Genomic DNA, 57,671 nt, shown 5'->3' with positions numbered 1-57,671 from the left:
CCGTTACAAGATTGTCATGAAGCCGGAAGGGATGATGAATCTAAAGACAGATAACGATGGTTTCTATGCGTATACCCTGGAGCAAATAGAGCTACAGAACCTAAAAAAATATAAAGAGACAACAGATCTGTACCGCTCGGACTTGGTCGATAATGTTTTATCAATCAAGACGTACTATGAGAAAAAGTATCTCGCCGACGATAAGAACATAAACTATGTGAAATGGAGCTTTGAGAAACGTTAATATCAAAGTTTTCATTATATTAAGAAAGCCCAAACGAAAGTTTGGGCTTTCTTTTTTTAAAGGCAGGTATACTAAATCTAATCGCCCGGATTTAAGCCTAATTGGTATTTATATAGTTAAAACTTACTGTTATTAGGCACTGGCTTAGTAGAGGTTCAGTACAGATTAAGTACAGTCACAGTATTGACTAAGTATCGATAACGTATTAATAGCTAATCATGATTCACTGTATTATCTGAATGAACAGTGCCTTGGTGTGTCACGAATTGCATATCTGATAAAGCTAAACTTAATAAAAAGCTATTTCTTTCTGAGCTAAAAGCGTTCCTAAGCTTGATGCTAATTTTGTTATGTTATTGGTTTTATATAATTTCGATTTATTTCGTTTTTTGTGAAATATTAATTATTTTCGATACTGTAATAAAAAAATAACCAACTTATAGTAAGTGCTTTTTAGACCTAATGCATGAAATTCCTATCGATATTGGATTCTTCTGCATTTTATAAGATGTAAATCGGGAAAGATGTTTCTTAAAGGAAATGATATTCGAAACAATTATTAACAAAAAGAAAACATTAAGTTAAGACAAACTTTTTGTTAAGAACATACTTTTGTCCCAAATTGAAAATTAACAATTTACGCTAATATCTATGTTTAGTATTAACCCTATCCAAATTAATCTAAGGCACTCATCCTCGAAAGTGCTATTTGCGGCATTGATCGTTGCCTGCAATCTGGATGTAGCTTCGGCGGCTGTTCCAATGGAAGACAGTCATGGAGTCACCCATATTTTTAATCAGGGGAAGATTAAAATTAAAGGAAAAGTTGTAGATAACAAGACGAAAGAGCCACTAGCTTCGGTTTCTATTCTTTCAGGCGGAATAGCGAAAGGGACAACAGATCGGAATGGTAATTTTGAGGTAGATGTAGAAGCAGGAGGGAAAATACGTTTTCAGCTAATCGGTTATGAAGCGCAAACAAAGACATTCGAAGCAGAACAAAACAATCTACAAATTGCGCTAAATCCCACTTCTTCGGCGCTTGAAGAGGTCGTTGTGACAGCATTGGGGATTAAACGTGAAGAGCGGTCTTTAGGTTATTCAGCCACAGTAGTGAAAGGAGAGGATTTAACAAATGCACTTTCTAACAACTGGATGGACGCGTTATCAGGTAAGGTAGCGGGGGTTAATTTGATGCGATCAAATTCAGGTCCTGTAGGATCGACAAAGATTATATTGAGGGGGGAAGCGAACCTAATGGGTGATAACCAGGCACTGATCGTTGTTGATGGGATTGTTATCAATAATGGTAGCGGAAAGCGTGTTGGAGGGTCATCAGGGTCTGTATATGGAACCGGTTCTGACAATATGCCTGCAGATTACGGTTCGGGTATGGATGATATAAATCCGGAGGACATAGAAAATATCACAGTGCTTAAAGGTGCCGGAGCAGCGGCTTTATATGGGCAGCGAGGTGCCAATGGGGCGATTATTATCACCACAAAATCTGGAAAGAAAGGAAAGGGATTGGGTATTACTTTTAATAGTAATACAGCAATGGAGTCTGTCAACCGTTGGCCAGATTTTCAATATGAATATGGACAGGGAACAGGAGGGGCAAATTACTATTCTTTTGGTAGTTCGGCAGATGGTAGCAGTACAAGTGGTACCAGTTCTGCCTATGGACCCAAATTCGATGGTCAGTATTTTTTTCAATATGATCCACTTACGCAAGCTCAGGGAACTGAGCGTACGCTTTGGCGACCTTACAATAATATTACAGAGTTCTTTCAAACAGGTAAAACTTTTACAAATTCATTGACGGTTGATGGTGGTTCAGAGAAAACTTCTGCAAGGTTTTCATATACTGATGTTAGGAACTCGTGGATAATGCCCAATACGGGGTATGATAAAACCGCATTTGCTTTATCTGCAAATTCCAAAATTTCAGATAAGCTGACGATAAACGCTAAAGTTAATTATAATCGGAGATGGTCGGATAATTTACCGGGAGCTGGGTATGGAAATCAGTCGTTAATGTATTGGTTTATCTTTTGGCAGCCTAATGCGGATTATAATAGTTTGCGTAATTACTGGCAACTGGGCAACGAAGGACGTAAAATCCAATATCCATTTAGTTCATATCCGGAGAATCCATTTGCAATATCTTATGAATTTATCAATAGAAATAATAGAAATACCTTTACAGGGAATGCCACAGTAAATTACCAGTTTAATAAAACATGGAGTTTGCAAGTGCGCTCCTCTTTGGATTTTTACGTGGAAGACCGTGCTCAGGAGCGCCCTTATGATGCAGGAAGTAAACTTCCTGAAGGTAGTTTTCGCACACAATCCATGTTTTCTCGGGAAACGGTACTCGATTTTCTATTGAAATATGATAAACAGTTAAATAGTGATTTTCATATTTCAGGTACATTGGGTGGAAGCACGCTTCAAAATAATTACAAAAGAGAGGCAATGACCGCGGATGGACTCACCTATCCGGGCATCTACAATATGGCAAACAATAAATATGGCATCCAGTCGCAGCAAACATTTGAAAATTTTAAGACAAATAGTTTGTATGGCCTGTTAACAGCGTCGTATAAAAATTTCTTGTATGCCGATGCAACAGCTCGGCTGGACTGGAATAGTACAATGGCCACGCCAGTTAAACCAGATAAGAAGTTGTGGATTCCCTATCCAGCTTTAAACACAAGTTTTATCTTGTCGGAGGTGGTGAAATTACCTAAGGCAATCAATTATGCTAAGCTACGGGCTTCCATTGCTGGCGTAGGAAACGGGGGACAAATTCCTTATATGTTACAACAATTGTATGTTCCGGCAAATCCGCTGATACCAGGGTCTGTAAAAGTCCCCGGGTTGATAAAGAATCCTGAATTGAAACCTTTATTTACACGATCAGTGGAGGTAGGTACTGAAATTCGACTCTTGAAAGATCGAATTAATTTGGATCTAGCCTTGTATCAATCAAATACTTTTGACCAGCATCTGAGCCGAAAACTGGACCCTTCTACGGGGTACGATAGTTATATGACCAATATGGGGGAGGTACGAAATAAAGGAATTGAAGTCTCAATTAATACCAACCAGATCAAAAGTAAGGATGGTGGATTTAAATGGTCCTCCATGTTGACCTATTCTGCCAACCAAAATAAAATAGTTGATTTACCGGATTCTGCACTGGTACTGCAATATCGCTCAGTTGGTTCTGGACAAATTGTCGCAAAACAAGGTGGCAGTTTGGGTGACTTATATGGTATTGGGTATCAGAGAGCCCCTGATGGACAGGTGATTTATGATCCAACAACTGGCTATGCGCTGTTGACAAGTGATATTAAGTATTTGGGGAATACCCTTCCAAAAGGAAAACTAAGTTTGGGCAATACCTTTGGTTATAAGGGGTTTACGATGAATGTGCTGTTTGATACGCAGTGGGGTGGTGTAGGGCATTCACTAACGCATTATAAATTAGCTGAACAGGGAAAAACAAAAAACACATTACCGGGCCGTTATAGTGGTATCATCGGAAATGGGGTGTTGGCAAATGGCGATGGTACATTCCGTAAAAACGATGTAATTGCTACCAATATTGATGAATACTATCGTTCGCATTTTGGACAGGATAATGCAGAAGGCAGTGTTTATCCAACGGATTTTATCAAATTTAGAGAAGCTCGACTAGACTATACTTTTAACAAACAATTGGTTTCAAGGTATGGATTGCAGCGTGTTACGATGGGATTATATGGTCGTAATTTATTTATATGGTCCAAATGGCCCGCATTTGATCCCGAATTTGGGACCTTAGACAATGGTGATATTGTCAAAGGGTTTGAAATTGCGCAATTCCCATCGACCAGAACAATTGGTTTTAATTTAATTGTAGGATTTTAGCATTAAATAACATGAAATTTTCAAAAATAATCGTTTTTATCTTTTTGCTGTGCGGATCATTGCAGTCCTGCACTAAAAATTTTATAGAAACTAACACAAGCCCTAATGATTCAGAAGAGGCTTACCCATATCAATTTATGGCGAATGCATTGATTACTGCAGTTTCGGCCAACATGAATAGGAATCGAACATTTAATAATGAACTAATGCAGGTCACGGTTTCTATAGGAGATGGTGACGGCAAAGTATTTCGTTATGATTTTAGACGTAGCTGGTCAGATTATTTATGGAGCAATCACTATACACAGATTTCAAATTTTAAAGAAATGTATAAGCAAGCGGTTAAACCATTGACCTATAACCGCTCTTACCAAGCAATTGCTATGCTAGGTCAGGTATGGCTATATTCAATTTTAACGGATACTTATGGTGATATTCCTTATACAGAATCTAATATGGGGGCTGATGAACCCAAGATTTTGGAACCAAAATTTGATAAGCAGGAGGATATCTATAAAGATCTGTTTCTGAAATTAGATTCGGCAAATAATTTATTTAAAAATAAGACTTCAACCGAAACTATTGACCCGACTCATGATCCTGTTTTCAAGGCTGACTTAACCAAGTGGAGGAAACTTAACAATTCGTTGTTCCTTAGACTTCTTTTACGTGTATCCGGTAAAAAGGGGGCGCTACAGCCTTACGCGATAAATAAAATAAAAGAAATTTTAGTGGATAATACAGCTGATTATCCAATTATGTCTAGTAACGATGATTCGGCTATAATAAAATGGACAGATCAAGGGGCATATGTTTCCCCTTTTAAATCGACCCGTGCGCAAGATTTTAGAGCTGTTGCACTGTGTTCATTTTTTCTAGATTATTTGAGAGATACCAATGATCCACGGATTGATATTCCGACTTATGGTACCTCAGGAATCAATCGAATGGGGATTGCTCCGGTTTCAGGAAATTACGTTGGTGTGCCCAGTGGTTACGCGGCGGGGTCAGAAGATTATTCTAAAATGTCCTATTTCTATTCATTTGACCAAAATAATGGTGTAAATAGTCTACAGACGGAACCGTTAACTGGCGTTATAATGCCTTTTGCTGAAGTTCAGTTCATTAAAGCAGAAGCGGTGTTAAAGGGATGGATTGAAGGAAGCATAGAAGACTATTTTTATAGTGGAGTTGAAAATAATATAAAATTATGGATACCCACATGGGCGGTAACTGCAAAAGAGCATTTAGCGAAATCCGATAGGGAATGGAAAGATAATGCGACCGTTGCTGAAAAAATGGAACAAATTCATTTTCAAAAATATCAAGCCTTATTTATGGTTGATATGCAACAGTGGTACGAATACCGTAGAACGGGATATCCTGTTTTGCCTAAAGGTAAAGGGTTAAAGAATAATGGAGAAATGCCCGCACGGATGTATTACCCGGTGATTGTCCAATCTGCGAATCCGACCAATTATAAACTAGCTGTCCAGCAACAAGGGCCAGATGAAATTAATACCAAAGTTTGGTGGCAAAAACCATAATTAAGAAGACATGAAAAGACATATAATTTTTTTAATACTAGGCATTGTTGGAATATTTTTCTTCAATTCCTGTAAAAAAGATAGCCCAAATTATCCTGGGGGGGAGGTTAGCCCATATATTGGGATTTATGATGTGAGGACGATATTCAAGGGAGCACCCATTGACTTAAATTTGGAGACACTGGGTGGATCCTCAAAAATTACTGGAGTTGTCACTTCGGATCACAGCGCCGGCAATCTACCAGAAGGGTTGTTAGTGCTTCAAGACCGTAGACGATTGGATTTTTTACGCGGGATTTCAATTCAATTGGGGGAAAAAGCGAAGGAATACGTTCCAGGAGATTCTATTGTAGTCGATCTGATCGGCGGTAAACTGCAACGGTTAAATGGAATATTGCAGATAACTGATCTTCCCAGTAGTAAAATTGAGAAAATTTCCGGAGATAATCGCTATCAGGCGCTTCGTGTTACAGCCGATCAAATTCTGAAAGACCCGACGAAATATGAAAGTACCCTAATCGTTCTTGTCAAAGGTGGCTTTAGTTATACTCCAAGTGAAGGGCAAACACTTTCAGGGGATCAAAAAATCAATGATGGCTTCGGTTTTATTACGGTCAGAACCAATCCCAAATCTGAACTGGCAAGTTTGCCCCAATATAAAATGGCGAATTATTGGGGTATTCAGTTTAATGAAGTATCGGGTGATAGCCTTATTCCTTACCAATCGTTGCGAACAAAATCGGATCTTGTACAGATCAAATCGGAATACAAAACGCCTAAGGCTATTGTCACTGGGCTTCTTAATGATCCTAGCGGCTCAACGGATGCAAACTATGAATATATGCAGTTTTTGGCAACAGAAGATATTGATTTCTCCAAAACACCGTTCAGTGTTGTTACCACAAATAATGCAAATGCCTCAACTCCAACAGGCGTACCTATCAATGGCTGGGCTACAGGGGGCCTAAGGACATACAAGATTAATCTAACTACTGGTTCTGTCAAAAAAGGTCAGTTTTTCTATGTAGGTGGAACAAATAAGTTAATTACTGGTGAGAAATCGACGGATATATCGGCTGCTCATTGGATTGCAAATTACGATTACGCGAACAAGGGCGGGTATGATTTTGGAACGAAAACCGGTAATTTACTTGCCAATAGTGGAAATGCTTTTGGAGTGGCCATTTTCTCTACTGTTCAAGTTATAAATACAACTATTCCGGAGGATGTGGTGTTTGTGAGTACGGGCGGTTCTCTAGCCAGTGCTACTGCTGGCTATCGCATTGCCAATACTGATTTTTACGATATTATCAACCCTGTTAATCTAACTAATCAACCATTCTATCGAAATGGAGATAATACCAAGGCATTTGTATATGTATCACCATCAGCTGACACCTTTATCCAGTTTAATGGTGAATTTAATATGACCCTTGGACGATGGACAAAATCCCGCGTTCAGAACAATGTTCCGTTGACAAAAGAGTCTCAATTAAAAGAGATTGAAAATGAATTTTCAACGAAGTTGATCGAGTAATACAATATTTTATAAATTGATCCTATAAAAGCCCTGTGTAGAGAAGACTCCACAGGGCTTTCTGTTGTTGGCATATATTTTCTAAACTCTTCATAAAAAATCGTTATCTTCATCGTAACTATAAACGAAGACTTATGAACTTAACAGACTTAGTTACAGGCGGAGTTGGCTCGAAAGCAATAGAAGCCATTTCTAAAATGACAGGCGTCAGTGAATCCAAAGCAAAATGGATCGTTGCAGCGGCCGTTCCTTTAATGATCGCAGCATTGAATTACAATGCGAAAAACAAAGGTCAATCGGAAAACATCGACAAAGCGATCGATCAACATAGCGGTGGCGGTATCTTCGATAAAATAGGTGATTTATTTGGTCAGGGCGGATCTGACGACGGGAACAAGATTGTCAACCATATGTTTGGGCAAAATACAGAAGTGGTGACGCAGAATATTGCCGATAAAGCGGGTATCAGTTCTGCTCAGGTAACCGGTGTTTTGGCAACACTCGCGCCTATAGTCATGGGATATCTAGGTCAACAAAAACAGGCGTCCAGCGGTGGCGGCATTGGTGATCTGATAGGTTCTGTTTTGGGCGGCGGAGGTCAAAGTGCCGGCGGTGGTATGCTAGGGGGGATCCTTGGTTCATTTTTAGGTGGTGGACAAGAAGAGTCCGCACAGGAAACACCACAAGCTTCTGCAGGGGGGAGTATGACTGACGTGTTGGGTGGTTTGGCCGGTAGCTTCTTTGACAAAAGTAACGATGGTCAATCCAAGGGAAATATTCTCGATTCAATCGCTGGAATGTTTGCGAAGTAAGGTAATCTTAAAATATAAAAAAGTCGGAAACTGAACAGTTCCCGACTTTTTTATGTTTTATAGAATTAATTTTCGACCTTTACTTTAGGTGGGAAATTCTTATGTTTTCTCTTGCTGATTTTGTCTACATTGACAGGTTGTGGTATCTTTACATAGTATCCTGTTCCATCGTATTCCCGTTTATTTGGACTTTCCTTACAGGCATCCGAACAACAGCCGTCCATTTCCCAGCCACATTCATCACATTGGGTAAAATGCTCATTACATACCGGATTGGCACAGTTGATCATCTTAGTCGTCTGTTTACCACAATTGAAGCAGGTCGATACGACAGATGGATTGACCGAATTGACATCTACCGTGACACGATTGTCAAATACATAGCACTGTCCTTCGAAATCTTCGCCACCCGCTTCTTTGCCATATTTAATGATCCCGCCGTGTAATTGGTAGACATCTTCAAATCCTTCTTTTAATAATAAGGCAGAAGCTTTTTCACATTTGATACCGCCCGTACAATATGTCAATATTTTTTTTCCTCGATATTGTTCCAGTTCTTTGATCTTTTCTGGAAACTCGCGGAAATTATCAATGTCCAAGGTCACTGCATTTTTAAAGCGACCTACACTATGTTCGTAATTTGAGCGCACATCCAATACTACGACGTCTTCCTGGTCTTTCATCGCCAAGAAATCTTTTGGCTCCAGGTGCACCCCTGTTTGGCGATTTGGATCGATTTCTTTAGGATCTCTTAAACCGGAATGCACGATTTCTGCTTTGTAACGGCAATGCATCTTGATAAAAGAGGGCTCTTCAACATGATCGATTTTAAATTCTGTTTTGTTAAAACGACCATCCGCATAAATTGCATCCATATACTGCTGACATGCTTCAGTAGTGCCCGAAACAGTACCATTCAAGCCTTCGTCAGCGACGATGATACGTCCTACTAAGTCAAGTGATTTACAAAATTCAAGGTGATCAGCCGCAAATTGTTCTGCGTTTTCGATAGGGCTGTAACAATAGTACAGCAATGTTTGATATTGTGTCATGATATTCATTGATACCGCTGCAAACGGCGTTTAATGCAAAAATAAATTCACTGCAAAGCTACGAAAAATAATAAATGGATGAAAATGACCTTCGTCACCTTTTCTTCAAAGGCTCCAGGAGGTATTCCAGCCCATTTAGCTTGATCTCGTACAGTGTGGCCAGTTGTTGGCCTAATTTGCCCTTGGGAAATCCTTTTTGATTGTACCAGACCAAATAGGGTTCCGGGAGATTACACAACGTGTAGCCTTGATATTTGCCAAAAGGCATTTTAACTGTTACAAGTTCAGTGAGAATTTCAGGATTTAGCATTAGTCTTGGGGTTTACCGTAATTAATGCGGTGCCAGATCGCTTTTAAAGCGATGATTCCGTGATTGAATAAGTTGGGAATGGCACCGTAATAGTGTTTGAAGATGGAGAAGCGTTCTTTTAGCGACTCCTTATGTTTCTGTTTTGACATCCCGCCGACGAGATAACGCGCTACATATTGATGCGCATTAACAGATTTATTTGCCTTCTTAGCACAGCGGATGACCCAATCTATATCCGCGCATAGTTTGTAATTGAGGTCATAGGGTTCTGCAATACTTCGCTTGATATAGATCGCCTGATGACATATATTCATGCCATAGCGAAAGCTCTTCCAGTCAAAATTTGCGGGTACTTTATGTCTTCGTTCACCAATAATATTTCTATCCTCGTCTATTAGAATGGTTTCACCGTAGAGGATATCGGCATCATTACTGAGTTTCGCTAAGTTTTCGATGCTATTGAGATCGTATATTTCATCGCCCGAATTCAGAAAAAGAACATAGTCACCTGTCGCCAGAGCCAAGCCTTTGTTCATTGCATCATAAATGCCCTTGTCTTTTTCGGATAGTAAAACCGCAATTTTGTCCTGATATTTATGGATAACTGCCAATGTACCATCGGATGATTCCCCGTCAATGACGATGTATTCAATATTGTCGTAAGTCTGGTTAACAACCGATGTAATGGTGTGCTCAATATCCCGCACATTATTGTAAACGACAGTGATAATTGAAAATTTTGGATGAGCAGCCATGTCTATTTATTGAATTCGTTAATTTTTTTCTTGAGGAACCGGATGCCCCGCCTGAGTAAAGAACCTTTCCGATGTGCATAGAAATATTTGATAGCATCATAGGCCTGCTTATTCTCCGCTATTTCTGTTGGAAAAAAAACTACAGGATGATCAGCCAATGTAACCTGATAGGTTGATTCTGCAGCCGTATGGGTGCCTGAACCATCATTGCCGATATTCTGTGTCATCGAATTCCTCGGATACAAAACTAGTCCATTTTTTTTGAATACCGAAGCGTACCAACGGATTGCCCAGGAATTGATCTTTCCACTGCGAAGTTCCTGTACCTGCTTCCAAAAGTTCTCTTTTCCTTCAATACTGAATTGGTGAATCTGTTCCTCCGAAAAATCAGAAACAAGCTCATCTATGTCTGGGTTAAAATGTTGCCACGCACGATCCCATGTTGCCCAGCCCCAGCTATTGGCTACCCGAAAGAAAAATGTTTCAGGAAGCTGATTCAGATTTTGTACCGGGTAACCGTAGCCACTGATCTGCATGACCTGTTCATCTTCCCGATAACGGTCTAGCGCCTTGTTAAAATAATCAAGCGCAAATGAAGATGTTTCAAGATCGTCTTCTAAAACGATAATCTGCCCATGTTCCCGCACGACTTTGGTGACACCATCAATCACATTCGCAGCCAGTCCCCAATTTTTGTCCCTTTCGACAATTTTAATCTGTTTAAAACGCCAGGGTTTTTTAATAATCCTACGGACCTCATCCACAGCCTCAATCGCGCGCTCATCTTTGGCCGCATCCGAATAGATATAGAGGATCGTCTGATCCGCATACTGGTTTTTCTCAAGTGCTGTGAGTGTCTTCAGCGTATGTGCAGGACGATTATACACAAAGAGTAAAACTGGAGCAAGACTGTTCATCTATCGAAAAATTTTGTTAAATGCTTTTTTATTAGCCTGACGGGTATCACGGACTGCTCCGGTCGTACCCAATAGTCTAAGAGCAATATTGAAATAACTTCTTGTTTCAAAAATACGACCTTTACCTAAAGAAGACAGCATTTTCTTTACGCTCGCTAATATAGCCATCGAAAAAGCTTTTGTGAACGTATAATTGATATTGCAATATTCTGTCAGATGATAGACGAATTCGCTCTTTAGAAAAGCTTTGCGATCTACTTGGCGCTGCTGTCTGTCGTGATAAGCCTTGGCATCTTCGGCCAACACAAAGTTCAATCCATAATAATGGATGCGGTTGGCATAATCTTTATCTTCTCCATAATGGAAGAAAATTGGAGAAAACCCCCCTACTTTTTTGATGACAGCTTTTGGTATCAACCAAAAAGCAGCGTTGACGAATGAACAGGTTCGATAGGAGTTTTCAAGCTGTGTATGCTTCGTATAGACTGAGAATCCATGGTCGAGTTTTTCCTCCGTACCATCATAGTGGATGGGGGAAATAATTCCGATGTTTGTGGTGTTTACCTTGATCAGGTTGGCGATGCAGTTCCGATCTGTCCAGGCGTCCTGATTGACCAAAAAGGCGTAATCATAATCTTCTTCCAGGGCGATGGCCAACCCCATGTTGTTGGCCTTTCCAAAACCGAGGTTTTCGGGGCTTTCTATTAGTCTGACTGTAGGATAAGTTTCTTTGATGATATGAGTAGTATGATCCCTTGAGTTATTATCTATAACAAGGATATCCGTTTGATGGCTTGATGCTAACAAGCTGGGTAAGCACTTGTGAATCCAGGGTTCAAAATTATAAGAAACGATTATGGTGAGAATCCTGGCCATCTATTTTTTTCGTATAACTGTGATGAAATAGCTGAATAATTCAAGCAAAATACTCGGCTTAAAGATTCTATTGACGATGATATATGCACATACGGCGACAGCAATAGTACTTGCAAACCGAAGGTACAGGTTGGCAATAGATGCAGTGACGTAATGTGCAGCCAAACAGCTGATAGCGGCTAGTACAGCATACGAAAAAACATCCTGAATCAGATAGCCTAATGAATAGGTCATATAGGGTTTAGCCGAAGCGTACCAGACAAATATCCAAAGCGCGTTTAATCCGGAGGTCAATGCGATGAGCGTTTCGATACCTAGTGATTTTCCAAAGACTAAAATTGCAATTTGAAGTAAACCAAAAGCAACGATATTGCGCATATAGACCTGGGATTTCCCTTTGCTGATAATCAGGCTAGAGAAGACATTGCTTACTGAGTCAAAAGCCGCACCGATACAGAAAATCTGAAGAAATATCGCGCTCTGTAGCCATTTGTCCGTGATCGTTATTACAATAAAATCTTGTGCAACCGTGGTTAAGCCAAAGAGCATTGGGAAAGCTAGGAAAGCTGTAAAGGAGATGAGTTTGCGAAATACCCTTACCTGTCGATCTTTTTCATGTTCGATTTCCCGCAGAATCGGCTGTGTGACATTATTGACCATATTGGTCAAAATAGACTGAGCCATTTGACTCCATTTATTAGGATTTATCGTATAGCCGAGCTCTTTTTCGGTATAATGCGTTCCAAGAACAGCGGCATAGACATTTTTATTGATATAGATGAATATATTGGTAACCAATATTTTGCTGCTAAAGCCGAAAATATCGCGTATCGGTTGGAAATCAAAGGTAAAGTTAGGCCTGAATTTGGAGAAATACCAAAAGCCAAGCATATTGAAACCACTGTAGGAGACAATCTGAACGGCAAAAGCCCAATAAGCATAGTCCTGATAGGCTAAGTAGACTCCAATACTGTTGGATGCGATAAGGGCCAGCGTCCCTGTAATTACTCTCTCTTTGATTTTTAAATTTCGGAAGAGATATGCATTGTGGGCTACCCCAAAACTGCCTAGCCAAAAAGAAAGAAAGGTGAAGCGGCTCAGATCAACCAGTATCGGTTGATCGTAATGTAAAGCAATCAGGGGAGCCGCAAAGAATAATACAATATAAATTAATGTGCCTATTCCAACACTTGTCCAGAATACGGCATTATAATCTTTATGCTGCACTTCTTTCTTGTTGACGATACCATATATAAATCCACTTTCTTGGAAAGCAGACGCCAGTACAGAAAAAATTGTAATCAAACCGATTAAGCCATAATCCTCTGGTTCCAGTTTACGGTTTAGCAGGATGCCGAAACCGAATCCCAAAAACTGCTGGATAATACTGGCCATGCCACCCCACAGCAGTCCTTTTGTTGTTTTTGATTTTAAAGAGTCATTTTCCGTTTGCGATGACATGCTAAATTAAATGAGCGGCAATATTAAAGTATTGCAATTGTATTCGCAAATTCTTTTAAGGAAACATCGGTCGGATTGATATCGGTAATCAGATAAGAAATATCACGTAAGGGTACTACTTTCATTTTTTGAACGGAATTAAGTTTCTCCGCAATACTGAGTATAGCAACCTTTTTGGAGCATTTGATCATTGCGCGTTTGATTTGCACCACCTCCCAGTCCGAGTCAGTAACACCGTCTTCTACAGAAAGTGAATTGGTTCCTAATAGACAGAGGTCTACCTTTAAATCTGCTAATTCATTGGCTACCTGTGCGCCAGACACAATATTTGTATTACGTGAAAGCTTTCCGCCGACCAAGATCACCTCGAGATTAGGTTTCTCCGCGAGCTCCAATGCGACTAGTGGACTGATGGTAAAAAAGGTACATTGAAGATGATCCGGAATTGTCCGCGCCAGCTCGATCAGGGTCGTTCCCCCGCCAACAAGTACTGTCATACCATTGGAGATCAGAGTGCTTGCCTTTTTTGCAATCTCTTTCTTCGCTTCTTTTGCGTAGACATTTCCATCCTGAAAAGGAAATTGAAAGGACTTGGAGAGTGCTCCACCATAGACTTTTAAAACTTTGCCGTTTTCTGCGAGCTCGTTCAGGTCACGTCGGATGGTATCTTCGGATACATTGAGTTGAACACTTAAATCTGAAGATAAAACTTTGTTATGTAGATTGATCTGATGTATAATAAATGCTTGTCTTTCTTCCTTTAACATTGGTCTTTGGTTTTAATCGGAATTTCTAAACTAATTGAAAAAAATCAGTTTAAATGTAGTGAAAATTATTCTTCCTTTTTATCAATTTTTGTTAATCCCGCTTTGAAGCGAGGTTTAAATCCTGTCGGCTTGTTTGCCGCTGCCTGCTCCTGCGTAGTATCGTTGTTCTGTTGCAGTTCATCGGTCGGTTTGTCCATGTTGCTTTCCGTCGGTGTTGCCTGTAGAGTAGGGGCAGCGGTCTGCTGTATGTTCAGGTCTTCTGTTGGTGGAACCACTTCCGGTGTCGAGTCGGTATTTGCTGTTTTGGTTATCCCTGCTTTAAATCTTGGCTTAAAGCCGGTGGGCTTCGAAATTTCGCTTGCCAAACTGTTCGGGGCCTCCGTGGGTGAGGATGTATCCGCTGTCGCAGCGCTATTTGCAGATACTGGAGTTGTCGTCGCGTCCTCTACTGAAGGGGTTGCGGATTGAACAGATTCAGCCGCCTGTATGTTATCAGTACTTTCTGTTTTCGTTATCCCTGCTTTAAAGCGAGGTGTAAACCCTTTTGGTTTCGCTATTGTTGGCTCCTGCTCGCTAGTTTCCTGTTGTTGCTTGTCAACGGTGTTCGCAACTGGCGTCGCCTTTTTTTGCGTGGAATCCGCACTTTCTGTTTTCGTCACACCGGGCTTAAACCTCGGCTTGAAACCTGCGGGTTTGTTTGCTGCGGTTGTTATGTGGTCATCAGTATTGTCTGTTTGTCCTTCAATAGCTGTTGTCACCGTATTACTCGCCGCAGCATCCGACGGTATTGGTTGGCCAGATTCAGCTGTCGGTTGCGTGTCCGTGCCTTCAGCTGAAGTAACCGTAGCAGCATCCGCACTTTCTGTTTTCGTTACGCCCGCTTTGAAGCGTGGTTTGAACCCCGTTGGCTTGGCGGTTTCAGCTGCTTCAGGAGCCTTCGTCTCTGAAGCTGTTACTGGATTTTCTCCCAAAGGTGCTGCCTGTTCAGATGCAGCGGCTTTTGTCACGCCTGGCTTGAACCGTGGTTTGAATCCCGTAGGCTTCGGCGTTTCTGGAACCGATTCCCCTGACGAATCTGTAGGGGTAGGTGTTTCAGTTGTATTCGCTGTATTTTTAGTGATGCCCGGTTTAAAGCGGGGCTTAAACCCAGCTGGCTTCGGTGTTTCTGCTACTGTACTATCAGTCGCTTCTGAACGTGTTGTGGATGGATCTGTTTTCGGATTCTCTTTCTGATCAGCAGGCTCAGCTGGGGTAGCTGCTTTAAACCGGGGTTTGAAACCTGCAGGTTTTGCGGCAATGGTGTCCTTTGCAGCCGGCGCAGTTTCCACATGATCTGTCTGGACAGGTTTTTTGATAAGCACGGCTTCTTCTTCTGCCAGATGGAAGCTCTTCCGAAGTTTGTTGAACCAAAACTTCTTACTATGATCAAAGCTTTTCTCTCCCATAGCAGAATAGTGTGCTTTGAACTCTTCAAATAAGGGTTCATCTGCAGCTTTTAAAGCTTTTAAATCAATTTTCTTTTTCGTGAAAAATTCTTCAAAAGTCATCCTGTTATGAGTTTGATATAGTCTATTACAAATGTAGTAATTTTTCTGACGGCGCTGAGAGGCCTTTTATAAAAAAAGAGCGACAAGCGCTCTTTTTAAATATTTTTTGAGATAAATGGCTTAAGCCATATTATGGTATACCGCCTGTACATCATCATCCTCTTCGATTTTATCAATCATCTTCAATACATCAGCAGCTTGTTCTTCTGTAATGTCAGAATGCGATAACGCGATACGTTCTAATTTTGCCGAGGTTACTTCGATACCTTTCTCTTCCAGCAATTTTTGCATATTACCGAAATCCTCAAAAGAAGTCTGCACTACGGCAACATCATTACCTTCTTCATCAGCTTCAACGTATAATTCTTCCAAACCGCCATCGATAAGCTCTAATTCCAATTCTTCAAGATCTAATTCTTCTGTAGCCGCAAAACGGAAAATGGATTTGCGATTGAAAATAAAATCCAAGGATCCCGTTTTTCCCAATGAACCACCAGCTTTTGTAAAATAGCTGCGGATATTTCCGACAGTACGGTTGGTATTGTCAGTTGCTGTTTCGATCAAAACCGGAACACCATGTGGGCCATAACCCTCATATACATATTCTTCATAACCTTTTGAATCTTTCTCCGAAGCACGTTTTATAGCCGCTTCGATACGATCTTTAGGCATGTTTACAGCCTTAGCATTATGTATTGCCGTGCGAAGTCTCGAGTTGGTTTCAGGGTGAGGGCCGCTTTCTTTAACCGCCATAGCGATCTCTTTACCTAAACGTGTAAATTGTACGGCCATTTTAGCCCAGCGTTTGAATTTCCGCTCTTTTCTGAATTCGAAAGCTCTTCCCATTGTTATATTTTGTTTTTAAGATTCTCAATCATATCGACTGTCATCTTCTGGATGTCAAATGCTGGCTTCCAGTTCCAGTCTTTGCTTGCGTATGAATCATCCAGACTTGCAGGCCATGAATCGGCAATCTGCTGTCTTGGGTCATTCGCTACGTAAGAGATTGCAAAATTAGGAAGAATTTTTTTAATTTCTTGTGCGAGTTCTTTCGGAGTAAACGTAATACCGCCAAGGTTATAGCTGTGGCGGATACTCAAGCTCTCCCGCGGGGCATCCATCAGTTCAAGTGTACCGCGGATGGCATCTTCCATGTATAACATGGGTAATGCTGTATTTTCAGATAGAAAACATTCGTAAGTGCCTGTTTTCAGGGCCTCATAGAAGATATCAACAGCATAATCTGTTGTTCCGCCTCCCGGTTCGGTCTTCCAGGAAATAATCCCCGGATATCTTACGCTACGGATATCCAATCCGCGGTGCTCCTGATACCATTCGATAAGACGTTCGCCCGCAAGCTTACTGATGCCGTAGATTGTATTGGGATCCATGACGCAATATTGCGCTGTGTTCTCCTTTGGTGAATGGGGACCAAAGACAGCGATCGAACTTGGCCAGAATATTCTTGAAACTTTATACGTAACTGCAAGGTCAAGCACGTTGAGCAACCCATTCATATTAAGCTCCCAAGCTTTTTCAGGATATTTTTCGCCTGTTGCAGAAAGCATCGCTGCCAATAAATATACTTGAGTAGGTTTATATTTTTGAAATAATGACTCAAGACCATTTTTGTCAAGTACATTTGCAATTTCAAAATTTTCGTCGGGGCTTTTTGTTTGTGGTTCTCTGATGTCTGTGGTGACAATATTTTCTGCACCAAATTTTTTACGCAGAGCGATTGCCAATTCAGTACCGATTTGGCCGTTTGCACCAATGATAATAATGCTTTCTTTCATGATGCAAATATAAAGGCTTTTCAGTATCTAGCAACTGTCTGGTGTCAAGGATAGTCCGCTAAAAATGTTAATTTATAGACTCTTGGCGCAGTTTTTATGAGATTTTAAACCGTTTCAATCGTTTGTTCTTTTTTTTTGAACGAGCAGCGAAAATTTTTATTTTTTTTGAATTGTCGCTACTTCAATTTTTTGTGACATATAGCGTCAACATAACGTAGCCGTTTATGTTGTTGAGAATAACAAAATGGAACTGTTGTGACTTTTTTAGCAGAACGAGGGATATTTTATTATTTTAATAGCGTAATTACGGAATATTTTTTAAATTTGAAGAATTCATTCTTCAAGAATCAACTAAAAACAAATCAAATAACAAATTTTATATACAATTTAAACACAGACAAAAATGAAAGTGGCAGTAGTCGGCGCAACAGGCCTTGTAGGTACTGAGATGCTAACCGTGTTGGCGGCGCGAAATTTCCCAGTAACAGAATTGATTCCGGTAGCTTCAGAGCGCAGCAAGGGTAAGGAAATTGAATTCAAGGGAAAGAAGTATAAGGTGGTTACACCATCTGAGGCTATTGCTTTGAAACCTGATGTTGCATTGTTCTCCGCGGGAGGCGATACGTCCAAAGAATTTGCACCGAAATTTGCAGAAGCCGGAATTACAGTCATTGACAATTCTTCCGCTTGGCGTATGGATCCGACGAAGAAATTGGTCGTTCCGGAAGTAAATGGCGATGTATTATCGGCTGATGATAAAATCATTGCAAACCCGAATTGTTCAACTATCCAGATGGTAGTGGCCTTAAAACCATTACATGATAAATATAAAATTAAACGTGTTGTTGTTTCAACCTATCAGTCTGTAACAGGTACTGGAGTAAAAGCCGTTAATCAGTTGATGGACGAGCGTGCCGGTAAAGAAGGCGAGAAAGCTTATCCTTATCAGATTGATTTGAATGTCATTCCGCATATCGACGTGTTCCAGGAGAACGGTTACACAAAAGAAGAGATGAAAATGATTTTGGAAACCAACAAAATCATGCGCGACGATTCGATCAAAGTAACGGCGACAACTGTACGTATCCCAGTGATGGGCGGGCACTCCGAGTCATTGAACATCGAATTTGAAAATGACTTTGATTTAAATGATGTGCGTGCTGCATTGGCTGCTCAAAGTGGTTGTATCGTTGTTGATGATCCTGCTAATCTTCAATATCCGATGCCAAAAGATGCACATGGTAGAGATGAGGTTTTTGTGGGACGTATCCGTCGTGATGAATCGCAACCGAATACGTTAAATATGTGGGTAGTAGCAGACAACCTGCGTAAAGGTGCAGCGACGAATGCTGTTCAAGTTGCTGAACTATTGGCAGAAAAAGGATTGATCTAACTCAAGTAGATTCCATCATATTGAGCCCCCATGAAGCAGTTCATGGGGGCTTTTTAATAACGCATGATGGTTGATTGATATCCAGTCATGCACGTTGAGGATGTCAAGTAAATCTGAAACTACGGTGTCAAGGTTTTTGGTAAAATAGAAAAATCAATTTTATCATTTAGCGGGAAATAGTTTTCTTTTTGTTGTTCCTCCAGACGATCAGGAAATAATATTCCGAAGAGATGATCCGTTTCATGCTGGAAGATTACTGCGGTAAAGCCCTCAATATTCTCTTCAATCACTTTTCCTTCCTTGTTGATGTACTGTAGACGGATTGCATAGCTCCGCAACACATCTTCTTTGCGGTTGGGGATGGAGAGACAGCCCTCGGCACCCTTTCTTTTTAGCTTCGAACGCCATAGAATTTTGGGGTTTACATAAAACTCGAAAGGTTGTTCCGGCTTGTCAAACCGCTGCACCCAGATGAGATTTTTGTTGATGCCAATTTGGGGAGCAGCTATTCCCACGCCTGGGTGATTTGGATCCCGAACGGTCGCAAACATTCGCTTTGAAAGCGTTTCTACCAGCGGGTCGTTGTATTTAACATCATTGCTTGTTGCTTTCAATACCTTTAAATCTTTTTCATCGGTAGTTTGCAATACACGAAGAAGCGTATTTTCATCCCCTGACAAAATAATCTTCTTATCAGCTTCTGTAAATTCCTGTCCACCATTTAGGTTAACGGGACGCTCATTCTTCGCTTTATGAAAGGCTTTTTCTCCTGCCATAATTTTTGTTTCTAAATTGTTTTCTACTGGGGGAACCGGACAACGATAACCGTTGCTGTAGGCACAATAAGGATTGTAAGCCTTATTAAAATCTATTTCAATGATACTGCCCTTGATGTCATCCGTGGATAAGTCGATATATCGTCCACCACTATAGCTCTCCTGGCCATTTGTCTGATCTAAAAATGGTAAAAATAAATGTTTTTTGTAGACAGGATTTTGAAATAAGGCCACACTCTGGTAAATATTCAATGTTCTTTCAGCCCCATTCAATTGAAATGTCACTGTCCCATAACGTTTGTACTCGTTGCTGGTGCCGTCATAGGTCGGCATACGAAATACAGGTTCATCAAATAGGACCTCTATATTGGCTTTGATTTTATAGTTTGCGCTTACAGGGAAGTAATCCAAAGAAGCCACTTGTTCTGCCTTCAACGGACCAAATTGTTCTTTGGCCAATTCCAAAGCTTTTTCCTTGCGCTGGGCCAAAATTTGTTGCTCATAATTGCTCTGCGCATGGCCATATAGGCAAAATGCAACAAAAAGGCTGGCAATAACTGTTTTTCTCATGTGCGTTTTTAATAGTCTATCAAAGGTATAGCTTTTTTAATCTCAATACTCATATCTAAATTGTACTTTTGTAAAAAAAGATGGTTCCATGAGGTTAATGGCATTTGATTACGGTACAAAACGAATTGGGGTTGCGGTAACCGATCCGATGCAAATTATTGCTACGGCACTGACAACAGTACATCCGCAGGATATTTGGACTTTTCTAACGGATTACCTCCAAACGGAACAGATCGAAACATTTGTTGTCGGCAAGCCCAGACAAATGGATGGATCGGACTCCGAATCAGCTTCGCACGTTGTCGGGTTTATGCGTAAATTGAAAAAGATATATCCGGCGATCCCGGTTGTCGAAATTGATGAACGCTTCACCTCAAAAATGGCTTCCGCAGCCATTGCTCAAAGTGGCAAGAAGAAAAAGGACCGTCAACAGAAAGGCCTGATCGACACGGTGTCAGCGACGATTATTTTACAAAGCTACATGGATAGCCGCAGTTTTTAAATGAGAATTCATGGCATGATCTCTTTCCCGATAAATAACAGCTTTGCGGGTGGGGAAATATCGATTTGAAGATCATAAGATCCATCTAACTGATGGGATGAAAACTGGGCTCCGTGTGCTCACTTAATACTTAATTACAGATGAAAAGCATATTATTTTTTACAGAGGACATAGATTATAAACTAAAAGAAAAAGGTAAGATTCGCCAATGGATCGCTGATGCGATTAAAGGCGAAGGGTTTAAGTGTGTTGGCGAATTGAGCTTTATCCTTTGCTCGGATGCATACCTGTTGGAGATCAATAAAGAATACCTGAATCACGATACCTATACGGATATTGTGACTTTTGATTCATCAGAAGACGAGGATACCATTGCTGGTGATATTTTTATCAGTGTGGAACGTATTCAGGAGAATGCACAAAAATTTAACGTTGCCGAGCGCGATGAGTTACATCGTGTCATTATTCACGGTGTTATGCATCTTTGTGGATATCCGGACAAAAAGCCTGCGGATAAAACCAAGATGACGGCGAAAGAAGATGAATATCTAGGAAAACGAAATTTCTAGTTTTTTATCGTAACTTTTTCTTCTTAGCACCTCGGAGCCGCATTCAGGTATGTAATTCTTCCTGGTGGTGCTTATCCTTTTTGACATTTACTCGTTTATTTTCTTCATGCAGGTGATCTGTCATTTGCTGTCACAGATCTCTCTGGATAAACCGCGCTGAAAATATGGCTGATACGAGGTTATCCAGTTTGTTTTTCCATCAAAAAAAACTTGACTTTTCGATTATATTTAGCTAGTTTCGACACAAATTTTCTACACCTTTTATTAAGTGTCTAATATGAACGAGTTAGAGGAATATTTCCGGAATAATAATGATAAGCTGATCAACAAATGGATGCATTATTTCGATGTATACGATCGTCATTTCCGCCGATTCAAAGGTAAGGAGATTGTCGTGCTGGAAATAGGAGTCTTTCAGGGCGGGAGCCTTCAGATGTGGAAGAAATATTTTGGCGACAAAGCAAAAATCTACGGGGTAGATATCAACCCCAACTGCAAAGCACTGGAAGAGGAGAACGTCGAGATATTTATCGGATCTCAGTCAGACCGTAAATTCCTGCGCAAAGTGAAAGAGTCAATCCCTCCAATAGATATTCTGATAGATGATGGTGGGCATACCATGCTGCAACAGATTATTACATTTGAAGAACTATTTGGGCATGTAAAAGAGGATGGTGTCTATCTATGTGAAGACCTGCATACTTCTTACCAAGTTTTTTATGGTGGTGGACATAAGCGAAATGGCACATTTATCGAATACAGTAAGAACTTTATTGATTACATCAATGCCTATCATTCAGAACAACGGGGGCTAAAGGTCAATGAGTTTACACGTTCGGTCAACTCTTTGCATTATTACGATAGCATTTTGGTTGTTGAGAAACGTAAAATGCAGCCGCCTACTCATATGAGAACGGGTAACGCTACAGTACAAGATTTTGACGCTCCACCAACGGGTTTAAGTGGTTTAAAATGGAAGATTAAGAAACCGGCGCTAACAGCGATCAATAAATTCCTCCGCTTTTTTAGGATTGGTGGATTTATGTGGAGATAAGAAAACGATGATCCATAAAAAAAGCGTTGTACAACAGTACAACGCTTTTTTTATAGCTTTGTCAATGACTAAAATCTTTCAAATTGAGAGAAAAAGAAGTTACCTTCGATAGCCGCATTCTCATCAGAATCAGATCCGTGGATAGCGTTGGCATCGATAGATTTAGCATATTTATTGCGGATTGTACCTTCAGCTGCATCAGCAGGATTCGTAGCACCGATTAATGTACGGAAATCTTCAACTGCGTTGTCTTTTTCTAAGATTGCAGCAACGATAGGACCTGAAGTCATAAATTCTACCAATTCACCGTAGAAAGGACGTTCTTTGTGCACAGCGTAAAATGCACCAGCAGTTTCTTTTGATAACTGAATGTATTTCATTGCAATGATTTTGAAACCACCAGCAATAATATCGTTTAAGATTGCACCGATGTGACCGTTCGCTACTGCGTCAGGTTTAATCATCGTAAAAGTTCTGTTAGTTGCCATTATTTTATTTTTTTGCAAACTTAGATAAATTGCTTTTTATATGCAATATAATTAGGCTTATATAAAAACAATTTATTCGCCATGGTGTGTTAATTTAACGTGCTCAGTCTCGTGAAACAAGTTGCCGTTTAGTAGTGCTGAAACCAAAAGTTTGGCTTTCACTCTGTCACTGGCAATCTTTTTATCGTACAAAATGTAATAAAATCATAGGTAACTGACAATAAACGGAAATAAAAAATCAGCTGTTAACAAATCCATTCCATAAATATATTCAATATGAATATGTAACTTTGTAATGTTATGGCATTAAATCTAACAGTAGACATCGATAAGGATTCCGGCTTTTGCTTTGGAGTAGTATACGCTATAGATATGGCAGAGGAGATTTTGGAAGAGGATGGTTACCTCTATTGTCTTGGTGATATCGTACACAATGACGAAGAAGTAGCCCGGTTGAAAGCCAAAGGATTGCGTATTATTGATCATGCTGCGTTGCCTACACTACAAAACGAGAAGGTGCTGATCCGTGCACATGGCGAAGCTCCGGAGACTTATCGTACCGCTCTGGAAAACAACATCACTTTAATTGATGCCTCTTGTCCGGTCGTGCTCAAATTGCAGAATCGGATCAAAACCTCTTTTGACCAGGAGGAAAAGATCTTAATCTTTGGAAAGCATGGGCATGCAGAGGTCATTGGCCTACAGGGACAAACAAATAACGAAGCACTCGTGTTTCAAGATATTAGCGAATTGGATGACGCGGATTTACCAAGTTCATTTACCCTCTATAGTCAGACAACAAAAAGTGTGGATAAATTCTACGCCATCAAAGAGGAGTTGATCAGAAGGGGGTATGAAGTCAAGGCAAATGATACCATCTGTAGGCAAGTTTCTAACCGATATGAAGATCTTGGCGCATTTGCAAAGCAATATGACAAAGTTGTTTTTGTGTCCGGGAAAAAATCTTCCAATGGAAAAGTTTTGTTTGAAGTCTGCCAAAAAGCTAATCCCGAAAGCTATTTTATTTCTGATCCCGCCGAACTGGAAGCCTCCATTTTTGCCGTGGGCGACCGCGTTGGTATATGTGGAGCAACCTCGACACCAATGTGGTTAATGAAAGATGTAAAAGCCGCTCTAGAAGCACTCTAGCCTAATTTACCCGTCATAGATATTTCATATTATCGCGAGTGAATCCGCAGTACGTGCTTTTTTGTTTATTTTTGTAGGCTATGAGCAATAAAGCCAAAAAAGGTATTCTTTTAGTACAATTAGGTACACCCGATAGTCCAACTACTCCAGATGTAAAAAAATATTTGACCGAATTCTTAATGGATCCACGTGTCATAGATATTCCTTATTTCCAACGGACTTTATTGGTGAAAGGAATAATTGCTCGTACCCGTGCACCAAAATCAGCAAAGATTTACGAAACAATCTGGGATAAGAAAACCGGATCACCCTTAATGCATTATAGTATATTGCAACGGGACCTATTGCAGGAGTCTTTGGGCGACGAGTACCATGTGGAACTGGCCATGCGATACCAAAATCCGTCCATAGAAGCTGCGCTGAGCAAGATGGAAGGCATGCTGCTCGAGTCTATCCGTGTCATTCCGTTATTCCCTCAGTATGCTTCTGCAACTTCTGGCTCGGTCATCGACCGTGTGATGGAGCTGATCCGCAAATGGAACTATCTGCCTGAAATTAGTTTTGTGAGCAATTTCTGTACGGATGAATTGATGGCTGAGACCTTTGCAGACCATGCCCGAAAATACGATCTTGCACATTTTGACCATTTTGTTTTTAGCTACCATGGCCTTCCCGTCAGACAGCTCGGCAAAGTGGATCCTACAGGCCAGCTAAAATGTCCTGAGTCAGGTTGTGATTCCTGTAAAACAAATGTCAATGCCTATTGTTATGTTTCTCAGTGTTATGCAACTACCCGGACCATTGTTGAAAAATTGGGCTTGCAGAAAGAGCAATATTCACTGTGCTTCCAGTCCCGGTTGGGCAAAGAACCATGGATTCAACCCTATACTTCTGATTTGTTGCATGACCTTGCCACTAAAGGGTATAAAAAATTATTGGTCTTCAGTCCGGCATTTGTGGCCGACTGTATAGAGACGATCGATGAAATTGGCGTGGAATATGCTAATGAATTCAAGAATTTAGGGGGAGAGGAAGTCTGTCTGGTTGAAAGTCTCAATGACGATCCCAAATGGATCAAATCTCTAAAGCAATTGGCGCTCAATGCCAAAAATTAAAACGAATTGATGATGTTGTTAATAAATGCATGTGTTTTACTCATTTTAGATTTTTATATCTTTTTCGCCCTTCGCGCTACGAAGATTAAATTTCCCAAAACAAAAATATTCGCCGTGTTATGGTGGTCGTATACCGCCCTCCTGCTATTAGGTGTTTTTATATCAGCCAAATATAGCATTCCGCTGATTGTAAGGTCTGTTATTTTGGTTGGATTCTTTTTGACAGCAACTTCAAAATTATTCTTCTTTTTGATCCTCTTGATCGATGACATCCGTCGCGGCGGTGTGTGGGTCAAACGCTTGTTCAGTAAGAAAGAGTCTGTTGAGGATCTTGTCGAAGATGCTGGCGATCCTTTACCTGAAAATCCGGTGAAAGGAATCAGCCGATCGGATTTTTTGACCAAAGCCGGTATATTAATAGGCGCCTCGCCGCTTATTCCGCTGAGCTGGGGAATTGTTTCCGGTGCATATGATTACCGCGTCAGACGGGTACCGTTATACTTACCTCATCTGCCTAAAGCGTTTCACGGCATGACCATCGCACAGATATCGGATGTACACTCGGGATCTTTCTATAACAAGACTGCTGTGACCGGCGGGATAGATATGTTGCTTAAGGAAAAACCCGATGTTACATTTTTCACAGGTGATATCGTAAATGCACAGGCATCTGAGATGCGCGAATACCAAGATATTTTTGCAAGAGTGAAGTCGGATCTGGGGGTATTTTCCACCTTGGGTAACCATGATTATGGAGATTACTACTACGGAAAAGAAGATTCCCCTGCAAAACGAAAAAATCTAAAAGATGTGATCGATGTGCATAAAGTCATGGGCTGGGACCTGTTGATGGATGAGCATCGTAAGATCAAGGTGGATGGCGAAGAGCTCTGCATTGTTGGGGTTCAGAACTGGGGAACTGGTCGTTTCCCAAAACATGGGGATATCAAAAAAGCATTGATCGGAACCGAGGAACAGGCTGTTAAACTGCTCTTGTCCCATGATCCTTCGCACTGGCGTGCACAAGTATTAGATACCGATGTGGATGTGATGTTTGCGGGGCATACACATGGCATGCAGTTTGGTGTTCGTTCTGAAATGCTGCAATGGAGCCCGGTGCAATATATCTATAAGGAATGGGCCGGATTGTACCGTGCGCAGGAAAACAAGCGCTTATACGTCAATGTTGGATATGGATTCTTGGGTTATCCCGGCCGTGTCGGTATTCTGCCCGAAATTACAGTCTTTGAATTGATTAAAGGTCAAGATCCGAAGTTTAAGGCTTAGAAGATTTGGTATGGCGGCTTTGGTCCTTCCAGCCCTCGGCTTAATTAACCCTGCTTTGACTGAATCGAACAAGGGTATGGGTGACTTCGATCCATTTTTACAATGCTTTAAAGGACTCATCTTTCGATAATTTTACTTTTTAATTTTAACTTTTTACTTAAAAAGGCTAATATTGTGTATTCTGTACACCAGTTATACATGACATGCAATCAACTTTAAACTTTGGGGACTCTCCCCACACACGCGTTAATATTCTTACCGGGGAAAAAGTACTTGTGTCTCCACATCGCAGTAAGCGACCTTGGCAGGGCCAAGTTGAAGATTTACCAGGTGATAATCGACCTGCTTATGATCCCCAATGCTATTTGTGCCCAACCAATAAACGGGCAGATGGGGATATCAATCCCGATTATAAAGAAAGCTTCGTTTTCGTCAACGACTTCTCGGCCTTATTGAAAGATACCAGCCAACAGGAGTTTAATGAGGACGAATTATTTATTGCGGAGACTGAAAAAGGAATCTGTAAAGTTATTGCATTCACCCCACGTCACGATCTGACGTTGCCTGAAATGGAACAGTCCGCTATTAAAGCTGTTGTTGATCTCTGGCAGAAAGAATTTGTGGAACTTTCTAAGGTGGAATGGATCCGTTATATTCAGATTTTTGAAAATAAAGGCGCTATCATGGGCTGTAGCAACCCACATCCGCATGGACAGATCTGGTCTCAAAATCATTTGCCGGTAGAAATTCAAAAAGAATGTGTCCAGCAAAAAAAATATTTCGACAAATACCAGCGTACCCTGCTATCCGATTATATCAAAGCAGAATTAAGAAAAAAAGAACGCATTATTGATGAGAACGATTCTTTTGTCTCTTTGGTGCCTTTTTGGGCCGCTTGGCCTTATGAAGCCATGATTGTCAGCAAGAGAGCTGTGCAGAATATTGCTGGATTTGACGAAAAGGAAAAGGAAGATCTTGCCGCGATACTTAAATTATTGACTACACGTTACGATAACCTTTTCAAAACATCTTTTCCTTATTCTGCGGGTATGCACCAAGCGCCCGTCAATGATGGAGATCATCCAGAATGGCATTGGCATATGCATTTCTATCCACCATTGTTGCGTTCGGCAACAGTCAAAAAATTTATGGTCGGATACGAGATGCTCGCTAATCCTCAAAGGGATATTACACCTGAAGTCGCCGCTGAACAACTGCGGAATTGTGCTACTATACATTATAAATCTAAGTAAGAATGATCGCAAAAGAAACTATAGTAAATAAATTTAAAAGCTTATATCAGGAAGATCCTATTGTGGTTTCCTCCCCAGGCCGGATCAATATTATCGGTGAACATACGGATTACAATGATGGATTTGTCCTGCCTGCAGCTATTGACAAGGCAATCTATGTTGCTGTGAGCAAGCGTGCGGACGATAATATCGTATTGTATGCCGAAGACTACGGAGAAAGCCATGAAGTCAAATTAACGGATATCGCGATTTCAGAAAAACATTGGCCAAATTATATCCTTGGTGTAGTGGACCAATACCAGAAAAGAGGCGCTGTATTGGGCGGATTTAATCTTTATATTGATGGTGATGTGCCATTGGGTGCCGGATTATCCTCTTCGGCAGCGGTGGAATGTGCGGTTACCTTAGCGCTTAGTGAGCTGTTCGGTTTGGATGTCAAGCAGATTGATATTCCGCAGATCGCACAAAAGGCTGAGCATACCTATGCCGGCGTGATGTGTGGTATCATGGATCAGTTTGCTTCTGCTTTTGGTAAAGAAAAAAATGTAATTAAGCTGGATTGTCGCTCCCTAGGATTTGAATACGTGCCGCTTGATCTCAAAGGTTATGAAGTCGTTCTTTTGAATACCAATGTGAAACACTCTTTGGCTTCTACAGCGTACAATAAACGCCGTGAGCAATGTGAACAGGCATCGGCATGGGTACGGGAGAAATATCCGGAGGTTAAAAATCTGCGAGACGTTACAGTGGACATGCTGGATGAACTGGTAAAAGATAAAGATGCAGATATCTACGCCAAGGCAAGTTTTGTTGTCCGTGAGAACGAAAGGGTAGAGAACTCTTGTGAAGCATTACGTTCAGGAGATATTGCTCAGCTAGGACAGTATATCTTCCAGAGCCATGAGGGCTTGAGTAAAGTATATGAGGTCAGTTGTCCCGAACTGGATTATCTGGTTGATTATGTAAGGCAATTTCCCGAAGTGATCGGCGCCCGGATGATGGGCGGTGGTTTTGGTGGCTGTACGATCAATATTGTTAAAGAGGGTGCGCTTGCATCAATTTTACCAAGATTGGAGAAAGAATATCAACAAAAATTTGATAAGGAACTTTCAGTCATTCAAGTAAAGATTGCGAATGGTACGCGTGTACTCTAGATAAGAATCGCATAAAACAAAAGAGAGCGTGGGTAGTCTGATAACTATTCACGCTCTTTTGTTTTATCCACTAACAGAAAGTAGATCGCTAAATTTTTAACCAAGTTTCCTTAAGGCTTGATCTAGATCGTCCACCAAGTCTGTGGCATGCTCAATACCAACAGAGATCCGCAACATACCCATTGTGATTCCCGAGATTTCTTTTTGCGCTTTGGTATGGTGCCCGCCCCACATGCTTGCCGGATGTACGATCAGTGATTCGACACCACCCAGACTGGCAGCATTGATAAAGATGTTTAGGTTGTTAATTAAAGATTGTGCATTTTTAAAGGCCTGCTCTTCGTCCTGTCCATCAACCTCAAGGCAGATCATTCCGGAGAAGCCTTTCATTTGACGGGTCGCCAGTTCGTGCTGGGGATGGCTGGGAAGCCCTGGATAACTTACGCTCTTGATCTTCGGATGCTGATCCAAAAACTCAGCCAGTTGCAGGGCATTCGTATTGATCTGCTTGACACGCAAGCTCAGTGTTTTCAGCCCGCGGAGCAGCAGCCAGGAATCCATCGGTGCCAGCGATGCGCCCAGCGCCACGGATCGTTTCCAGACTTTTGCGATATAATCTTTACTTCCACAGACAATTCCGGCCGTTAGATCGCTATGGCCGCCCAGATATTTTGTGGCACTATGCACAATGACATCAATTCCAAAATCCCGCGGTGTCTGATTGACCGGTGAAGCGAAGGTATTGTCAACCATACTCAAAATACCTCGTTGTCGGGCCAGCTCGCCGACCGCTTTAAGATCCGTAATATTTAAATTGGGATTGGAAGGAGTTTCGATATAGATCAGTTTGGTATTCGCCTGAATAGCCCGGGCAAAGGCTGCGGTATCCGTTTGATCAACCGCGGTGACTGTAATGCCATAGTCGGCCAGAAATTCCTTAAAGAAAATGGCCGTACCGGAGTAGTGGGCAAGCTGTGCAACGATATGATCGCCAGATTTGACAATAGCCAATATAGCGGCGCTGATGGCGGCCATACCTGTCGCAAAGACAAGTGCATCTTCTGTTTTCTCCAGTTTGGCGACTACCGCCGCAACCTGGCTATTGGTTGGATTGCCATGACGGTGGTAAAAGTAAGGGTGTTTGGCTTCTGTCGCCGCTTTGATGTATTCTGCAGGATCACTGTCCGCAATATAGGTTGAAGTCTGGAAGATCGGAGCCGTTACTGCGGCAGTTGAATTGAAGTGTTGTCCTTCATGGACGAGAATCGTTTCGGTATTGGATGCCATGCTAATTTTTATTGATCACTGTTCATTTTTTGTGGGTACCAATAAAAACCTTCAATATCCTTTCACTGCATCCGGTGCAGATCACTATAGGAAGGTTTTCTTGTAAACCAAATATAAATAAAATCTACGTAATAAGTAGATTTTATTTATAAGGGACAGTGTGGCATACTTAAGATAACATCTGTTTGAGCAGGTTCAGCGCATAACTAATTGTGTTTACATTGCTCAATGCGAGACGGAGTTGCCCTTTAACCTCTTTGAGATTGCTGATCTCAGGATGGGACTGTACAAAAGACAGCACCCGGCCGAATTGATCCGATTCAAAATAGCTTGATTTTGGATTATTCACAAAATAACCTTTAAGGGTATGCTTTTTATAAGATATCTTTTCGAACCCAATTGTTTTTCCAAACCATTGCAGGCGTAAAGTATTGAATAGTTCGAATACTTCGTGCGGGATAGGGCCAAAGCGGTCTTCGAGTTCTTTTTCAAATGCTGCCAGCTGCTGTTCATTGTCAAGTTTGGAAAGTTCCGTATACAGATTATAGCGTTCGGTAATGTTCGTTACGTACTCATCGGGGATTAATACTTCAAGATCTGTGTCTATTTGTGTGAAATTGACATATTTGCGCTCTTGCTCATCCGCAAATACCTCCGAGAATTCATCATCTTTGAGCTCCTGAATGGCTTCGTCCAAGATTTTGTGGTACATCTCAAACCCGATTTCAGCGATAAAGCCCGATTGCTCACCACCCAATAAATTTCCTGAACCCCGGATATCCAGATCCCGCATAGCAACATTAAAACCCGAACCTAATTCCGAAAATTCCTCGATGGCCGAAAGGCGTTTATAGGCCTCAGGGGTCAATGTCGATAACGGTGGACTCAATAGGTAACAGAATGCTTTTTTATTCGAACGCCCTACACGACCCCGCATCTGATGCAGGTCACTGAGGCCAAACATATGGGCGTGATTGATGATAATCGTATTGGCATTCGGTATATCCAGACCAGCTTCGATAATTGTCGTTGCAATCAGCACGTCAAAGTCGTGGTTGATAAATTTGAGCATCACATCTTCCAATTCATCTCCTTCCAGTTGACCATGAGCAACACCAACACGTGCTCCGGGAACGAGCTTGCGAATTAAATTGCCTAGCTGGGGAAGATCTGCGACACGGTTATGGATAAAGAAAACCTGTCCGCTCCGGTCCAGCTCGTAGCTGACTGCTTCGCCGATCAATGCCTCATTAAAGACATGCAGCTCGGTCTGTACCGGTTGACGATTGGGGGGCGGTGTTGAGATAATGCTTAGATCGCGCGCTCCCATCAAAGAGAAATGTAAGGTCCTTGGGATCGGAGTCGCTGTTAAGGTCAGCGAATCCACATTGGCGCGCATTGCTTTTAGTTTTTCTTTGGCGGCGACACCAAATTTCTGCTCCTCATCAATAATCATCAGACCAAGGTCTTTGAATTTGACATCCTTGCTCACCAGGCGATGCGTACCGATGATAATATCTATTTTTCCTTCGGCAAGTCGGGCCAAGGTATCTTTGATCTGTTTGGTCGTTTTAAAACGGTTGATGTAGTCAATGTTGCATGGAAGTCCTTTTAGGCGTTCAGTAAATGTACGATGATGTTGTAATGCCAAGATGGTTGTCGGAACCAAAACAGCCACCTGTTTGCTATCTGCTACGGCTTTGAATGCCGCACGGATGGCGACTTCTGTCTTTCCAAAGCCGACGTCACCACAGATCAACCGGTCCATTGGATGTGGCGATTCCATATCTTTTTTTACATCTGCTGTAGCCTTTTCCTGATCTGGGGTATCTTCATAGATAAACGAGGCCTCCAGTTCATTCTGCAAATAGCTATCCGGCGAGAAGGCATTACCATGCTGAGCCTTACGTTTGGCATAAAGCATAATCAGGTCGCGGGCAATATCCTTGACCTTCTTTTTGGTCGTTTTCTTTAATTTATCCCAGGCATCTGTACCAAGTTTATTCATCTTCGGCACCGTACCCTCCTTACCGGAATATTTTGAAATCCGGTTCAACGAGTTGATATTGACATAGAGCAGGTCATTGTCGGCATAGATCAGCCGGATCATTTCCTGAGATTTACCGTTGACATCGACCTTTTCCAGACCGCCATATCGGCCCACACCATGATCAATATGGGTGATAAAATCCCCGGGTTTGAGATCACGTAAATCTTTCAGTGTAATCGCCTGCGAACGTTCGTAAGCTTTTTTCCGTTTGTATTTGTAGTACCTGTCAAATATCTGATGATCCGTATAACAGGCTAATTTCAGGCTGTCATCCCTGAAGCCTTCGCGCAATGCTTTGTGTATAGGGATAAAAGTGGCCGCTTTGTCAAGATCCTCCAGTATCGTATAGATCCGTTCAACCTGTTTCGTTGAATCCGAAAAGATCAAATTCTGGATTCGATGGCTTTCATTTTCCTTAAAATTATGGATCAGCAGATTAAAGTCCTTATTAAAAGAAGGCTGTGGATGAATGTCAAACTTGAGCGCGACCTCCCCTTTATAGAAAAACTGTTTTCCAAATTCTATGATCGGGAAATCAAAAAATAAGGCGTTGAGGTTTTTCTCGTCGGTAAATTCGTACTCGGGATTATGCCATTCAGGATTATCTCTTTTCTGTTTGTCGGTCAAGCTCAGCCACAGTTGTTTTGCTTTTTTTAATCCATCTCTGACAACATCTAGGGTGAACTGGGCGTCTTTAATCCAGATGGAAGCCCCCTGATCGATATATTCCAGTAAAGAAATATGCTGCGAGGTCAGAAATTTGGCCTGAACATTCGGAACGATGGTAACCTTATGGATTTTATTGACCGAAAGCTGAGATTCAATGTCAAATGTCCGAATGCTTTCGATATCATCCCCAAAGAATTCGATGCGGTAGGGAAGGTCGTTCGAGAAAGAAAAAATATCTACGATACCACCTCGTATGGCAAATTGCCCCGGTTCATAGACAAAATCTACACGTTCGAAATCGTACTCGATCAAAAACTCGTTGATAAAATCGATACTTAGCGCTGTGTTTTCTGTAATCTCTAGGGTGTTTTTCTCCAGATCGGTACGATTGATTACCTTCTCAGCAATCGCTTCGGGGTAGGTAACCACCATCTTTGGCAATTCCGACGTATGATTGAGCGAACTTAATGTTTCTGCACGCTGTAATACATTTGCCGAGTCCGTCTGTGTGAAATCAAAAGCTTTTCGGTAAGAAGATGGGAAAAAAAGTACCTGCTTGTCCAGAAGGCTTTCCAGATCACTTAAAAAATAGGAGGCATCTTCGTGCGTCGGTAAAATAAAGACCATCGGACGCTCCTGCAATTTGTAGGAGGAAACGGCAATAAATGCATCCGAAGAACCGATAAGACCTTTCAGCTGAATCTTTGGATTTTTGGACTGCATAGCCTTTGTAAGCGACTGGACTGATTCGCTTTGACTGTATTTTTCTAGTATTTCTTGAATTCCCACGAGCAAAAATTTCGAATAATTGCGAATTTAATTAAATCCTCTTAAGTATGTGGTATGTTGTGCTAAATTTTTTGGTAAAACTTGTCCGGAAGTGAACTTTTGATGCCGGGGCAAAAGACAGTATGCCATGAATTACGGGCGAAAACGCTGTTGGGAAAAGACGGGTTATGCCGCTAGTCCCGGAAGATTAGCCGTGGAGGTTCCTCAGTGAGCTATTTTACTAAGTGAAATGTATAGGCAAAAGCCAATAAGATCAAAAGGATAGCCAGATAGATTAATTTATACTGCTCGTAGGCAGTGATACGATAGGATCCGATTTTAACACGGTTTTTGCTGTTTCTCATGATTAATTTAGGTCGAGCTCAATTCGCTGTTCACTAATATAGCTTTTTAATGTTGTATTGCCAAAAGCATGTAGGGCGTTTTGAAAATCTTCCCGATAATCGAACTGAAAATCCTCATGGAGTTTATCGTATTTACCGACAGCATGTTTTATACGGCCCGTGATATATTTATGCAATTTATGGGCTGCCGATTGATAGGATGAATTGAATAGTCGCTCATAATCGCCTATGACTCGTTGTAGAATATAAAAACGAAATTCAGCTTCACTGGTTTTGTCTTTGGTGACTTTCTCGTGTTCGTTCACCAGGCCGCTGGCCTGTTTGACCAGCTTACTCAATGCAATAAAATTGCTGTGATGTGGTGTATTGGCAATCTGATTTGTCCCGATGTCAAACAATTGAGCGAGTTGCTTCCGCAATTTATCAATACGTTCCTCCAAGTCATATTCATTTTCCAGCAATTGAAAGTGCAATTGTTTCATCAGCATTTTGTCTTTGCTGATCAGGCGGACAAGTAATTTGTCTTTTTCCTTTTGCGGTAATTCAAGGACTGCTTTCTTTAATTCTGCATCTTGGTGTAGCGACATGATTTAAAGTTATGATGTTATAATATAATCTTACCCTCCACAGAGGCATATTCTCTTTTTATAGTTTCCTCATCTACGCGTAAATAGCTGCTCTGTATATAGAGCAAAAATGAAAGACGCCTGCTTGTTCAGCTAACAGTCCGTCATCCTTGCTCCTTTATTCATCATCGTATTAAATTGGAGTCATCCCATGGCGTAGATATCCCGGTCCAATTGATCTAATACAATATTCTAAACTTGATCGTATTTTCAATCTGTTTCAATTGCTTCAATAGATCTTTATCATACTCACCTTGTATATCGGTAACAGCGTAACCGATATCGCTTTTGGTCATCAGGAACTGTGCGACGATATTGATATCATTCTGCGCATATACATTATTGATTTGGGCCATAATACCCGGAACGTTTTTATGGATATGGAGCAATCTCGTCACCTGTTTTACTTTTGGTAAGATCAAATTCGGGAAATTACGGCTTAAATACGTATCGCCGTTGTTGATGAATTCGGCCATGCGACGTGGGATAAATTCCGAATTTTTCTTCTTGCTTTTTTTATCATCAAAGACGACAATTCCTTTGGCATTACAGATATCCTTATTGATATGCCCCTTGATATCGCCCAGATATCCGATCGTTTTTAGCTTATCTGCCTGTTGCAGCTGTTCATCGGTAATGTCGATATTGTTGCCCAGTAAAAGCATCCCAACATCCTTCACATATTTTTCTTCGAAGGTTTCTTTTGTACGGACCGAGAAACCATCTCTTTTTAAAATATGGGCTGCAATCTCAGGAACATCGCCGACAATGAGGCACAGAATCCGATTTTTAGGATATGAGATCGCACGTGGTAAATCATTCACATACAAGAATTCATCAAAGCTGGGTGTAATGAAGTCTGCTTTTTCAGTGACACTTTTGCGCTGGATATTCTCTGTAAAGGCAAAGAATTTTTCAATCAATCCGGACTCTTTTAGCTGGAAATCCGAATAACCATCGCCGATGCCAAAAAGCCGTCCCTCGATATTGAGTTGTTTAAGTAGTTGTACTTTTCCACCTTCATTGGACAAAGGATTTTCTTCGTCAAACCCGATAATATTATCTTCCGCATCAAATCTGAACGTATTTGCATAGATATTCTCGGTTTTGATATGATAGGGTGTCACAACGGGGGTGATAAATTCCTTAAAACCTCCGGAAACGATCCAAGCCGTATCTGAATGTTTTCTGAAAAATTCCCGGTTGCGGGAGAAGGATGTTGATACCTTTTTCTTGAGGTGAGATACCAGTTTGTCCAAGTGGCTTCTGTTGGCATTCAACAATTTTACCCGGCCGGCGAGTGCTTCGCGGAAGGAAAGTTTGCCTTCCATGGCAAGATTGGTATAGCGTTCGATTTCTTGATAGATCGCTTCGCGCTCAGGATGATCTTCAAGTGAGATCCGGGCGAGCTCATCGAGCGCTTCTACTTGTGTAAATGTACTATCAAAATCAATGATGTAATAATTTTTCATCGTAATAATTTGTTTTTTAATGGTGATGAAGCTATCATGAGCAGTACGTATCACTATTGAATGTGACTTGGTTAACCTCATGATGGTTTCATCGCAATAACTTGTTTTTTAATGGTGATGAAGCAATCATGAGCAGTACGTATCACTATTGAATGTGACTTGGTCAACCTCATGATGGTTTCATCGTAATAACTTGTTTTTAATGACGATGAAGCTATCATGGCCAACTAATCATTCCTTAATAAGCAATAGAGGTTTGTGATTGTTTCACAGGAATACTGTTTAGCAAATGAATCAATCATAAACATGCAGGCTTTATTTTTTTATCTGATAGTTTGATACGCTCATGACGGGTTCAGGGTTTGGTTGTTTACTATTTATGTTATTTTACTGTTTGTTGTACAAATTTGCAATTTCTTTTAATGTTTGTTCCAATGGACGATAGTTGTGGTTCAGGAGTGACTGGACCTTTGCATTGGAGTATTGTAATTTAGCGCTTGATGCCGCGGCCGTTTCTTTGGTCAGCGATGAGCCCGATTTCTTGAAGACAGATAACACACCAGAGACAGTGGACGCGATCTGAAGAAGTGTTTCGGAAACTTCAATCGTAGGCTCGGGCTTGTTCATTAGGACACTGGCTACACTGAGCAAATCTTTATTGAGGATGTTGACGTGATTGATGATATAACGTTCGGCAGTAATATCGCTTTTTTCCATTAATTGGATCATGATAGTTGCGACATCCTCGACGTCAACTATCCCAACACTCCCCTTTGGATAAAACTTCAATCCTTTATTGATCATTGAGAACAGTGCTCCCGATCCCTTATCTTTGGCCGCTGCGCCCAATATGACAGATGGATTCACAATAACAGCATCCAGGCCCTCGGTAATACCGCGCCAAACCTCCATTTCTGCCTGATATTTAGAAAGCGAATAATTAGAGGTCGTCGGACTGTGCTCCCAATGATCTTTCTCCGAGACTGGCAGGTTGTCCTTATTTGTGCCCAAAGCCGCGATTGAACTGACATGAAGCAGGCGAATGCCTTTTTCTAAACATAGATTGACAATATGTGCAGTTCCTTCTACATTGACCTTAAAAAGTGATTTGACATCTTTCTTCTGATAGGAAACCAGCGCCGCGCAATGATATACTTTTGTCACTCCCTCCAGCGCATCTTCGAGCTCAAAATAATTGTTGATATCTGCATCAATCCATTGAATCAATGATGAGGACAGTAGGGCTGCCGGAATAGTCGATTGAGCTCTTTTGATGGCAATGACGTCAATTCCGCGGTCTATCAATTGTCTGATTAGCGTAGACCCTAAAAAACCTGTTCCTCCAGTTATTAATATCACTTGATAAAGATACTGTTAAAAATAATGTTTTCAAAAGTTAGTTAATAAATGGATATTTGTGTGAGTTGCATCCCAAAAAATGAGGTGTCTTAAACAAACTATAGCTTATGTCGTCATTGTCCGTATTTTTCAGTCCGATCTCAATTACAAGTATTTCTCCTGAGCATGGTTTCCTGAGCTCCCAGTTAGGGAATGTGATCCAGGCTTATGAGACCGATTTTCCTACCTGGGAGGAAAGTGATAAGCCCCAGTTGGCAATTGTCGGTGTGCAGGAAGATCGGGCATCCATCAATAACAATGGGACCGACAAAGCCCCTGATGCGGTACGCAAACATCTTTATACGCTGTATCAAGGCGATTATAAGATGAATATAGTAGATCTGGGCAATATAAAAGCGGGTAATACCATCCAAGATACCTATGTCGCACTGAAATCTGTGGTAGAAGAATTGGTGAAAGCCAATATCCTTCCGATTATTATTGGTGGCGGACAGGATTTGACTTATGCACAATACTTGGGATATCAGAATTTGGAACGAAAGATTGAGCTTGCTATTGTGGATTCACGTTTTGATCTCAATCAAGAAGAAGCCGAAAATGTCAGTCTCAATTCGAGGTCTTATGTCAATCACATTATTCTACATCAGCCTGATTATTTGTTTAACCTGAATTCCATTGCTTACCAGACCTACCTGGTCAGTAAAGAATCCATCAATATGTACGACAAATTGTTTTTCAATGCAACCCGCGTGGGCATGATCGCAGGTAGGATGGATCAGTCCGAACCCCTTATCCGGGCGGCTGATATGATCAGCTTTGACATTGGGGCCATCCGTGCCTCGGAGGCACCCGGCAATGCCAATGCAATTCCAAATGGGCTGTACGGCGACGAAGCATGTCAGCTGGCACGCTATGCCGGTATGTCCGACAAATGTACTTCTATCGGTTTCTATGAACTGAACCCCACATTTGACCCGATGGAACAGACGGCCATGTTGGTGTCGCAGATGGTCTGGTGTTTTATTGATGGCTATTATAACCGTAAACAAGATACACCGTTGTACCCGAAATCATCCTATATTATCTATCGTACAACACTCGAAAATGAAGAACATGAATTGGTTTTTGTGAAAAGCAAAAAATCTGACCGCTGGTGGATACAGGTACCCTACTTTGGATCAAAATCAGTCAATGAAAGGTATTATCTGGTGCCATGCCGCTACGAAGATTATCAGCTAGCTATTTCTGGCGAAATGCCTGATTTGTGGTGGAAGACTCATCAAAAACTGCAATAGGCAACAATAAATGGCGGATCACTCCTCATGAAATAACTATCCATGAGATGTTCACATTCAGTGACACAGGAGTGACTGCAGCGTTCCCGAATTTTGAGAACATATATGCATCGGTCAAAAGGGGTACGATGGTACGAAACGATCCATCTATACTTCCGCAGGACTTAACGTAAATCAAAAATTTCAATAACAGTTATACGGTGACAAAAGCCAAAAGCTGTTATTCTCGTAAAATTTAAATCATGGAAATATTTTTCTTTGCAGGCATTGTCTTGTTGCTGGTCATTTTGATCATATTGGTATTAAAAAAAAATACTGCGCCAGGTTTGGATATCGGTCCGAATAAGGAGATGGAAACATTGAAAATAGAACTGGCGCGTTCACAGCAACGGGAGCAAAGTCTCCTCGAAGAACGTTTAATGTTGAGGAACGAATTGGATAAAGAGCGCGAGAGTGTATTGGTCGCTGAGCGCTCGCTGGAAAGTACACGTTCCTTCTATGAGGCCCAATTGGATAAATTCCAGGAACAAAAAAATGAAATCGCTGAAATAAAAAGACAGTTTAACAATGAATTTCAAGTGATCGCCAATAAAATATTGGAAGAGAAAACGCAGAAATTTACCGAAACAAATCACCGTTCACTCGGTCTGATCTTGGATCCCTTAAAGGAAAAAATCAAGCTGTTTGAGGAGAAGGTAGATAAAAATTATAACCAGGAAGCGGCTGAACGCAATTCCTTGAAGGGCGTTGTATTGCAATTGGTCGAACAGAGTCTCAAGATTAAAGATGAAGCCAATAGCTTAACCAAAGCGTTAAAAGGAGATACAAAAAAACAAGGCAATTGGGGGGAAGTGATTTTGGAAAGAGTGCTGGAACGTTCGGGACTGATGAAAGACCGTGAATTTAGGCTACAGGTTTCCTTGATGGATGCCGAAGGGCGCAGAATGCAGCCCGATGCAATTATTGATCTCCCAGAAGATAAACATCTTATCGTGGATTCTAAAGTTTCCCTGATTGCTTATGAACGTTGGGTCAATGCCGAGACCGATGAAGACCGCGCGATTTTTGCTAAGCAACATGTACAGTCTGTCGAAAATCATGTGAAAGAACTTTCCGCTAAAAACTACCATGAGCTATATGGGATAGAATCGCCGGAATTTGTTCTTTTGTTTATGCCGATTGAATCCGCATTGAGCATGTCTGTCGCAGAAAAACCGGATCTATTCAGTGATGCCTGGGATCGCAAGGTCGTGATCGTCAGCCCATCCACCCTTCTAGCGACATTGCGTACGATCGCCAGTATCTGGAAACAAGAACGTCAGACACGCAATGTGATTGAAATCGCCAAAGAAGCTGGCAGTTTGTACGATAAATTTGTGAGCTTCCTGACGGATATGGAGCAGGTTCAAAATCAGCTGGAACGCGCATTGAAAAGCCATGAAGATGCGACCAAAAAGCTGTCTACAGGGGCGGGAAATGTTATCGGAAAAGTAGAGAAGCTGAAACGCTTGGGCGCAAAGGCGAATAAACAGATCGATGCTAAATTTCTGGACGAAGACGAGTAATTAAGTCTTCCTTCCCGACAGGTCCTGTAGGCATAACAACAAAGATTGAAGAGCTGGTCATAAGCCGAAAGCTTGAAAACAGTAAAGTCTCAGTACTTATATCTCCATAGTAATAGATAATGCAAGCTCACTTATAAGCCGTAGGCTTGTACCCGGCAAAGTCTCAATACTCACGACTAACTACTCAATACTAATACCTCCCTACAGTTCTTTCATGCGTTTGTTGATTGAAACATCCACATAAGTATCCTTTAGACGATCAACAGCCTCCTTCTCCACAACGAGATTGGTATCCGATTCGTAATCGTGTAGAGTTCTTAGATTTTGGATTTCATTGTCGTAAGGATCGCGTCCGGCCAATAGTTTGACAATGACAGGAAGACATTCCAGAAACACAAAGAGCAGTGCGATAAAGAATACCGCATTCGCATTGGATTCATTGACCTTTCCATTGGCATCATAGCGCAGATTACCCAGCGCCGAATTGCGATCGGCGAAACCTGCAACGTTCACGGCGCTGTCCAGCGAGGCATTTGACAAAACCTTTTGATCCAGTATCCCTTCAAATTTTTGCTTTTGACGGATAGCATTTTGTTGTGCTGCTATTTTATTACGTAGCGTATCCAGATAAGCTTCTTTCTTTTTAAGATCTTCTTCCTTCATTTTAGCATAGGGGCCATAACCCATCACACCCGATGTCTCCGTGGTTTTATTACCATAGATTTCATAATTTAATTTGGTGCGGTCGGTCTTGATACTAGATTCAAGTGAATCACGCTCTACACTTGTTGCCTTTAATTGATTGACCTCATTGCTGTATTTTTTGTTGAATGTATTATTGAGGGTGTCGATCTTTGCGCGTTGGTCAGCAAGATAACGTACACGTAAATTCTCGCGGATCTCTTTGTCGAAAATTTTTAGCTCCAATGGACGTGAAATGACCAAACCAATTAGAATAGCCAACAAAATACGGGGCAAAGCCTGTAAGAGCTGCATCCAGCCACTTTTGGATTTATTGATGCTCAATACGATGTATCGATCCATATTGAATATCGCCAAGCCCCAAATGATGCCAAATACGATGGCCAGAAACCAGTCCAACGTTCCTCCGCTGAATACAAAATACATCGCATACCCACCAGAAAGACTGGCAAATAATCCAGTAAAAAAGATAGTAGCACCTATGGCTGTGTACTTACTATGCTCCTCGGGATACTTTTCAAGAGTTTCTTGATGTACACCTGCACATCCCCAAAAGAAACGGTTAATAGCGCTCATTAAAATATTTTTATCCAAATTGACAGAATATTTTTAACAAGATTTGCGAATAAGTTTTTGTTTTACAATAGGATGACGGTTTTTTGCTCACTTAGGATGCAAAGAGGTGGGGCTCCCGTATTTGCCTAATTTTATTATCTTTGAAAAAAAATCAGGAATAATCAGACGATATGAAGAAAAGACAACTTTTGCCATTTTTAATGATAGTGGCAACTGCATTTGTTGGTTGTGAGGAAAAAAAAATGATGACAGATAATCCTCTTTTATTAGCCTATGAGACGCCCTTTAATGTTCCACCATTTGACAAGATCAAAACCGAACATTTCAGACCTGCCTTTGAAGAGGCAATAAAAGTACATAATCTGGAGATTGACACCATTGTCAATAACTCCGATAAGCCTACTTTCCAAAATACGATAGTAGCCCTTGAAAATGCAGGAAGCTTGCTAAGCAACGTATCTACTGTATTTCATAACCTAAACAGCGCGAATACCAATGATAGCATTCAGGCAATTGCAAAAGATTTGGCGCCGATATTGTCCAGCCATTCCGATGAAATTTCGATGAACTCCAAGCTATTTAATAAAGTTAAAACAGTTTGGAACAGCCGTAATACACTTGGTTTGGATTCGCAGGACAACAAGCTTTTGGAAGAGACCTATAAAAGCTTTGTACGTTCCGGTGCAAATCTGAAGGATGCTGATAAAGAAAAAATGAAAAAGATCAATGCCGAACTTTCGACATTGACAACACAGTTTGGCCAGAACCTATTGGCTGAAACCAATGCCTATCAGCTTGTGGTGGATTCAGCCAGTCAATTGGAGGGTTTGCCGGAATCATTGAAAACAGCTGCTGCTGAGGAAGCTGTTAACAAGGGTAAAAAGGACAAATGGGTATTTACCTTACAAAATCCTTCGATCATGCCTTTCCTGCAGTATGCCAAAAACCGTGAACTGAGAAAGCAAATCTGGGAAGCATATCAAATGCGCGGTAACCACGATAACACGAGTGATAATAAAGAAATCATTCAGAAAATTGTTAATCTTCGTCTTCAAAAAGCCAAACTATTGGGTTATTCTTCGCACGCCGCCTATGTGCTTGAGGAATCCATGGCCAAGACACCTGAAAATGTATATGCCTTATTGAATAAGTTATGGACACCGGCCTTGGCGAAAGCGAAAGGCGAAGAGGTAGATATCGCAAAAGAGATTAAAGCTGAAGGTGGTACTTTTGCTGTTGCACCCTACGATTGGCGGTATTATACAGAGATTATCCGCAAAAAACGCTTTGCATTGGATGAAGATGAAATAAAACCCTACTTGAGCCTGCCAGCAGTACGTGAAGGTGCTTTTGCTGTGGCAAACAAATTATACGGTCTGACATTCGTTGCCTTAAATAACGTACCCACTTACCATAAGGAAGTAGAAGTGTACGAAGTGAAAGACAAAGATGGTTCACATCTGGGACTTTTGTATGCGGATTTCTTTCCGCGTGAATCGAAACGTGGTGGCGCATGGATGACATCTTACCGTGATCAGTCCACAAAAGATGGTAAACGTGTCGCACCGGTAATTTCGATCGTATGTAATTTCACAAAACCTGTCGGAAAAGATCCAGCATTACTGACTTTTGATGAGGCGACTACGCTATTCCACGAATTTGGGCATGCCTTACATGGTCTGCTTTCCAATGTTCGGTACAGATCAATGGCGGGTACCTCGGTGCCACGCGACTTTGTGGAATTACCTTCACAGATAATGGAGAATTGGGCCGCAGATCCAGAAGTATTAAAAACCTATGCAAAACATTTTAAGACCAAAGAGGCCATGCCGGACTCCTTGATTCAGAAAATGGAAAAAGCAGGAACCTTTGATCAAGGCTTCGCGACCGTAGAATATCTTTCGGCTGCATTGCTCGATATGGATTATCATGCCACAACCAAAGAAATTTCGAAAGATGTCAAAGGATTTGAAAAATCGGCAATGAAGAAAATTGGTATTATAGACGCAATTATTCCACGTTATAGAAGCACTTATTTTCAGCATATCTTTGCTGGAGGTTATTCAGCAGGTTACTATGCGTATATCTGGTCGGAAGTATTAGACTCGGACGCTTTTGCGGCCTTTAAGGAAAAATCGCTGTACGATAAAGCGACAGCAGATTCATTCCGTAAGAATATCCTTGAAAAAGGAGGAACGGATGATCCCGCAAAAATGTATCGTATCTTTAGAGGAGCAGATCCGGATCCGAAATATTTATTGAAAAAAAGAGGATTGAATTAATCTAGCATACACAAAAAAGAGGCTGTCACCTATGTTTGTATTGAGCAAACGTCGGAGACAGCCTTTTGTATTTTTACCCTTTATAAGGTTTTTTGGCAGCTTCGATGAGCTCCTTCATTTCTAATTTGATATAGTCCACGTTTGGCGTAGATCCGGTCAAAAAGTAACGAATATTTCCTTCCTTATCTATGATAAATTTGGCTGGAATACCTTTGACGCCAAATTTCGCTGCCATGACCTCACCAGTTTGCGGATCTTTTTGATCGTCGTAAAGCACTTCAAAAGGATAATTATTTTTTGTGATAAAGGATACAACATTCTCTTTATAATTCTTATCGCGTTCCCAAGTATTCATAAACAAGAATTGTACATCTTTATCATTTGCATAAGATTCTTGAGCCGCTTTCATACCGGGAAATGAACGCACACAAGGTTGACACCAAGTTGCCCAGAAGTCTAAGACGACAACTTTTCCTTTTAAACTGGCCAAAGATACTTTTTCACCCTTTAGATTGAGTAGTTCAAAATTGGGTGCTGGTTTAAAGGTTGCCATCTCCTTGATATGATTTCGGATATTTTGCGTTAACTCTGTTTTCAGTGAAGCATTAAAGTTCTCGTATCCCTGTATAGATCCGTTCAATTCCGTATATAGTTTTTTGAGATCATTTTCAACAGCAAACTGTCCTTTAGCATACAATTTGGTCAAAATGTTGTATGCTTCCAGCTTTCTGCCTGTACCCATTAATGATTTGTAATACACCATGGCAAGACCGTCCGCTTGCTCTGGCGCAGCTTTGAGCGCATTCTCAATGTAATTTAGTGCTTCAGCGTATTTTTTCTGAGCAACAAGAATATTTACATAAGCTGACATGGAGCTTGCGTACCCCATCGCTGCAAAGCGAGCTTTATTGTCTTTTTGATCCTCGGGAAGTGTTAAATAGTAATAGCTATCATCCATAGCGGTCTTTAATAGTGGAGCCGCTGTAGTCGTGTCGCCTGCGCTCAATAGAATTTGACCGACAGGGATATATCCATTTCCACGCCAGAATCGTTCTTTCATTTCCCCTAGGTAATGAACTGCTTTTTGTGCATTTCCGTCGTTGGCAAAACTCTGTGCCAGATTAGCTAATACATAATCGTATGTCAACGGTTCTTCGCTAAAGTTTTTAACTGGCCATTTTTTTAGGAGTTCATTATATGCTTTTTCTTTCTGTACTGGCGTACTTGCATTGTAATATACATCTGTGATAAAGGCATCACGTGTCAGTGATCCTTTTGGATATTTTTTCTTCGCTAATGTCTCTGCCGAAACCTGCAAATCTTCTTTACCTAAAGAGCGCAAAACGTTAATTGTGGTCCGATAGTCCTCTTCCGATTTATATGTTTTTAATTCGCCCATCAATGCATTGGCGAGTGAATCCTTTTGTACCAACGTACCTTTTTCAATAATAGGCAGGTATTGTTGGTATTTGTTTTTTGCAGGCTGCTGCGCAAAGGCTGCCGTCAGCGAAAATGCGAAAGCAGCCGTTAAGATGTGAGTTTTCATTTTTATAATTTTTAAATTCATTAATCTTCGTATCCCGGATTCTGTGTCAAGTTCCTGTTGATCAAAATCTGCGCTTGGGGAATCGGGAATAAGACATCTGTGGCTTGCCAGTTTGATTTGATCGGTGAAAGGACAGCCGAAGCGCGGTCGGTCCGCTTGAGATCAAGCCAACGATGGCCAAATTCACCAAAAAATTCATGGAGACGTTCGGTCGCTATAGCAGACAATAATTGCGTTTGGTTTAAACTGGTATTAAGTCCAGCCAGCCCCGCACGTGCACGCACTGCGTCCGCATCAGCGCGGGCTTCGGCCAGTTTTCCAAGGTTGGCTCTTGCTTCAGCGCGAATAAGATACTGTTCGGCTAGGCGAAGCATAATGTGATATTCAGATCCTGTTCCCGAGGCTACCTTATATTTGGTGATGGCATAATAGATTTTGTTTGAGACCGTTTTTGAACTTGTCCAATTTGTCTTTCTTAAGTCCATTGTAGGCGAGGTCTCAAAGCTGTTGTATACTGCATCAGGCAAGGTGTATCCCGGTGCAACTGTGGCTGTCGTTATGTAATTGGCACCAAATGTGGTCACTCCACTCTGATTCGCAAGTTGTAGAATAACCTCATTACTTGAGTTGACAAAGTTTTTATCTGGTGTAGGCATACCATAATCAGCGGATTGCAATACTTTGGTCGCATAAGATTCCGCATTTTGATAATCTTTTTGATACAGGTAGACTCTTGCTAGCAGTGCGCTGGCGGCAGCTTTGTTGGCACGGCCTCTTGGATTTGCGGTTGCGTCATAGGCGGTAGCCATTCTGCTCTCCGCATCTTTTAGGTCTGCAATGATTTGATCATACACTTGTTGTACAGGAGCCCGTGAAAGCGTTGCGTCTTCAAAAGCGTGTAGGTCGTCGCGTAATTGCAAGGGCACATCGCCGTAAAGATTAGCGAGATAGAAATAGGCATAAGCCCTGAAAAATTTAGCTTCGCCCAAAAGCTGATCTTTGACAGCTGGGGTAAGCGTATTGGATGCTTCGAGACCTGAAACTGCATTATTTGCATTCTTGATAAGTTGATAGCAATTTGACCAAAAATTCGCGACATTGCCATTTGTGTTCAATAGGTTATTGCTGGCAAATTCGGAGGTATTCGGATCAGCATTATTGTATTGAAGGTCGTCTGCAGCAATCCCTGTATAGAAAGTTGACGTCCCGGCGAGATTGATGCTTAGTGTTGTGGCATATAATCCACGTATGACACTATTCGCAGAAGCGTCTGTAGCGAACGCTTCGCCAGCGAGTACCTGATTTGGAGGAGCACCCAACTCCACAAATTTTTCGCAGGAACTGACAAGAAGAGTTCCACTTGTAATGGCTAATAGTAATATATTTTTATTGATGTTTAATTTCATGATCTCTAATTTTAAAATTGACAGTTAAATCCAAATACAATGGTGCGCAATGGAGGCAATACCTGGGCGATCGTTCCGGTACCTAGACCAGAAGGTCCCCCTTGGACGGTTGTTTCGGTATCCAGAACATATTTGTTTTTGGCCCAGGTAAAGAGATTTTGACCCTGCATAAAAACATTGCAATTGGACATTTTTAATTTCGAAGTCCAGCTTTTCGGTAAGTTGTAAGATAGGTTGACAGATCTTAATTTAATATAGGAAGCATCACCATAAACTGCGTCGGAGTTGGTATATTGATTGTAAGAGTTACTTAAATCAACTCCTTCAGCCGAAGAGGCTGGAGTTATAGGGATAATAGCCCCCGGGATAGTTGCATTGGTATTACCTGGTGTCCATCTGTCCAACCAGTAATCGTTCTGATTGACCAAAGCGCCAGGTCTTGTATTGAGGATTTTGGTTACACCAAAGCGGTGGTTAAATTGAAAGAATACGCCAAGTTCAAAGCCTTTGTAGGAAAAGGTATTGTTAAATCCACCATAGAAAGGAGTACCTAAGTCAGCAACATAGCGATCATCGACTGTAATAGCTCCATCACCATCGCGATCTTCATATAAAGCTCTTCCTGTTTCCGCGTCCACACCTTGATAGTGATACAAACGGACCATGTTGATCGGTTCTCCAACTATAAAATTACTTGAGTAGAATGTGTTTTCAAGCCCAGGAAATTCTACAAGTTTGTTTTTATAAAATGTAAAGTTAGCTGATGTTTTCCATGTAAAATTTTCATTTGTCACATTGGTGGTATTCAACTCCAATTCCAAACCTGTATTTTGGATCAACGCCGGTAGGTTTTCCATATAACTATTGTAGCCTGTCTGGGTACTCAAAACTAAATCAGTGATTTGATCAGAAGAACGATTTCTGAAAAAGTTCCCTGTAAATAGGATTCGATCCTTCAAGAAACCCAGATCGAGTGCAAACTCCAATTTTTTGGTCGTTTCCCATTTGATATATTCATTGGGAAGCCTCCCGATATTCATGGAAGGATTGTTTAGGTAAGCCACTGACGTAGAGTAGAGTGGGAGATAGATATAATTGGGAATCTGATCGTTTCCTGTTGTTCCGTAGCTCGCTCTCAATTTACCAAAGCTCAAAAATTGGAGATTATCCTGTACAAAATCTTCTTTTCCAAATACCCATCCAAGTCCTACGGCACCGAAATTTCCAAATCTATTTTTAGGACCAAAGCGAGATGAGGCATCTCTTCTGAACGTTCCATTAAACAAATATTTCGCTTTCCAATCGTAATTTACTTTTCCGAATACTGCATTGTATTTGTAGTATACGAGGTTGTTGCTGGCGGAGAATGATCCTGCGGCGCTGAGTGAACCCAAAAGGGCATCGTTTGAATAATTGGAACCATTGGTTGTCTGCGAGCGCGACGAATTCTGCTGAAAACTTGTCCCGATTAATGCCGTCAATTTACCCTCGCCGATATTTTTTACATAATCCAATGTGGGTTCAATAATCCAATTTTCGGCCTTTGTATTGGAGAAACTGGAAAAACCAAGCGGGTTGGAGACGGTATTGTTTAAGGAAGTAATTGGCCGTTGGTTATTTTGATTCAATTGGGTGATAGTATAACCAAAATTTGCTTTTGCTGTCAGTCCTGGTACTATTTTGTAACTTAAGTTAACATTTGAGATCAGGTTATTGGTATTGCCAAAGTATTTCTGTTCAAGCATGGCCATGGGATTGTCTATAAACGCCGAGGATGGTAACCAATAGTATTTTCCATTGTCGCCATAAATTGGATAATTTGGCGCCAAATTGTAGAGTGATGTCACATCCGATGAAGGCATATCCGAATTATCATTGGCATAGCTAACTGATAGGGCGGCATTGAATTTTTTGTCGGAAGAGGTGTGATCCAGATTTAAGCGGGATGTAAACCGACTATTTTTGCTGTCCCCATAAAATACGGTGCTTTCACGTCTATATCCCGAATTGAAGAAAAAGCGGGTGGACTCGTTTCCGCCAGACATATTCGCCTGCACGTCGGTTATATGGCCTTTGTTTCCAATCAGCATTTTCTGCCAGTCTGTCGATTTGTTCTGATCCCATAGCATAAGATCCGGTGCATTATCGGCAGTGGGCGTAACTCCAGCATTGGCAAAAGCTTCTTTTCTTAAGGTCAGATATTCATCCAGATTTAACATGGGGATAAAGCGGTTGACCTCAGTAAATCCCGTATTGAAGTTGACACCGATACGGGTACGGCCAGCTTGACCTTTCTTGGTTGTGATTAATACAACACCATTAGCTCCGCGGCTACCGTAGATCGCTGTGGCATCGGCATCCTTCAAGACATCGATACGCTCGATATCGGCTGGGTTAATCATGCTGAACGGACTTAACCCTCCAGAAGAAGCTGAGATACCAAATGAATTGAGGTTATCGGTAGCTGGTTGCCCGCCATTAAAATTGGTGAAAGGAACCCCATCAACAACATATAAGGGGATTGATCCTGAAGTTGTTCCACTTAATGATGCCTGGTTTCTGATCTGAATCTGAACAGCACTTCCGGGTACACCGTTGTTTTGAGCGATTAATACGCCGGACATTCTCCCGGATAGGGCCGCAAGGGGATTACTTACAGGTTGGGAAGTAATGTCTTTTGCAGTGATCGAAGCAACCGAACCTGTATTCAGTCTTCGTGTTGTTGTACCATAGCCGATAACGACCACTTCTTCCAAACTACCTTCTTCGGGTTTAAGCTTGATCGGGGTAGGACTAGCTATAAGTTGTTTCGCTGGTATATCCATCTTTTGATACCCTATAAAAGAAAAGGTTATAATGACATCGTCATTTGGAATACGGAGCCCCCACTGCCCATTGACATCAGTTGCGGTACTGGTTTGCATATTGCGGTATTCTGCTTTTTGCCAGTCTTTTATCATGACCGACACGCCAGCTAGGGGCGCTCCATTTTCGTTGACTACTTGACCCGCGATGTGTTGCTGATTTTGTTGTTTTTCCTTTACAGCGATGATATTGTTGTCCAATATTTCCCATGTTAAGTTGCTCCCTGCCAGCGATTGGGAAAGAATATCTTTGATACTGATTTTCTTTCCTACAATATTGACCGTCGCATTAGGTAGGCTCGCTTTGCTAAAGAACATTTTGTATTTGCTCTTGGCATTGATTGTTTGAAAGACATCTTCAAGCTTTCCGCCTTGGATAGAGACATCAATTTTTTCGGTTTGAGAATAGGCAAAGCTCTGTACATGCATGGTGCTTAGACAAACGAGCAGTAAAGCCAATCTCGATTCTTTTCTAAATTTGGGTTTTGTTTTGTTCATGGAGTTATGTAGGTTGATTGTTTTTAAAATAGCTGTAGTTGATTTTTCCCCGTTGTTTTTATTTGAAAGTAATTGACAGTTTGTAATGCTTTTAAGATATTTTCCAGTTGTTCGTTCTCGAATGTCGCTGAGTAGCGTTGGCTAGCGATTGCTTTATTTGTAATTTTGATCTCTACTCCATACATGCGCTCTAATTTCAGCGCGATATCAAGCAATCTTTCATCTTGAATTGTAATTCGATTTAATAACCATTCGGTTTCTAAAGCAGAACCATCCTTTTCAGATACAGAGAATGGTTGGATAGCTATAGCTGTAGGAGTTGCTACAGTTTTAAAATCTGTATCGGCGGATTCCTTAACAGATCCATCTAACTTTGTGATCACAAATTTTTCTTTGGGTTTTAGTATAAATTTCTGATCGTTGCTCCCTGTTTTCCAAATAGATACTTTACCACGCACCAAAGCTGTTTCGGCATTGTTTTCTTCAGCATAATCACGTACATTGAATGCAGTACCCAATACACTGATTTCCATTCTTGGTGTGTGAATTAGGAAAGGTTTGGAAGGATTTTTTGCGACATCAAAAAATGCTTCTCCTATTAAGGTAACTTCACGTGTATTCGAGTCCTTGAATGAAGTAGGGTAGATTATCTTGCTCGAGGCATTTAGTGTAATCTTTGTGCCATCCTCAAGCACAATTTGACGTTGTTGTCCATTGGTTAGCCTGATTTCTTGATTGTTGGGCGCTTTTATTTTGTATAAATATAGACTCGCAAAAGCGATGCACAAGAGGGCAGCAGCTGCGGCAATTTGAGCGAAACTGAATGTACGTTTCTTTTTAGGCGCTAGTTTGTTCATAATGCCACTATGAATACGTGTTTTCAGGGCTTCCTGTACCTCATCAGGAAGTGTTTTGAGTAAATTTGGCCGGGATGAGAATGAATCGAAAAAACGTTCTACAAGCTCTACTTCTTCCGAACTGGCTTCGCCGTTTAAGTATTTGTCAATGAGCTTTTCAAGCTCTTGGTTAGGGTATTGCATAGGATTAGTACAAGTTCACTTAAATAGTGTCCCTGAGTGAGGGAAATGTACTAGTCTAAATAGATTTTTATTTGTAAGTAGCTTATTTACAGGTGTAAAAAATCATAAGTAATGTCAAAAAGTGCTGGAGAACAAGTTTCTTTAGTTTTTGAATCGATGCACCGAGATGATTTTGGACGGTGTTTTGGGAAGTTTTCGTCAGCTCGCTGATTTCTTTTGTAGTGAGTCCATCCAGATATCTCATTTTAAAAATTTCTTGCCTTTTTTGCGGAAGATTAGATACCCATTGTTCGATAAGCGATTTTAGATCCTTTTCCCCATAGGTATTGCCATCCACAACTTCCTGACTTTGGTAGAGTTGCTTATTTTCAGCTATCAATACATTTCTGCGTTTGCTTTTTTTATACGTTTCGAAGACCTTGTATTTCATGCAGGTAAAAAGATAGGCCTCCACATTAAGGATTTCTCTTTTCGAACAGTGTTCCCAAAGGTCGATAAATACATCTTGAACAATCTCCTCACAGGAAGCTAGATCTTCGAGCCTTTTGTAGGATTCATCTAGCAGTACAGACCAATACCTATTATATAAAATATTGAAAGCCTCTAAATCGCCTTCTCGAAGCCTTGCTAATAGGCTTATGTTATTATGAGACGCATATTTATCGTTTTTCATGATGTGGTAGTGTGAAGCTGAGTTCCTTAGATTGGTAGTTTAAAGGAATGTAACTTTTTTCAATTATACAGATTTTATTAAATAAGGTCAAGGCCTGTTTATAATTTTTACTTAATATTAATTGATTGATATACATTTTTTTATCAATGTCAAGTGGAGATGGGCAACGGTTAGTAATAAATGCCAGAGAGGGCATCTCCATAAGTAAACATTGGATATGTTTATTTGGGTTTATTCATAATAAATTGGTTTCTAGTCTGTAATTATTCAAAATTAGGGTTAATTACATGAAAATGGAATTCACTTTTAATTTTTTGAATAAATTGTCAAATAACCATTTATTTATGTCAGCATACTGCGTTTTGTTTGGTTTTTTGATAAATCACAATAAATTTTCCGGTTTTTAATATTAAACACAATCAATGGCTTTTTTTTTAAAAATACTTGTTATTCTAAAAACAATGCTTACATTTGGATATTATTTATAATGAGTCTAAATAAATATGTATAGTATGTGTGATACCAAGATCCTAAGTCAACGCGGAGATACCCACATTAGTGTTTGCCATAAGTGCAGAACATATTATATCTGGCAGCAAAGTTTTGTACTGACATTTACGCAGAATAAGTTTTTCGATTTTCTGAACATTATTAAGAGTAATGGTGATGAGCTGTTCTTCAGTACATTCCCGGATGGGGAGTTTCGCTTGATTATGAAGACACCCTATCCTGATATCGTTTTCTCCTTTGATGAAGAACAATGGCAAAACTTTAGGGATGCTTTGCAGGAATCGTATTACATGAATGAAGTTTATGGCATGTTAAACAATTAAGATAAAAAGTCCTGTTGCTTCGCTTGTGTTTCATCTCTCTTTCCTTATGCGTTGCTAACAGGCACAAACAAAACCCTCAGTGATATCCGTATGAAAATATAGATAGCTGAGGGTTCTTCTTTATCGTGGAATATGTTATTCCCCAATCGCGTAGTATTTAAAATCGAGGTCTTCAAGTTGCTTCCGGTTCAGTAGTTTCCGCCCGTCAAATACAAAAGCCGGTTTCTTCATGTCATCCTTGATCTTTTTCCAATCATAGGTTTTGAATTCATCCCATTCGGTTAATACCGCGATGGCATGTGCATTGTCACATGCTTCATAAGGCGTATTGACTACTTTGACCAGCGCCCTGTTTTCTTCCGATGAACGGGTGTTCAGATAGTCCAGGTCAGCGTAAATACGTTCTGCGGAGACCTTAGGGTCGTATACCGTAATTTCGGCCTGCTCATTTAATAGATAGTCGGCCACATAGATTGCTGCTGATTCACGGGTATCATTGGTATCTTTTTTAAATGCCCAGCCCAAAAAAGCAATCTTTTTTCCCGATACAGTATTGTACAGCGTCTGGATGATATTGTCGGCAAAGCGGTGTTTTTGGTAATCATTCATTAAGATGACCTGATCCCAGTATTCGGCAACTTCCGTAAGCCCATAGCTGCGTGCGATATAAACAAGATTGAGAATATCTTTCTGGAAACAAGATCCTCCAAAGCCAACCGATGCTTTTAGGAATTTGGAACCGATACGCGTGTCCATGCCAATGGCTCTGGCCACTTCATCTACATTGGCGCCTGTTTTTTCACAAAGCGCCGATATCGAGTTGATCGAAGAGACCCGTTGCGCCAGAAAAGCGTTGGCGGTCAATTTAGAGAGCTCAGAAGACCATAAATTCGTGGTCAAGATTCTGCTGTGATCTACCCAATGAGCATAGATATCCACTAAAGCCGCAATTGCTTCTTCATGCTCACCGCCAATAAGCACACGATCCGGATTGATCAAATCTTGTATTGCCGTTCCTTCGGCCAAGAATTCAGGATTGGATAGAATATGGAAATTGACACCATTGCCCGTGTTATCAAGAATACTTTTTAATGCAGCAGCCGTGCGTACAGGTAGAGTAGATTTTTCAACGACAATTTTGTCGTCTTTGGCGACTGCTGCTATCTGACGCGCGCATAGCTCGATATATTTTAAATCCGCAGCCATTCCCTTTCCTTTTCCGTAATTCTTGGTCGGGGTATTGACCGAAATAAAAATCATATCAGCCTCATCAATAGCCTTGTTGATATCGGTTGAGAAAAACAGATTGCGACCTCTTGCTTCGGCAACGATTTCTTGTAGCCCAGGTTCATAAACGGGAAGGTTGTCCAGGTTTTCATCATTCCAGGCAGCGATACGCTCGGCATTCTTATCGACAATGGTAATCTCAATGTGAGGACATTGCCTGGCAACTACCGACATCGTTGGTCCGCCTACATAACCCGCTCCTATACAGCATATTTTCTTGATAGTTTTACTCATTTTGATTATCTTAATCAGCTATAAATTGAACAACAAATGTAAAGAATTCGAAATTGTTTTTTGTCGATAAAAGTCAATATTTCACTGCAAAACTTTAAAAAGCAAATTTATCGGAGATACGGCCTGCTAATGGAACCTTCGTCCCGCCCGTCCGCAAGATCGTCGGGGCGGGACGAAGGTAGACAGCACGAAAAAGTCTCTTTTTCCGAGTTTAAATACACAGGAATCGGGGCGGCATAAATAATTGGATTGAGACTGAAATCTATCAGATTTATACTAATTTTACATTAAAAATAGGAGCAGGGTTTTGATAAAGCAAGAGGTTATTGATAAAGTACTGGAAACGGCACGGATAGAGGAAGTGGTGGGTGACTTCGTTGATTTAAAGAAACGTGGGACTTCCTTGATCGGAAACTGTCCATTTCACCACGAAAAGACACCTTCGTTTCACGTTTCTGTCTCAAAAGGTATTTACAAATGTTTCGGTTGCGGTGTCGGGGGCGATTCACTCAAGTTTGTCATGGAACTGGAGAAGTTTTCCTATCCCGAGGCGATCCGGTATCTGGCGGATAAATATTCCATTGAGATCGAAGAAGTTGAGCGTTCTCCCGCACAGTTAGCAGCACAGGATAAGCGCGAAAGTCTCTATGTCTTAAGCGCCTGGGCAGGTAAATTTTTTGTAGAACAGCTCTGGAAAAGTGAAATGGGGCAGGTCATCGGACTCAACTATTTCAAAGAACGGGGGTACCGTGAGGATATCATCAAGAAATTCGAACTCGGCTATTCGCCGGAAGAATGGACCGCACTGGTTGATAAAGCACAGGAAGCAGGGTTCCATCCGGATTATCTCGCAGCGAGTGGACTTGCCATTGAGCGTGATGATAAATCACTCTACGATCGCTTTAGGGGGCGTGTCATGTTCCCTATTCATAACTTGACCGGACGTATTATCGGGTTTGGTGGGCGTACGCTAAAGACCGATAAAAAGGTCGCCAAATATGTGAACTCTCCCGAAAGTGAGATCTACCATAAATCAGATGTGCTCTATGGCTTGAATTTTGCCAAAAAAGCAATCATGGAAGAGGACAACTGCTACCTTGTGGAAGGTTATGCGGATGTCCTGTCTGTACATCAGGCAGGTGTGGAAAATGTGGTTTCTTCTTCGGGAACTTCCCTGACGACGGGACAGATCAAATTGATCTCCAGGTTTACGAAAAATGTGACCATACTTTATGATGGCGACGAAGCCGGTATAAAGGCCTCCCTGCGTGGTACCGATATGTTATTGGAAGAAGGCCTGAATGTGAAGGTGTTACTCTTCCCGGACGGAAATGACCCAGATTCCTATGTGCAAAAGTTTGGAGCTACAGCCTTTAAAGACTATGTGAAATCCCACCAGCAGGATTTTATCTTCTATAAGACAAGTATTTTGCTTCGTGACGCCAATAACGATCCGATAAAGAGGGCCGAAGTCATACGTGATGTGGTGGAGAGCATTGCTTTGATTCCGGATGAGATTAAAGTCTCGGTTTTTATTCGGGAATGTAGCAGCTTGTTGGATATTGAGGAACGTATTTTGCTCGCTGAGCTGAATAAAATAAGGCTAAATAAGGCAAAGAAGGCTGACAAAGATGCCAGCCGTAAAGCACAGAGTAGCCCGGCAAATACTGGAATGCCCCCCTTCGGAATGGACGGGCCACCTCCCGATTTCTTTATGACGGACGATGAACGTGGGGGAGTGCCGGCCCTGGAGGCCATGTCGGAGCCCACGCAGCTGACAGCTGAGATCCTGCAGGAACGTGAAATCGTCCGCATCCTGATCAACTACGGTGACTATCTGGCGACCTGGGAAGGGGATGGCGACATTCCGGTTGCAGGTGTCTTATTAGGGAACATAGCCGACATCGAATTTAAAGATAAGGCCGCTGCATTTATTCTAAAAGCTTATCGGGATGCGGCTGAAAACTATGAAATCCCAGATGCAAAATTATTTTATTCCAATCCTGATGCCGCTGTTTCCGAACTGGCAATCAATTGCGTTGCAACAAAATACTCGCTCAGCGAAAACTGGAATGACGATAAACGTAAAATCTATGTAAGCCAGGAGTATGAACATCTTAAAAAATTGGTTGTTGAAGCCATCTACCGGATAAAAAAGCAAAAAATCGGAGCCCAAATGCACCATATTCGCGAAGAAATGAAGCAAGAACAGGATATCGCTAATTTGGAAGTACTTATCTTTAAGTACCAAAAGCTCAAAGAAGCGGAGCGCCTTTTGGGCGGATTTTTGGGCAACACCATCGTAAAGTAACCCCGATGATATGGCAAAACATCATGAGATAGGAATAAAGGGCGAACAATTGGCCATGGAATATCTGATCAAGATGGGCTATAAAATAGTGTTAAGAAATTGGCGATTTAAGAATTTAGAGGTAGATTTGATCGTCATGGATGGGGATACACTGGTATTCGTGGAGGTGAAAACAAGGTCTGGGACAGATTTTGGTGAACCTTATGAATTTGTGGATACCCGTAAACAACGGCGACTGATTCGTGCTGCTCAGGCCTATATCTTGAAATATGCGTATGTAGGTGAAGTGAGGTTTGATGTCGTGGCTTTGACAAATGGTACGCATTCGGAGCTTACTTATATAAAAGATGCTTTTTGGGATAGCTGATCATAGTATTTAGGTATTGGATCGAGGCAAGAGACCCTCGCCTCATAAGCTCTCGGTTTACCGCGTTTTTGGTTTCGAATCGGACTTTTTAAATCATAAAGATGAGACGATCATGATTTTTTTAAACATATTGTTTTATGAAGATATGATCTTTTCATCGGTGCTAAAAAATAAATTATATAGATGAAAAAAATCACGTATTTTATTGCGATTGCAGTAGTTGCTTTTGCTTCCTGTAAGTCGAAAAAAGCTGCGTTGGAATTTGCATCTCCGGGTGCGAACCAAGCGGTATTGAAGGGTAGTCAAGTGCAATTAAAATTGAAATTTGACGCTATTTCCATGGACTCTGTCGCTTATTTTGTAGACGACAAACATGTGGGATCTTCAACTGATACGGTAGCCATTACCGTTGAGACCAAAGACATGGCCTACGGCACGCGGAATATTTCCGCAACAGTCTACAGTGGTGGCAAGTCCGATTCCGTTTCGAGTACCTTTTACGTGGTTCCGGCGAATGCTAAGAACTACGGATTCCAGGTTGTCAACAAATATCCGCATGATACCACGGCATTTACCCAGGGGCTTCAATTTGCCGATGGGGTATTATATGAATCAAATGGACGGTATGGGGAGTCAAACCTTAGAAAGGTAGATCTGACAACAGGAAAAGTACTGAAGGAAATCAAATTCGATGAAAAAACCTTTGCTGAAGGAATGACATTGGTGGGTAATAAGTTGTTTATGTTG

General features: G+C 41.2%; 46 protein-coding genes (2 of these 46 only partly in view). 21 read left to right on the top strand and 25 right to left on the bottom strand.

Annotation, left to right across the window (positions count from 1 at the left end; translation table 11 throughout):
• From trmB to G6053_RS29045, 5 genes are all read left to right on the top strand, one after another.
• Positions 1 to 244, top strand: the 3' portion of a protein-coding gene (gene trmB, locus G6053_RS29065; RefSeq protein ID WP_165309353.1) for a tRNA (guanosine(46)-N7)-methyltransferase TrmB. Its footprint begins 413 nt before the window's first position; only the last 244 of its 657 coding nucleotides appear in the window; its start codon lies beyond the left edge, outside the window; the stop codon is at positions 242 to 244.
• A gap of 651 nt (positions 245 to 895) precedes the next feature.
• Complete coding sequence (locus G6053_RS29060) at positions 896 to 4,162, top strand: SusC/RagA family TonB-linked outer membrane protein (RefSeq protein ID WP_241254880.1); 3,267 nt, start codon at positions 896 to 898, stop codon at positions 4,160 to 4,162.
• Between the two features lie 11 nt (positions 4,163 to 4,173).
• Complete coding sequence (locus tag G6053_RS29055) at positions 4,174 to 5,709, top strand: SusD/RagB family nutrient-binding outer membrane lipoprotein (RefSeq protein WP_165309352.1); 1,536 nt, start codon at positions 4,174 to 4,176, stop codon at positions 5,707 to 5,709.
• Between the two features lie 10 nt (positions 5,710 to 5,719).
• Positions 5,720 to 7,246: a DUF5689 domain-containing protein gene (locus tag G6053_RS29050; RefSeq protein WP_165309351.1), complete on the top strand. Its 1,527-nt coding sequence runs from the start codon at positions 5,720 to 5,722 to the stop codon at positions 7,244 to 7,246.
• 134 nt (positions 7,247 to 7,380) lie between these two features.
• The gene (locus G6053_RS29045; RefSeq protein WP_165309350.1) at positions 7,381 to 8,058 is read left to right on the top strand and encodes a DUF937 domain-containing protein; all 678 of its coding nucleotides are present in this window, start codon (positions 7,381 to 7,383) and stop codon (positions 8,056 to 8,058) included.
• A gap of 65 nt (positions 8,059 to 8,123) precedes the next feature.
• Here the strand turns inward: G6053_RS29045 and G6053_RS29040 are convergent, their stop codons facing one another.
• The 10 genes from G6053_RS29040 to G6053_RS28995 form a co-directional block, all read right to left on the bottom strand.
• A complete protein-coding gene (locus G6053_RS29040; protein ID WP_108635105.1) occupies positions 8,124 to 9,110 on the bottom strand; it encodes a rhodanese-related sulfurtransferase in 987 nt (328 codons plus the stop codon).
• A 94-nt stretch (positions 9,111 to 9,204) separates the two neighbouring features.
• Positions 9,205 to 9,420, bottom strand: coding sequence for a DUF3820 family protein (locus tag G6053_RS29035; protein WP_046673143.1), 216 nt, complete (start codon positions 9,418 to 9,420; stop codon positions 9,205 to 9,207).
• Entirely contained in the window at positions 9,420 to 10,175 is a 756-nt protein-coding gene (locus G6053_RS29030) for a glycosyltransferase family 2 protein (RefSeq protein WP_165309349.1), read from the bottom strand. The genes G6053_RS29035 and G6053_RS29030 overlap by 1 nt, the downstream gene beginning before the upstream one ends.
• A gap of 2 nt (positions 10,176 to 10,177) precedes the next feature.
• Positions 10,178 to 11,092 carry a glycosyltransferase gene (locus G6053_RS29025; protein WP_165309348.1) on the bottom strand — a complete coding sequence of 305 codons (915 nt, stop codon included), beginning with the start codon at positions 11,090 to 11,092 and terminating at the stop codon, positions 10,178 to 10,180.
• On the bottom strand, positions 11,093 to 11,968 hold the full coding sequence (locus G6053_RS29020; protein WP_165309347.1) for a glycosyltransferase family 2 protein: 876 nt from the start codon (positions 11,966 to 11,968) through the stop codon (positions 11,093 to 11,095). It abuts the gene before it with no gap.
• Positions 11,969 to 13,429, bottom strand: a complete 1,461-nt coding sequence (locus G6053_RS29015) for a lipopolysaccharide biosynthesis protein (RefSeq protein ID WP_165309346.1) — start codon at positions 13,427 to 13,429, stop codon at positions 11,969 to 11,971.
• Positions 13,430 to 13,452: 23 nt separating this feature from the next.
• Complete coding sequence (locus G6053_RS29010; RefSeq protein ID WP_108634674.1) at positions 13,453 to 14,196, bottom strand: DeoR/GlpR family DNA-binding transcription regulator; 744 nt, start codon at positions 14,194 to 14,196, stop codon at positions 13,453 to 13,455.
• A 65-nt stretch (positions 14,197 to 14,261) separates the two neighbouring features.
• Entirely contained in the window at positions 14,262 to 15,743 is a 1,482-nt protein-coding gene (locus G6053_RS29005; protein WP_165309345.1) for a hypothetical protein, read from the bottom strand.
• 120 nt (positions 15,744 to 15,863) lie between these two features.
• Positions 15,864 to 16,589 carry a YebC/PmpR family DNA-binding transcriptional regulator gene (locus G6053_RS29000; RefSeq protein ID WP_104383596.1) on the bottom strand — a complete coding sequence of 242 codons (726 nt, stop codon included), beginning with the start codon at positions 16,587 to 16,589 and terminating at the stop codon, positions 15,864 to 15,866.
• Positions 16,590 to 16,591: 2 nt separating this feature from the next.
• Positions 16,592 to 17,539, bottom strand: a complete 948-nt coding sequence (locus G6053_RS28995) for an NAD-dependent epimerase/dehydratase family protein (protein ID WP_108634676.1) — start codon at positions 17,537 to 17,539, stop codon at positions 16,592 to 16,594.
• A gap of 403 nt (positions 17,540 to 17,942) precedes the next feature.
• Here G6053_RS28995 and G6053_RS28990 point away from each other — a divergent pair, with 403 nt between their 5' ends.
• A complete protein-coding gene (locus tag G6053_RS28990; protein WP_108634677.1) occupies positions 17,943 to 18,932 on the top strand; it encodes an aspartate-semialdehyde dehydrogenase in 990 nt (329 codons plus the stop codon).
• Between the two features lie 119 nt (positions 18,933 to 19,051).
• Here the strand turns inward: G6053_RS28990 and def are convergent, their stop codons facing one another.
• On the bottom strand, positions 19,052 to 20,278 hold the full coding sequence (def, locus tag G6053_RS28985) for a peptide deformylase (RefSeq protein ID WP_165309344.1): 1,227 nt from the start codon (positions 20,276 to 20,278) through the stop codon (positions 19,052 to 19,054).
• An 88-nt stretch (positions 20,279 to 20,366) separates the two neighbouring features.
• Here def and ruvX point away from each other — a divergent pair, with 88 nt between their 5' ends.
• The 3 genes from ruvX (at position 20,367) to G6053_RS28970 (ending at position 22,403) form a co-directional block, all read left to right on the top strand.
• On the top strand, positions 20,367 to 20,780 hold the full coding sequence (gene ruvX / locus G6053_RS28980; protein ID WP_108634679.1) for a Holliday junction resolvase RuvX: 414 nt from the start codon (positions 20,367 to 20,369) through the stop codon (positions 20,778 to 20,780).
• A 140-nt stretch (positions 20,781 to 20,920) separates the two neighbouring features.
• Complete coding sequence (ybeY, locus tag G6053_RS28975; RefSeq protein ID WP_165309343.1) at positions 20,921 to 21,349, top strand: rRNA maturation RNase YbeY; 429 nt, start codon at positions 20,921 to 20,923, stop codon at positions 21,347 to 21,349.
• Positions 21,350 to 21,626: 277 nt separating this feature from the next.
• The gene (locus G6053_RS28970) at positions 21,627 to 22,403 is read left to right on the top strand and encodes a class I SAM-dependent methyltransferase (protein ID WP_108634681.1); all 777 of its coding nucleotides are present in this window, start codon (positions 21,627 to 21,629) and stop codon (positions 22,401 to 22,403) included.
• Between the two features lie 68 nt (positions 22,404 to 22,471).
• On the opposite strand, the gene G6053_RS28965 is transcribed toward G6053_RS28970, so the two are convergent.
• Entirely contained in the window at positions 22,472 to 22,891 is a 420-nt protein-coding gene (locus G6053_RS28965; protein ID WP_077437233.1) for a nucleoside-diphosphate kinase, read from the bottom strand.
• 300 nt (positions 22,892 to 23,191) lie between these two features.
• Here G6053_RS28965 and G6053_RS28960 point away from each other — a divergent pair, with 300 nt between their 5' ends.
• From G6053_RS28960 to galK, 5 genes are all read left to right on the top strand, one after another.
• Positions 23,192 to 24,040: a 4-hydroxy-3-methylbut-2-enyl diphosphate reductase gene (locus G6053_RS28960; RefSeq protein ID WP_165309342.1), complete on the top strand. Its 849-nt coding sequence runs from the start codon at positions 23,192 to 23,194 to the stop codon at positions 24,038 to 24,040.
• Between the two features lie 80 nt (positions 24,041 to 24,120).
• Positions 24,121 to 25,155 (top strand): ferrochelatase, encoded by a 1,035-nt coding sequence (hemH, locus tag G6053_RS28955; RefSeq protein WP_165309341.1) that lies wholly within the window; start codon positions 24,121 to 24,123, stop codon positions 25,153 to 25,155.
• Positions 25,156 to 25,167: 12 nt separating this feature from the next.
• Positions 25,168 to 26,442: a metallophosphoesterase gene (locus tag G6053_RS28950; protein ID WP_108634684.1), complete on the top strand. Its 1,275-nt coding sequence runs from the start codon at positions 25,168 to 25,170 to the stop codon at positions 26,440 to 26,442.
• Positions 26,443 to 26,645: 203 nt separating this feature from the next.
• Entirely contained in the window at positions 26,646 to 27,695 is a 1,050-nt protein-coding gene (locus tag G6053_RS28945) for a UDP-glucose--hexose-1-phosphate uridylyltransferase (RefSeq protein ID WP_165309340.1), read from the top strand.
• A 2-nt stretch (positions 27,696 to 27,697) separates the two neighbouring features.
• A complete protein-coding gene (galK, locus tag G6053_RS28940) occupies positions 27,698 to 28,849 on the top strand; it encodes a galactokinase (protein ID WP_165309339.1) in 1,152 nt (383 codons plus the stop codon).
• 96 nt (positions 28,850 to 28,945) lie between these two features.
• Here galK and G6053_RS28935 read toward each other — a convergent pair whose 3' ends face one another.
• From G6053_RS28935 to G6053_RS28915, 6 genes are all read right to left on the bottom strand, one after another.
• A complete protein-coding gene (locus tag G6053_RS28935) occupies positions 28,946 to 30,136 on the bottom strand; it encodes an aminotransferase class I/II-fold pyridoxal phosphate-dependent enzyme (RefSeq protein ID WP_165309338.1) in 1,191 nt (396 codons plus the stop codon).
• Positions 30,137 to 30,305: 169 nt separating this feature from the next.
• Positions 30,306 to 33,644 (bottom strand): transcription-repair coupling factor, encoded by a 3,339-nt coding sequence (mfd, locus tag G6053_RS28930; RefSeq protein ID WP_165309337.1) that lies wholly within the window; start codon positions 33,642 to 33,644, stop codon positions 30,306 to 30,308.
• 212 nt (positions 33,645 to 33,856) lie between these two features.
• Positions 33,857 to 33,988, bottom strand: a complete 132-nt coding sequence (locus G6053_RS31005; RefSeq protein ID WP_277603194.1) for a hypothetical protein — start codon at positions 33,986 to 33,988, stop codon at positions 33,857 to 33,859.
• Between the two features lie 2 nt (positions 33,989 to 33,990).
• Positions 33,991 to 34,575 carry a hypothetical protein gene (locus tag G6053_RS28925; RefSeq protein ID WP_165309336.1) on the bottom strand — a complete coding sequence of 195 codons (585 nt, stop codon included), beginning with the start codon at positions 34,573 to 34,575 and terminating at the stop codon, positions 33,991 to 33,993.
• 218 nt (positions 34,576 to 34,793) lie between these two features.
• A complete protein-coding gene (locus G6053_RS28920; protein WP_165309335.1) occupies positions 34,794 to 36,086 on the bottom strand; it encodes an HAD-IB family phosphatase in 1,293 nt (430 codons plus the stop codon).
• Between the two features lie 387 nt (positions 36,087 to 36,473).
• A complete protein-coding gene (locus G6053_RS28915) occupies positions 36,474 to 37,445 on the bottom strand; it encodes an NAD-dependent epimerase/dehydratase family protein (RefSeq protein ID WP_165309334.1) in 972 nt (323 codons plus the stop codon).
• Positions 37,446 to 37,552: 107 nt separating this feature from the next.
• Here G6053_RS28915 and G6053_RS28910 point away from each other — a divergent pair, with 107 nt between their 5' ends.
• Both G6053_RS28910 and rmuC read left to right on the top strand, forming a co-directional pair.
• Positions 37,553 to 38,740 carry a formimidoylglutamase gene (locus G6053_RS28910; protein ID WP_108634692.1) on the top strand — a complete coding sequence of 396 codons (1,188 nt, stop codon included), beginning with the start codon at positions 37,553 to 37,555 and terminating at the stop codon, positions 38,738 to 38,740.
• Between the two features lie 242 nt (positions 38,741 to 38,982).
• Positions 38,983 to 40,305 (top strand): DNA recombination protein RmuC, encoded by a 1,323-nt coding sequence (gene rmuC, locus G6053_RS28905; protein WP_108634693.1) that lies wholly within the window; start codon positions 38,983 to 38,985, stop codon positions 40,303 to 40,305.
• Positions 40,306 to 40,506: 201 nt separating this feature from the next.
• Here rmuC and G6053_RS28900 read toward each other — a convergent pair whose 3' ends face one another.
• Positions 40,507 to 41,583: a DUF4407 domain-containing protein gene (locus tag G6053_RS28900; RefSeq protein ID WP_108634694.1), complete on the bottom strand. Its 1,077-nt coding sequence runs from the start codon at positions 41,581 to 41,583 to the stop codon at positions 40,507 to 40,509.
• Between the two features lie 170 nt (positions 41,584 to 41,753).
• On the opposite strand from G6053_RS28900, the gene G6053_RS28895 reads away from it, so the two are divergent.
• Positions 41,754 to 43,865 (top strand): M3 family metallopeptidase, encoded by a 2,112-nt coding sequence (locus G6053_RS28895; protein ID WP_165309333.1) that lies wholly within the window; start codon positions 41,754 to 41,756, stop codon positions 43,863 to 43,865.
• Positions 43,866 to 43,938: 73 nt separating this feature from the next.
• Here the strand turns inward: G6053_RS28895 and G6053_RS28890 are convergent, their stop codons facing one another.
• From G6053_RS28890 to G6053_RS28870, 5 genes are all read right to left on the bottom strand, one after another.
• Positions 43,939 to 45,411 (bottom strand): TlpA disulfide reductase family protein, encoded by a 1,473-nt coding sequence (locus G6053_RS28890; RefSeq protein ID WP_165309332.1) that lies wholly within the window; start codon positions 45,409 to 45,411, stop codon positions 43,939 to 43,941.
• A gap of 20 nt (positions 45,412 to 45,431) precedes the next feature.
• Positions 45,432 to 46,817 carry a RagB/SusD family nutrient uptake outer membrane protein gene (locus G6053_RS28885; RefSeq protein ID WP_108634697.1) on the bottom strand — a complete coding sequence of 462 codons (1,386 nt, stop codon included), beginning with the start codon at positions 46,815 to 46,817 and terminating at the stop codon, positions 45,432 to 45,434.
• Between the two features lie 11 nt (positions 46,818 to 46,828).
• A complete protein-coding gene (locus G6053_RS28880) occupies positions 46,829 to 50,179 on the bottom strand; it encodes a SusC/RagA family TonB-linked outer membrane protein (protein WP_108634698.1) in 3,351 nt (1,116 codons plus the stop codon).
• Positions 50,180 to 50,202: 23 nt separating this feature from the next.
• The gene (locus G6053_RS28875; protein WP_108634699.1) at positions 50,203 to 51,219 is read right to left on the bottom strand and encodes a FecR domain-containing protein; all 1,017 of its coding nucleotides are present in this window, start codon (positions 51,217 to 51,219) and stop codon (positions 50,203 to 50,205) included.
• Positions 51,220 to 51,301: 82 nt separating this feature from the next.
• On the bottom strand, positions 51,302 to 51,892 hold the full coding sequence (locus G6053_RS28870) for a sigma-70 family RNA polymerase sigma factor (RefSeq protein WP_108634700.1): 591 nt from the start codon (positions 51,890 to 51,892) through the stop codon (positions 51,302 to 51,304).
• A 512-nt stretch (positions 51,893 to 52,404) separates the two neighbouring features.
• On the opposite strand from G6053_RS28870, the gene G6053_RS28865 reads away from it, so the two are divergent.
• A complete protein-coding gene (locus G6053_RS28865) occupies positions 52,405 to 52,725 on the top strand; it encodes a hypothetical protein (protein WP_104383616.1) in 321 nt (106 codons plus the stop codon).
• A 135-nt stretch (positions 52,726 to 52,860) separates the two neighbouring features.
• Here G6053_RS28865 and G6053_RS28860 read toward each other — a convergent pair whose 3' ends face one another.
• A complete protein-coding gene (locus G6053_RS28860) occupies positions 52,861 to 54,246 on the bottom strand; it encodes a nucleotide sugar dehydrogenase (RefSeq protein WP_165309331.1) in 1,386 nt (461 codons plus the stop codon).
• Between the two features lie 307 nt (positions 54,247 to 54,553).
• Between G6053_RS28860 and dnaG the strand changes: the two genes are divergently transcribed.
• The 3 genes from dnaG to G6053_RS28845 form a co-directional block, all read left to right on the top strand.
• On the top strand, positions 54,554 to 56,557 hold the full coding sequence (dnaG, locus tag G6053_RS28855) for a DNA primase (RefSeq protein WP_165309330.1): 2,004 nt from the start codon (positions 54,554 to 54,556) through the stop codon (positions 56,555 to 56,557).
• A gap of 10 nt (positions 56,558 to 56,567) precedes the next feature.
• Positions 56,568 to 56,924, top strand: a complete 357-nt coding sequence (locus tag G6053_RS28850; RefSeq protein ID WP_165309329.1) for a YraN family protein — start codon at positions 56,568 to 56,570, stop codon at positions 56,922 to 56,924.
• Between the two features lie 183 nt (positions 56,925 to 57,107).
• Positions 57,108 to 57,671 carry the 5' portion of a glutaminyl-peptide cyclotransferase gene (locus tag G6053_RS28845; RefSeq protein ID WP_165309328.1) on the top strand. Its footprint extends 465 nt past the window's final position, so 564 of the gene's 1,029 nt are visible here — the first part of the coding sequence; the start codon lies at positions 57,108 to 57,110; its stop codon lies off the right edge, out of view.

It is taken from the genome of Sphingobacterium sp. DR205 (assembly GCF_011064245.1).
GTDB classification, from domain to species: domain Bacteria; phylum Bacteroidota; class Bacteroidia; order Sphingobacteriales; family Sphingobacteriaceae; genus Sphingobacterium; species Sphingobacterium athyrii.
This window is presented reverse-complemented; position numbering and strand designations above follow the sequence as displayed.

Coding starts and splice junctions, on each gene's coding strand:
- G6053_RS29060 (WP_241254880.1), top strand. CDS start 896: ATGTTTAGTATTAACCCTATCCAAATTAATCTAAGGCACTCATCCTCG.
- G6053_RS29055 (WP_165309352.1), top strand. CDS start 4,174: ATGAAATTTTCAAAAATAATCGTTTTTATCTTTTTGCTGTGCGGATCA.
- G6053_RS29050 (WP_165309351.1), top strand. CDS start 5,720: ATGAAAAGACATATAATTTTTTTAATACTAGGCATTGTTGGAATATTT.
- G6053_RS29045 (WP_165309350.1), top strand. CDS start 7,381: ATGAACTTAACAGACTTAGTTACAGGCGGAGTTGGCTCGAAAGCAATA.
- G6053_RS29040 (WP_108635105.1), bottom strand. CDS start 9,110: ATGACACAATATCAAACATTGCTGTACTATTGTTACAGCCCTATCGAA.
- G6053_RS29035 (WP_046673143.1), bottom strand. CDS start 9,420: ATGCTAAATCCTGAAATTCTCACTGAACTTGTAACAGTTAAAATGCCT.
- G6053_RS29030 (WP_165309349.1), bottom strand. CDS start 10,175: ATGGCTGCTCATCCAAAATTTTCAATTATCACTGTCGTTTACAATAAT.
- G6053_RS29025 (WP_165309348.1), bottom strand. CDS start 11,092: ATGAACAGTCTTGCTCCAGTTTTACTCTTTGTGTATAATCGTCCTGCA.
- G6053_RS29020 (WP_165309347.1), bottom strand. CDS start 11,968: ATGGCCAGGATTCTCACCATAATCGTTTCTTATAATTTTGAACCCTGG.
- G6053_RS29015 (WP_165309346.1), bottom strand. CDS start 13,429: ATGTCATCGCAAACGGAAAATGACTCTTTAAAATCAAAAACAACAAAA.
- G6053_RS29010 (WP_108634674.1), bottom strand. CDS start 14,196: ATGTTAAAGGAAGAAAGACAAGCATTTATTATACATCAGATCAATCTA.
- G6053_RS29005 (WP_165309345.1), bottom strand. CDS start 15,743: ATGACTTTTGAAGAATTTTTCACGAAAAAGAAAATTGATTTAAAAGCT.
- G6053_RS29000 (WP_104383596.1), bottom strand. CDS start 16,589: ATGGGAAGAGCTTTCGAATTCAGAAAAGAGCGGAAATTCAAACGCTGG.
- G6053_RS28995 (WP_108634676.1), bottom strand. CDS start 17,539: ATGAAAGAAAGCATTATTATCATTGGTGCAAACGGCCAAATCGGTACT.
- G6053_RS28990 (WP_108634677.1), top strand. CDS start 17,943: ATGAAAGTGGCAGTAGTCGGCGCAACAGGCCTTGTAGGTACTGAGATG.
- def (WP_165309344.1), bottom strand. CDS start 20,278: ATGAGAAAAACAGTTATTGCCAGCCTTTTTGTTGCATTTTGCCTATAT.
- ruvX (WP_108634679.1), top strand. CDS start 20,367: ATGAGGTTAATGGCATTTGATTACGGTACAAAACGAATTGGGGTTGCG.
- ybeY (WP_165309343.1), top strand. CDS start 20,921: ATGAAAAGCATATTATTTTTTACAGAGGACATAGATTATAAACTAAAA.
- G6053_RS28970 (WP_108634681.1), top strand. CDS start 21,627: ATGAACGAGTTAGAGGAATATTTCCGGAATAATAATGATAAGCTGATC.
- G6053_RS28965 (WP_077437233.1), bottom strand. CDS start 22,891: ATGGCAACTAACAGAACTTTTACGATGATTAAACCTGACGCAGTAGCG.
- G6053_RS28960 (WP_165309342.1), top strand. CDS start 23,192: ATGGCATTAAATCTAACAGTAGACATCGATAAGGATTCCGGCTTTTGC.
- hemH (WP_165309341.1), top strand. CDS start 24,121: ATGAGCAATAAAGCCAAAAAAGGTATTCTTTTAGTACAATTAGGTACA.
- G6053_RS28950 (WP_108634684.1), top strand. CDS start 25,168: ATGTTGTTAATAAATGCATGTGTTTTACTCATTTTAGATTTTTATATC.
- G6053_RS28945 (WP_165309340.1), top strand. CDS start 26,646: ATGCAATCAACTTTAAACTTTGGGGACTCTCCCCACACACGCGTTAAT.
- galK (WP_165309339.1), top strand. CDS start 27,698: ATGATCGCAAAAGAAACTATAGTAAATAAATTTAAAAGCTTATATCAG.
- G6053_RS28935 (WP_165309338.1), bottom strand. CDS start 30,136: ATGGCATCCAATACCGAAACGATTCTCGTCCATGAAGGACAACACTTC.
- G6053_RS31005 (WP_277603194.1), bottom strand. CDS start 33,988: ATGAGAAACAGCAAAAACCGTGTTAAAATCGGATCCTATCGTATCACT.
- G6053_RS28925 (WP_165309336.1), bottom strand. CDS start 34,575: ATGTCGCTACACCAAGATGCAGAATTAAAGAAAGCAGTCCTTGAATTA.
- G6053_RS28920 (WP_165309335.1), bottom strand. CDS start 36,086: ATGAAAAATTATTACATCATTGATTTTGATAGTACATTTACACAAGTA.
- G6053_RS28910 (WP_108634692.1), top strand. CDS start 37,553: ATGTCGTCATTGTCCGTATTTTTCAGTCCGATCTCAATTACAAGTATT.
- rmuC (WP_108634693.1), top strand. CDS start 38,983: ATGGAAATATTTTTCTTTGCAGGCATTGTCTTGTTGCTGGTCATTTTG.
- G6053_RS28900 (WP_108634694.1), bottom strand. CDS start 41,583: ATGAGCGCTATTAACCGTTTCTTTTGGGGATGTGCAGGTGTACATCAA.
- G6053_RS28895 (WP_165309333.1), top strand. CDS start 41,754: ATGAAGAAAAGACAACTTTTGCCATTTTTAATGATAGTGGCAACTGCA.
- G6053_RS28890 (WP_165309332.1), bottom strand. CDS start 45,411: ATGAAAACTCACATCTTAACGGCTGCTTTCGCATTTTCGCTGACGGCA.
- G6053_RS28885 (WP_108634697.1), bottom strand. CDS start 46,817: ATGAAATTAAACATCAATAAAAATATATTACTATTAGCCATTACAAGT.
- G6053_RS28880 (WP_108634698.1), bottom strand. CDS start 50,179: ATGAACAAAACAAAACCCAAATTTAGAAAAGAATCGAGATTGGCTTTA.
- G6053_RS28875 (WP_108634699.1), bottom strand. CDS start 51,219: ATGCAATACCCTAACCAAGAGCTTGAAAAGCTCATTGACAAATACTTA.
- G6053_RS28870 (WP_108634700.1), bottom strand. CDS start 51,892: ATGAAAAACGATAAATATGCGTCTCATAATAACATAAGCCTATTAGCA.
- G6053_RS28865 (WP_104383616.1), top strand. CDS start 52,405: ATGTGTGATACCAAGATCCTAAGTCAACGCGGAGATACCCACATTAGT.
- G6053_RS28860 (WP_165309331.1), bottom strand. CDS start 54,246: ATGAGTAAAACTATCAAGAAAATATGCTGTATAGGAGCGGGTTATGTA.
- G6053_RS28850 (WP_165309329.1), top strand. CDS start 56,568: ATGGCAAAACATCATGAGATAGGAATAAAGGGCGAACAATTGGCCATG.